Annotated in this window: 42 protein-coding genes; 10 read left to right on the forward strand and 32 right to left on the reverse strand. The window is 43.7% G+C overall.

Translation table 11 applies throughout. The annotated features are described in order from the left end of the window. Positions 1–124 precede the first annotated feature (124 nt). The 12 genes from WCM76_11700 to WCM76_11755 form a co-directional block, all read right to left on the reverse strand. A complete protein-coding gene (locus tag WCM76_11700) occupies positions 125–550 on the reverse strand; it encodes a pyridoxamine 5'-phosphate oxidase family protein (GenBank protein ID MEI6766298.1) in 426 nt (141 codons plus the stop codon). Between the two features lie 376 nt (positions 551–926). Further along, a complete protein-coding gene (locus WCM76_11705; GenBank protein ID MEI6766299.1) occupies positions 927–1823 on the reverse strand; it encodes an acyltransferase domain-containing protein in 897 nt (298 codons plus the stop codon). After that, a complete protein-coding gene (locus WCM76_11710; GenBank protein ID MEI6766300.1) occupies positions 1824–2255 on the reverse strand; it encodes a 4'-phosphopantetheinyl transferase superfamily protein in 432 nt (143 codons plus the stop codon). 1 nt (position 2256) lies between these two features. Continuing rightward, a complete protein-coding gene (locus tag WCM76_11715; GenBank protein MEI6766301.1) occupies positions 2257–2562 on the reverse strand; it encodes an acyl carrier protein in 306 nt (101 codons plus the stop codon). A 33-nt stretch (positions 2563–2595) separates the two neighbouring features. Beyond that, on the reverse strand, positions 2596–3810 hold the full coding sequence (locus tag WCM76_11720; protein MEI6766302.1) for a beta-ketoacyl-[acyl-carrier-protein] synthase family protein: 1215 nt from the start codon (positions 3808–3810) through the stop codon (positions 2596–2598). A 205-nt stretch (positions 3811–4015) separates the two neighbouring features. Beyond that, entirely contained in the window at positions 4016–5083 is a 1068-nt protein-coding gene (locus tag WCM76_11725; GenBank protein MEI6766303.1) for a 3-hydroxyacyl-CoA dehydrogenase family protein, read from the reverse strand. 37 nt (positions 5084–5120) lie between these two features. Further along, on the reverse strand, positions 5121–6572 hold the full coding sequence (locus WCM76_11730) for a glycosyltransferase family 39 protein (protein ID MEI6766304.1): 1452 nt from the start codon (positions 6570–6572) through the stop codon (positions 5121–5123). 72 nt (positions 6573–6644) lie between these two features. After that, positions 6645–6893 (reverse strand): NifU family protein, encoded by a 249-nt coding sequence (locus WCM76_11735; protein ID MEI6766305.1) that lies wholly within the window; start codon positions 6891–6893, stop codon positions 6645–6647. A 37-nt stretch (positions 6894–6930) separates the two neighbouring features. After that, on the reverse strand, positions 6931–8031 hold the full coding sequence (locus WCM76_11740) for an Mrp/NBP35 family ATP-binding protein (protein ID MEI6766306.1): 1101 nt from the start codon (positions 8029–8031) through the stop codon (positions 6931–6933). A 132-nt stretch (positions 8032–8163) separates the two neighbouring features. Continuing rightward, a complete protein-coding gene (locus WCM76_11745; protein MEI6766307.1) occupies positions 8164–9081 on the reverse strand; it encodes a dihydroorotate dehydrogenase in 918 nt (305 codons plus the stop codon). Then, positions 9069–9842 carry a dihydroorotate dehydrogenase electron transfer subunit gene (locus tag WCM76_11750; protein MEI6766308.1) on the reverse strand — a complete coding sequence of 258 codons (774 nt, stop codon included), beginning with the start codon at positions 9840–9842 and terminating at the stop codon, positions 9069–9071. Before WCM76_11750 ends, WCM76_11745 begins: the two co-directional genes overlap by 13 nt. Before the next feature lie 75 nt (positions 9843–9917). Next, positions 9918–10400 carry a DUF5606 domain-containing protein gene (locus tag WCM76_11755; GenBank protein MEI6766309.1) on the reverse strand — a complete coding sequence of 161 codons (483 nt, stop codon included), beginning with the start codon at positions 10398–10400 and terminating at the stop codon, positions 9918–9920. Between the two features lie 124 nt (positions 10401–10524). Here WCM76_11755 and WCM76_11760 point away from each other — a divergent pair, with 124 nt between their 5' ends. Both WCM76_11760 and WCM76_11765 read left to right on the forward strand, forming a co-directional pair. Beyond that, a complete protein-coding gene (locus WCM76_11760; protein ID MEI6766310.1) occupies positions 10525–11337 on the forward strand; it encodes an MbnP family protein in 813 nt (270 codons plus the stop codon). 106 nt (positions 11338–11443) lie between these two features. After that, positions 11444–12598: a cytochrome c peroxidase gene (locus WCM76_11765; GenBank protein ID MEI6766311.1), complete on the forward strand. Its 1155-nt coding sequence runs from the start codon at positions 11444–11446 to the stop codon at positions 12596–12598. Positions 12599–12602: 4 nt separating this feature from the next. Here the strand turns inward: WCM76_11765 and WCM76_11770 are convergent, their stop codons facing one another. The 19 genes from WCM76_11770 to WCM76_11860 all read right to left on the reverse strand — a co-directional run bounded on the left by WCM76_11770 (position 12603) and on the right by WCM76_11860 (position 32758). Next, positions 12603–13511, reverse strand: coding sequence for a DMT family transporter (locus WCM76_11770; protein MEI6766312.1), 909 nt, complete (start codon positions 13509–13511; stop codon positions 12603–12605). A gap of 65 nt (positions 13512–13576) precedes the next feature. After that, positions 13577–15001: an NADH-quinone oxidoreductase subunit N gene (locus tag WCM76_11775; protein ID MEI6766313.1), complete on the reverse strand. Its 1425-nt coding sequence runs from the start codon at positions 14999–15001 to the stop codon at positions 13577–13579. A gap of 2 nt (positions 15002–15003) precedes the next feature. Continuing rightward, positions 15004–16599 (reverse strand): NADH-quinone oxidoreductase subunit M, encoded by a 1596-nt coding sequence (locus WCM76_11780; GenBank protein MEI6766314.1) that lies wholly within the window; start codon positions 16597–16599, stop codon positions 15004–15006. Continuing rightward, positions 16596–18464, reverse strand: coding sequence for an NADH-quinone oxidoreductase subunit L (gene nuoL / locus WCM76_11785; GenBank protein ID MEI6766315.1), 1869 nt, complete (start codon positions 18462–18464; stop codon positions 16596–16598). Before nuoL ends, WCM76_11780 begins: the two co-directional genes overlap by 4 nt. Continuing rightward, the gene (gene nuoK, locus WCM76_11790) at positions 18461–18790 is read right to left on the reverse strand and encodes an NADH-quinone oxidoreductase subunit NuoK (protein MEI6766316.1); all 330 of its coding nucleotides are present in this window, start codon (positions 18788–18790) and stop codon (positions 18461–18463) included. Before nuoK ends, nuoL begins: the two co-directional genes overlap by 4 nt. A 1-nt stretch (position 18791) precedes the next feature. Continuing rightward, complete coding sequence (nuoJ, locus tag WCM76_11795) at positions 18792–19319, reverse strand: NADH-quinone oxidoreductase subunit J (protein ID MEI6766317.1); 528 nt, start codon at positions 19317–19319, stop codon at positions 18792–18794. A gap of 21 nt (positions 19320–19340) precedes the next feature. Then, positions 19341–19880 (reverse strand): NADH-quinone oxidoreductase subunit NuoI, encoded by a 540-nt coding sequence (gene nuoI / locus WCM76_11800; protein MEI6766318.1) that lies wholly within the window; start codon positions 19878–19880, stop codon positions 19341–19343. Positions 19881–19892: 12 nt separating this feature from the next. Beyond that, on the reverse strand, positions 19893–20837 hold the full coding sequence (gene nuoH, locus WCM76_11805) for an NADH-quinone oxidoreductase subunit NuoH (GenBank protein ID MEI6766319.1): 945 nt from the start codon (positions 20835–20837) through the stop codon (positions 19893–19895). Positions 20838–20867: 30 nt separating this feature from the next. Beyond that, positions 20868–23249: an NADH-quinone oxidoreductase subunit NuoG gene (nuoG, locus tag WCM76_11810; GenBank protein ID MEI6766320.1), complete on the reverse strand. Its 2382-nt coding sequence runs from the start codon at positions 23247–23249 to the stop codon at positions 20868–20870. Next, positions 23240–24508, reverse strand: a complete 1269-nt coding sequence (nuoF, locus tag WCM76_11815) for an NADH-quinone oxidoreductase subunit NuoF (GenBank protein MEI6766321.1) — start codon at positions 24506–24508, stop codon at positions 23240–23242. The genes nuoG and nuoF overlap by 10 nt, the downstream gene beginning before the upstream one ends. Positions 24509–24513: 5 nt before the next feature. Next, positions 24514–24978, reverse strand: coding sequence for an NADH-quinone oxidoreductase subunit NuoE (gene nuoE / locus WCM76_11820; GenBank protein ID MEI6766322.1), 465 nt, complete (start codon positions 24976–24978; stop codon positions 24514–24516). A gap of 52 nt (positions 24979–25030) precedes the next feature. After that, positions 25031–26773, reverse strand: coding sequence for an NADH-quinone oxidoreductase subunit C/D (nuoC, locus tag WCM76_11825; protein ID MEI6766323.1), 1743 nt, complete (start codon positions 26771–26773; stop codon positions 25031–25033). A 44-nt stretch (positions 26774–26817) separates the two neighbouring features. After that, a complete protein-coding gene (locus WCM76_11830) occupies positions 26818–27399 on the reverse strand; it encodes an NADH-quinone oxidoreductase subunit B family protein (protein ID MEI6766324.1) in 582 nt (193 codons plus the stop codon). Positions 27400–27449: 50 nt separating this feature from the next. Further along, complete coding sequence (gene ndhC / locus WCM76_11835; protein ID MEI6766325.1) at positions 27450–27860, reverse strand: NADH-quinone oxidoreductase subunit A; 411 nt, start codon at positions 27858–27860, stop codon at positions 27450–27452. Between the two features lie 298 nt (positions 27861–28158). Beyond that, on the reverse strand, positions 28159–29442 hold the full coding sequence (locus tag WCM76_11840) for a DUF4010 domain-containing protein (GenBank protein ID MEI6766326.1): 1284 nt from the start codon (positions 29440–29442) through the stop codon (positions 28159–28161). Between the two features lie 62 nt (positions 29443–29504). Further along, positions 29505–30500 carry an inorganic phosphate transporter gene (locus tag WCM76_11845; protein MEI6766327.1) on the reverse strand — a complete coding sequence of 332 codons (996 nt, stop codon included), beginning with the start codon at positions 30498–30500 and terminating at the stop codon, positions 29505–29507. Positions 30501–30523: 23 nt separating this feature from the next. Beyond that, positions 30524–31171: a DUF47 family protein gene (locus tag WCM76_11850; GenBank protein ID MEI6766328.1), complete on the reverse strand. Its 648-nt coding sequence runs from the start codon at positions 31169–31171 to the stop codon at positions 30524–30526. Positions 31172–31242: 71 nt separating this feature from the next. Beyond that, positions 31243–31890: a DUF47 family protein gene (locus WCM76_11855; protein MEI6766329.1), complete on the reverse strand. Its 648-nt coding sequence runs from the start codon at positions 31888–31890 to the stop codon at positions 31243–31245. Positions 31891–31981: 91 nt separating this feature from the next. Beyond that, the gene (locus WCM76_11860) at positions 31982–32758 is read right to left on the reverse strand and encodes an EI24 domain-containing protein (GenBank protein MEI6766330.1); all 777 of its coding nucleotides are present in this window, start codon (positions 32756–32758) and stop codon (positions 31982–31984) included. A gap of 110 nt (positions 32759–32868) precedes the next feature. On the opposite strand from WCM76_11860, the gene WCM76_11865 reads away from it, so the two are divergent. Next, a complete protein-coding gene (locus tag WCM76_11865; protein MEI6766331.1) occupies positions 32869–33357 on the forward strand; it encodes a hypothetical protein in 489 nt (162 codons plus the stop codon). Between the two features lie 67 nt (positions 33358–33424). Here the strand turns inward: WCM76_11865 and WCM76_11870 are convergent, their stop codons facing one another. Beyond that, positions 33425–37210: a T9SS type A sorting domain-containing protein gene (locus WCM76_11870; GenBank protein ID MEI6766332.1), complete on the reverse strand. Its 3786-nt coding sequence runs from the start codon at positions 37208–37210 to the stop codon at positions 33425–33427. 817 nt (positions 37211–38027) lie between these two features. Between WCM76_11870 and WCM76_11875 the strand changes: the two genes are divergently transcribed. The 7 genes from WCM76_11875 (at position 38028) to WCM76_11905 (ending at position 44995) form a co-directional block, all read left to right on the forward strand. Then, positions 38028–38849, forward strand: coding sequence for a MotA/TolQ/ExbB proton channel family protein (locus tag WCM76_11875; protein MEI6766333.1), 822 nt, complete (start codon positions 38028–38030; stop codon positions 38847–38849). Positions 38850–38886: 37 nt separating this feature from the next. Then, positions 38887–39534 carry a biopolymer transporter ExbD gene (locus tag WCM76_11880; protein MEI6766334.1) on the forward strand — a complete coding sequence of 216 codons (648 nt, stop codon included), beginning with the start codon at positions 38887–38889 and terminating at the stop codon, positions 39532–39534. 42 nt (positions 39535–39576) lie between these two features. Next, the gene (locus WCM76_11885; protein ID MEI6766335.1) at positions 39577–40239 is read left to right on the forward strand and encodes a biopolymer transporter ExbD; all 663 of its coding nucleotides are present in this window, start codon (positions 39577–39579) and stop codon (positions 40237–40239) included. Positions 40240–40268: 29 nt separating this feature from the next. Next, the gene (locus WCM76_11890; GenBank protein ID MEI6766336.1) at positions 40269–41054 is read left to right on the forward strand and encodes an energy transducer TonB; all 786 of its coding nucleotides are present in this window, start codon (positions 40269–40271) and stop codon (positions 41052–41054) included. A 205-nt stretch (positions 41055–41259) separates the two neighbouring features. Next, a complete protein-coding gene (locus WCM76_11895; GenBank protein MEI6766337.1) occupies positions 41260–42699 on the forward strand; it encodes an RNase adapter RapZ in 1440 nt (479 codons plus the stop codon). 18 nt (positions 42700–42717) lie between these two features. Next, complete coding sequence (locus WCM76_11900) at positions 42718–43428, forward strand: nucleotidyltransferase family protein (GenBank protein ID MEI6766338.1); 711 nt, start codon at positions 42718–42720, stop codon at positions 43426–43428. A 112-nt stretch (positions 43429–43540) separates the two neighbouring features. Then, positions 43541–44995 carry a DUF6056 family protein gene (locus tag WCM76_11905; protein ID MEI6766339.1) on the forward strand — a complete coding sequence of 485 codons (1455 nt, stop codon included), beginning with the start codon at positions 43541–43543 and terminating at the stop codon, positions 44993–44995. Positions 44996–45067: the final 72 nt, after the last annotated feature.

The raw sequence follows: 45067 nt of genomic DNA on the forward strand, positions 1-45067 counted from the left end.
GACTATCTCCGGGAGTGTTCACAGGTATATCGGAGTATGTTGTTGACTATCTCCGAAAGTGTTCACAGGTATATCGGAAGTTCCTCAATTAAAAATTAAAAATTAATAATTGAATAATTACCAATTAAATAGGGATTACACGTTTTCGTCCGATGGGATTGGTAATGCTCCAGGGAATGGCGATGCAGTTCACTATTCTGAAAACGGCCATACTTTCAAATCCTGCGGCATCTATCCACGGCTGCATGAAAGGCCGGGCGGCGAGTATTTCTTTTTTTAGACCGAGGTCGTGGTCCAGATCTTCGAGGCTGCCGTTGACACGGATTTGTGTTTCGGGAGTGGCGAAGCAAATTTCAACAAGCGGATTCTTATTCAGCTGTTTGTATAATGATTTGGTCTTTGCCGTACTGAAATAGATGCCGGTTTCATCGGCCCTGAACAGCATCAGCCCCCGAACATGCGGCTGTTCACCTTCTGCAGTAGCCAGAAAGAACACGGGATGCTCATTGATAAACTGCAAAATAGCTTCTTTCGTAAGCGGATAACTCATTTGGAATTAATAATTAATAATGAAAAATGAAAAATGAACAATGAACAATGAACAATGAAAAATGTTGGTGTCTGCATATATTATTTAACCCTTGACTTACGACTCACGACTCTCATCACTTGCGGCGCATGACACATCATCACATTTAATCATAATCATCCGTGCGCCGCCGATAATTAATCGTCTATTGGTGCTATTGACCTTAAACCCCTACGGGGTAATTTTATTCTACTACCCGGCTAATACCCCTACGGGGTAATTTTATTCTGACTCCTGACTATTTTATTCTGACTCCTGACTATTTTCTTCTGACTTCTGACTCCTTTCTTTTGACTTTTGACTTTCGACTTTCGACTTTTGACTTTCGACTCACGACTTACAACTTCTTCAGTCCTGAAATATTGAAATCGCCATCAATAAACTTACCTATTTTCTGCAGGCTTTCTCCGGCACCGCATTCTATAAAATCGTGAATACCTGTTTCGAGCATGTATTTAAACGTTTTGTGCCAGTTGATGCGGTTACTGATATTGCGTACTACTTCTGCCGAAAGCTGTTCAGGCTCCATGATAATTTGCTGATTAATCAGTGAAATCAGCGAGTAGCAGGAGCGGCTGAATTCAATAGGCTCCATCTGTTTTTGCAATGCTGCGGAAGCTGTGCGAATATAATCGGAATGGTAAGGGTGAGCCACATTCATCATGCGTGTCTGCAAGGCACCTTCTTCTTTTGCCAGCAGCAGGGCGGTTTCAACGTCCTGTTTCATTCCTGACAGCACAAAGGAAACGCTGCTGTTGAGGTTGGTGAGCCGGCAATCCAGCTGATTCAGTGTGATGATTTTTTCAATATCGTTTTCTTCAAGTCCGCCGATGACGCCCATTCCAAAGGATTTTGATTCGGCCGCTTCGTGAATACAACGGTATGCAAGAGTAATGATATGCAATCCCGATTCAAACGTAAGTGCGCGGTTGTGATAAAGCGCCGCGTACAATCCCATGCTGTAACCGGCTGTCATGGCAGGTTTTTGTCCGTTTTTGTGAAGAATATCGGAAACGGCACATGCCATTATGTAGGTGATATACTGTGATTTCAGTTCGTCGTCAAGGAAATTGCCGGAAGCTATATTAAAGGACGTAAGGTCGCTGCCGGTAATAGCGGAAGCCGACTTCAGCAGACCGGTAAAATCTGTTCCATGCTTCGTAATTGCATCAATTTCATACCCTTTGTATTCGGGAACAAAGGCGGGAAATATATGTGCAACGGGCTTTTCCATTTATCCTGAAATAATAATTGTAAGGGTGGCGTGGTCGTCGTCCACATCAAAAATATGCATTATTTTTTTACCGCCCAATGCCAGGAACTGCTCATGTGCCTTATTTGAAAAATGCACCACTGCCTTGTCTTCGCTCAAGGCATCATCAAACAGCAATTCTATATCCTGCCATTGCACTTCGCTGTTGCGCCATCCTTTGCCCAATGCTTTGAACGAAGCTTCCTTGCAGCAAAATCCCAGGGTGAAACGTTCAGCCGAATTGCGCTGTAAGTTCCTGCGGATTTCTTCCCGTGTAAATACGTCGATGATGAGCGGATGGATTCCCGATTGGTGAGTCAGGAATTTTCTGAACCTGTTGCAATCCTCAATGTCTATGCCGCAGCTGAGTGCGTTTTCAGGTATAGGTTCTATGGGGTTGGACTGAGAGCTGATGTTATTCGATTTCTGTTATGCGGTTCTCGTGTTCAATGATAAGCATGGTCATATCAATGAGCTGACCAATAGTTTCAACGGGATGTTTCACCACGTATTTGCCTATCGTTTTGAGTTCAATATCAAGGGTGTATTTTTTCTTGAATACCTCGATCAGTTCCAGAAACATCAGTGAATCACCATCAATATCACGAATAATATTTGTATGGTCATTGATTCTGGACGCGTCAACTTCACATTCTTCAATAAAGAAATTGTAAACCGTTTCGGTAACCTCGGTTCGTGTATTTTCAGAAATTTTTGCCATTTTTAATCCTTTTTGATAATCGCGGCAGCAAATTTACACATATTTTTTTACAACCACCACTGCATTATGCCCACCGAAGGCGAAGGAGTTTGATAATGCGCATTTTATGTCCTTTTCACGGGCGGTATTGGGGACATAATCCAGGTCAAGTTCGGGGTCGGGTTCATCATAATTAATAGTAGGGGTAAGGATGCCCGTTTTCAGACTCATGATGGTGACAATAAGCTCAATAACGCCTGCCGCTCCGATGGTATGACCTATCATGGATTTGGTGGACGACACAGGTATTTTATAAGCACCTTCGCCGAACACTCTTTTGATGGCCATGGTTTCGTAGCGGTCGTTGAGAGTGGTGGAAGTGCCGTGTGCGTTGATGTAATCCACCTCATCTTTTGAAATACCGGCGTTGTTCAGAGCTTTTTCAATGGTGAGTGCAATGCCTTCACCGTCTTTCATCGGTGCCATGATGTTATACCCTTCGCTGGTGGTGGCATAGCCTTTTATCTCGGCATGTATTTCGGCATTCCGCTTCAGGGCTGATTCTTCAGATTCAAGAATGATGATGCCGGCTCCTTCACCAATAACAAATCCGTCGCGGTTTTTCGTAAATGGTTTGCTGGCTTTGGGATTGTCGTTTTCTGCCGACAGCGCGTATATTTCATTAAAACCTTCAATTTCTTCTTTATTGATGATGCTGTCGGCGCCGCCAACAATCACAATATCTGCCATCCCGTGACGAATCATGTCGTAACCGAGTCCGAGTGCGTATGCCGATGATGCGCATGCCGACGAAACCGTGAAATTCGGTCCGGCGAGTTTATATTCCAGTGATATCCATGCCGACATGGCGTTGGCCATACTTTTCAAAACGCGGTTCTGGGGTGTGGTGCCTTTTTCGGAGCTTGTATTGGCTGTACTGACAACACCCAGTATCACACTGCAGCGGTTGCGGTCCGTTTCTTCAAAATTAATCCCGCTTGCAGCAACAGCCTGTTTGGCGCACACATAACACATTTTGGTGACGCGTGTCATCTGGTCGGCGGCTCTTTTCTTGATGTGTTTAGGCCACAATTCGTCAAATCCGGCGGGTACTTCGGCTGCAATGCGCGTCTGGTTGCCCGATGCATCGAACAATGTAATGTTACCTACACCGCTTTTGCCCTGTACCAGATTTGCCCAGTTTGTTTCCAGATCCAGACCCAGTGAGCTGATTATGCTCATGCCCGTTACAACAACTTTTCGTTCCATCAGAATTGTGACATGTAATTATAGAGAATACTAATAAGTACAAAGATATAAAAGATAGTCGTAAGTCGAAAGTCGTAAGTCGAAAAGTCAAAAGTCGAAAGTCGAAAGTCAAAAGTCAAAAGTCGAAAAGTCAAAAAGTCAAAAAGTCAAAAAGTCAAAAGTCGAAAAGTCGAAAGTCAAAAAACTGTTCACTATTCACTGTTCACTATTCACTATTACCTGAAAAAGGTCCTTTGTCGGCTCCGGTATATTCCATCAGTGCTTCGTTGAGTTTGAGTAGTTCGGTTCCGGTTTTCTGTGCCATTGCCATGGCTGCATTTTTATAGCTGGCTTCAAGAAGTCCTATGCATATCTGCACGTTTTCGTCTGCCGGATTTATTTCAACCTCTGTATTATCAGGATTCTGATAATTATAGAAACCGATGCCTGTTTTTATTCCGAGTAAATGGTCGCTTACCATTCGCTGCAGCAGGTTTTGCATCGGGATAAGAAATCCGGGTTCTGCCTCAAATTCCGCATAATTGTTAACGGACGACAGCATGACGTCATTTCCGACCTGGTCGAAAAATGAAAATATCCCACATGGAAACACGAACTTTTTTACAATGGCATCAACCTCCCGGAATTCCATGATGGCTTCTTCCACCAGCCTGCATGCCTCAGCCTGAACCGGCAAAAATATACGGTTCAGCATGAAGGCATGTTCTTCATCAAGTTCAAAAATGTTGCGGCCGATTCGTGTGAGAAAATTGCGTAAAATTATTTTTGTGTTTTCGGAAGTGTGTTCCGTAACTATTAATTCTGCGGCTGTTTTGAATGCAAGTGGATAGAAGAAATGCATGCCTGCAAAAGTGGTTTTCCTGTTTGCCGATGGCACAAGTATCGATGGACGAATGGATGAACTGTTGCTGGTAATTATACAACCCGCTGAAACGATTTTGTCAATCTGCGCGAGGAGGTTTTTTTTCTCGTCCCGATGTTCGGGAATGCTTTCTATAATCAGGTCACAGTCGGAAAATATTGCCGCGTCGCAGCTGATGAGGGTCGACTTCAGTTTAAGCTCATAGGCGGCATCACTGAGCATTCCTGTTTTCTTCTGACGTGCAATACGTTTTAGGAAGCAGGCTTCGGCGGCCGTTTGTTCAGTTTCGCCTTTGCAGAGCCAGCGGAGTTCAAACCCGTGTCCGTCGAGGAACAGAAAAATATCCGTACCCATCCGTCCACTTCCGGCAATGCCGATTCTTTTTATATTGGCTGCATCCGACATATTCACCCTTGTCAATAATTTGCTGATTAGTTGTTGCTGAGCTTTATTGTTTGGTCATTTTCTGTAAAGAATCATTCGCATATAGCTTAAATAATTTCAGGTTCAGCTGCATGCTTGAATATTGTTTTGCAGGTTTTGTCGCATCATCGCGTAAAGCAAGATAATATTCATGCGGTACGCTTCCGGCATCTAAACTTATATTGTAATAACGCTCAAAGTAACCGTGAAGCGCCCAGTCCGGCCAAACTTCCTGAGAGATACTGACAGTAGAATTCCGCGGAACAATGTCAGCAATTGTCCTGATATCATTCAATTTTTCGGTATCGCGTCCCGGCTTGTTTATTTGTGTAATATTATAAGCCAATACGCTTGTCAGCAGCAGTATTCCTGCAATATTCATAATTTTCAGGGCATTTCCTTTTTGGGGAAGTTTGCTGAACATTTGCTGTATCTGTGTCAGGCACAAAAATGCGAAGGCCAGTGCAAACCATGGATAGGCGGGGATAACGTAGAATCCGGATTGTTTCATGCTTACCATCAGCGGAAGTGAAGCCGATAATCCAACGAGTGTGAGGAACAATGATTTTTTCAGGTTTTGCCTGTTTAATCCGGCTGCTTTCCTGCGTCTGATAACTGAAGGTAATAGAATCATAATCAGCAATGCTATGCCGATGCCCAGTTCGCGAAACAGCCTTGGCAGGATGAAAAAACGAGAACTCACCGTGCCCGAATCATTGTAGGCTTTAATTATCTGCTGTTCCAGATATAAATTCATACTGAGCCAGGCCTGATGATTAATCGCGAATAGCAGTGAAAAAACCAATATAAAAATGCCTGTGATATACAGCGAATACATCAGTGCTTTTATAAAACTGAAACGTCTGTATACAATCCAGTGCATGAAAACAGCCGCCAGCGGGAACATTGCCACGGGTCCTTTTGCCAGTACGGCGAAAAAAATCATAAGAGCAGCAATCGTAAAAAACAGTAAACGATTTTTTTCTTGCGAAATTCCTTTGATGATAACTAATACGGCGGCAGTGGTAAAAATAGCCATGGTATTCTCAAGCATATTATTTCCGAGTCCCCACGAAATAACGGGAATACTGATCCAGAACAATACGGGCAGCCATGAAAACGGCTGTGCATCCGTGTTTCCTTTGTTCAGTTCCTTCCATGTGCGTGTAATGAGCCATGCCACTGCAATTCCTGCGAGGAGGCAATAAAGCCTTTCGGTATAAAAACCGTCACCAAAAAGTTTAAAAAATACTGCCTGTATCCAGAATACAAGAGGCGGGTGCTCATGAAAATCGCTGAACAGCGAATTGCTGAAGTGCAGGAACCACATCGAGCCCTTTCCATCCGCCAGATTCCGTGAAATTGAACTGTACATCAGTCCATCCATAAACATACCCTGACGCAGCAATACGGTAACTACAATTGCGCAGAATACGGATATCACCAAAAAACGAAACGGTTTGTGGATATTCCACATAGCTCATGGACGTTAAATGCTTTCACGCCGGTGAAAGCTTATATTTTAGGGTCGTTTACCCTGCAAAACTCCTTATCCGAGGTTTGTTGCCTCAACGGATTTAATCTCGGGAATGGCTTTTTTAACAGCGGCTTCAACACCGTTTTTCAGCGTCATGATGCTCATCGGGCAGCTACGGCAGGCGCCCTGAAGCTCAACGTTCACCACATTCTCGTCGGTGAGTTCTACAAATTTAATGTTTCCGCCATCAGCTTCGAGATACGGTCTGATCTGGTCAATAACACCCTGTACTTTCGTGATCAATTCTTCTTTAGTAGGCATCGGTTTAGTCGTTAAAAATTATTAATTGAAATTGATATTAGTGTTTGCATTTTTCTACGTCGGTCATTTCCTTCATGGCGTTCCATATGGCAACCTGCTGTGATACGCTTTCTGCCAGATGAGTGAATGCGGCAGATTCGGCTGAGTTTTCATTCATCAGCACGGGCCGTCCTGCATCTCCCGATTCGCAGATACTTTGAACGACGGGAATTTGTCCTAACAATGGAATGCTGAATTCGTCTGCAAGTTTCTGTCCGCCTCCTTTTCCAAAGATATAATATTTATTTTCGGGGAGTTCGGCAGGGGTGAAGTACGACATGTTTTCAACCAATCCAAGCACCGGAACATTGATGCCTTCCTGGCGGAACATGCTCACTGCTTTGCGTGCGTCGGCCAAAGCCACTTCCTGAGGTGTGGTTACAACGACTACGCCCGATACGGCCAGTGTCTGAACCATGGTCAGGTGTATATCGCCTGTTCCGGGAGGGGTGTCAATAATCATATAATCGAGACTGCCCCAGTCGGCTTCTGTAAACAATTGTTTCAGTGCCGATGAAGCCATGGGGCCGCGCCAGATTACGGCCTTGTCGGGATCAACAAAAAAGCCGATCGACAGCATTTTCAATCCGAATTTCTCTGCGGGAACCATCATCTGTACGCCGTCTTTCTCAATGATTTCAGGCTTATGACCTTTGAGTCCGAACATCATCGGTACGGAAGGACCGTAAATGTCGGCATCAACCAAAGCTGTGCGTGCGCCGCTTTTAGCAAGTGCCAGTGCCAGATTGGCTGCCACGGTTGACTTTCCAACGCCGCCTTTTCCAGATACTACAGCAATAATATTCTTAACATCGGGTAAGCTGCCTTCTTTACGATGGCTGCTTTGGGTAACCCGGGAGCTGAGTGTGATTTCTACTTCTGCCGATTCGGAAACCATGCTGTGGATGGCTTCGGTGCAATCGCGTTTCAGTTTATCTTTAAGCGGACAGGCGGGTGTTGTAAGTGTAAGCGTGAATGATATTTTGGTTCCATTAATAGTAATATCTGAAATCATATTCAGGCTCACCAGGTCTTTCTTCAGATCGGGGTCATAAACTGTACTGAGGGCTTCCAGTACCTTTTCCTTCTTGATATCCATAATACTTATTCCTATTTTAATTTAGATTGTATTCAGATAGATGAATAAATCAGGCGCAAAGTTACGAGTTTTGATGCAATTGACGCCTGAATTCAGCGAGAATTTGCAGATAATACGGAAAGGTGATAATTATCAATGAATGGATGAAATTCCCCCAATTAATTCCTTAATAGTATCAATGCCGTGCCTGTCGAGGTATTCATGGATGCCTTCAATAATTTTTATGGTAACTGCCGGGTCGATAAAATTGGCGGTGCCCACTTGAATGGCGCTTGCACCAGCCAGCATAAACTCTATGGCATCTGCGGCATTCATGATGCCGCCCAGCCCGATTATCGGCAGTTTTACAGCATTGGCAACCTGCCACACCATACGCAATGCCACCGGTTTGATGCAGGGTCCGGACAGGCCGCCGGTAACGGTTGACAGAACCGGTCTGCGTGTTTCGGCATCAATAGCCATGCCCAGCAATGTGTTTATCAGAGACAGTGAATCTGCGCCCTGACTTTCTGCAGCCCTTGCTATTTCTGTGATATCGGTCACATTCGGCGACAGCTTTACAATAAGTGTTTTATGGTAAACATTGCGAACGGCCCGTGTTACGGCTGCTGCAGCGTGCGGGTCAACGCCAAATGCCATGCCTCCTTGTTTCACGTTAGGGCATGAGATATTCAGTTCAATGGCGGCAATTCCCTCAAGTTCATTGATTTTTTCGGCGCACAGTACATATTCTTCGAGGGTTGAGCCGGAAACATTTACGATGATATTTGTTTTGAATTTTTGAATTTCAGGATAGATTTCTTGAATAAAATGTGCCACACCTTTATTCTGCAATCCAACGGCATTGAGCATTCCTGAGGCTGTTTCGGCCATGCGCGGGTAATCGTTTCCCTGACGCGTAGCGGCCGTTGTGCCTTTAGTTACAAAAGCGCCCAAAGCTGCGGGATCCATGAAATCGGCAAATTCAGAACCGTAGCCAAATGTTCCGGATGCCGCCATTACCGGATTTTTCAGATGCATGCTGCCGATGCTTACACTCAGGTTTGCCATAATAATTGTTTTGTGTTGAAGACCGGACCTTCAGTGCAGACACACGCATTTCCTTGATTTGTGGATGTTACACAGCACAAACAGGCACCAATGCCGCATGCCATTGTATTTTCCAGCGATACTTCGCATTCTGTATTATGCCCGGCACACCATGCTGCAACTGCTTTCATCATGGGTTCGGGGCCGCAGCAATAGACCATATCATAGGCGGGCATACCGTTCAGGATGCTGTGTTTGGTTATGATGCCCTTTTCGCCAAGGCTGCCGTCTTCCGTGCTTATATATAACTCGCCGTATTTACGGTATTCGTGAGTTTCATGGATGTCAGAAAAACACCGTCCTCCGGTTAAAATATCAAGGCGTACATTTTTTTCATAAAGCAAACGGGCAAGATAGAGCAGGGGAGCTGTCCCGCATCCGCCACCGGCTAATAGCACACGTCCTTTTTCTGCAAGTGAAAATCCTTTACCCAAAGGGAAAATAGTATTCAGCGATTGTCCTTCTGTTAATCGCGATAATTGTTGTGTGCCGGCTCCGACAATGCTTACCTGAATAATGATGCTGTTGGTTTCTTCAATTACATCATGTATTGAGAAAGGCCTTCGCAGAAACGTTTGTGCTGAATGTGGGATGAGCACTTCGCAGAATTGACCCGGAACAATGGGTGGCAGTGGTTCGGACGATGACAGTTCAAGCAGGAAATGAGCGGCAGATAAAAAAGTTTTTTTTACTATGCTGAAATCTCTGGCGTGTTTAGTCATCCTGTTAGATTGTTAACGTATGGACCAACTCAAAGATACGGTAAAAAAAAATCCGCTTAACGCGGATTTTAATAATTACTCCTTAGAGCTTTCTTTTTTCTTAGCAGCCTTAACCGGCTTGGCTTCCGGTTCTGCCGGAGCATCGCTTTCTTCTGTTTTTTCTTCCTCTTTTTCAGTAAAATCGAGCATATTATTTTCGTGCAGCTGATTGTACCACACAAACATTTTTCTGATATCGGAGGTATAAACTTTTTCCTTATCGAAGTTTGGAAGCACTTGCTCAAAGTATTCGCGCAGTTTTTTGTCGTCCGACTTCGGGTCAATGGCTTTTCCGCCATTTTCCTTTTCGTAAATCAGTTTAAAAACTTCTTTCAGCAGAATGTCCTTGTCGGTAGTGAACACACTTATCTCTTCAAGGTTGCTTATTTTATCGGTGGCATATACCGGCATCCTTTTATGGTCCAGCAACGATTCCACGATCACCCCGGTTTTGTTGTGGGCGATAATTTTAAACAGGCCGCTTTTTCCTGAAACAGCCAAAATCTCTTTCAAATCCATATTGATTAAATTTTCAGCAAAATTATGAATTAAATGAAAACGCAGCGAAATTCTTTTAATTGCATGAGGAAATAATAAATACCCCTTTTTTTTGTTATTTTTGTTAGTGTTAATTAATCATAAAATGAAGAATTCCCGCTATATAAGTGCCATTCTGCTGTTTGTTGTCACTTCTTTTGTATTAATTTCATGTAAAAAAGAGGAGCCTTTTACGCCCGTTGTTACAAAATACGGTAAACTGACCTTTAAATTTTTTCATCAGGTTAACGGGATGCCCCTCATTGTCGATACGATGGAATACGTGAATGCCGCGGGCAATCCCTACAATATTTCGGAGGCTCAGTGGTTTCTTTCGGATGTGGTGCTGCATAATGGTGATGGCAGCGTAAAACTGATTACTCAGAATAATGGTATCCATTATGTGGATACTGACATTCCTTCTTCACAAACATGGTCAATAACTCAGGAAATACCGGCAGGAACCTACGAGTCAATCAGCTTTACTTTTGGGATTAAATCAGACAGGAATCTTTCAAATATGTTTTTGAATCCGCCTGAAACCAATATGTTCTGGCCGGAATTGCTTGGTGGCGGGTATCACTATCTGAAACTAAACGGCAGCTGGAAAGACACATCCAATGTAAATCACTTTTTTAATTTTCACCTTGGTAAAGGGCAAATCTATGCTTCCGGCGTCATCGTTTACGATTCCATTACAAGTATTGTGGACAACAGCTTCACTGTAACCTTGCCGGCATCATCATTTACGCTGGATGAGAATCAAACTAAAGAAATTGGTATTGTAATGAATATTGAGAGCTGGTTTGATACGCCTCATGTGTGGGATTTCAATTATTGGGGTGGCGCAATTATGCAGAATCAGTCAGCCTTGAATACTGCCAAAGAAAATGGTGCAGATGTGTTTACAATGAAGTGATGAGTTGACAATTCGGCAATTAATCAATTTGGCAATGCCTGTCCGCCTTTGGCGGAAAAATGAACAATTCTTAGTTCTTGGTTTTTAATTCTTCACTAATTTGATAATGCGTAAATACCTCAGTATAGTTTTTATTCTTTTAGTGGCGCTTAACGCCTGCCATAAGGAAACGCCAATTACGGAGGTGAGCCTGATGCCCGGTGATAAGTATGCGCCGACACCTTACACAATCCATGTTCCGGCGTATTTCCCTACGCAGATGAATATTCCGGCTGATAATCCGATAACTGTAGAAGGCGTATATTTAGGTCGCTGTTTATTTTATGACGGTCGTTTTGGTGGGCGCACTGATGCCGATTCACTGATGAGTTGTTCAAGCTGTCATGTTCAGGAAAGCGCCTTTGTGTGCGGTTTGGCGAACCCTTCTTTTCCGGGTGGTATGCCGCATGGTATCACCGGAATTCCCACACCTCATGCCATGATGACCTTATGCAATGTGGTATTTAATTCAAACGGTTATTTGTGGAACGGACTGATTGATCCGCTGAATCCGAATCCTAAAAAGAGGCGCCTTGAAGATTTGGTGTGGATGGGAATTTATGCCCCGCATGAAATGCACAGCGATTCCAATAAATCATTGCAGGTAATCCGGAGTATTCCCGGATATAAACCATTGTTTAAAGCCGCTTTTGGGTCTGATACGATTACGTTTGAACTGATGGCAAAGGCCATTTCGCAATTCATCCGAACACTTGTTTCGAGTGATTCAAAATTTGACAGATATCTTCAGGGCAGTGCGACGCTCACCTCATCCGAATTGAATGGCTACGTTTTATTTGTTACCGAGCAAGGCGCCGATTGTTTTCATTGCCACGGAGGCAGCGGAAATCCTTTGTTTACCACAAACTTATATTATAATAATGCCAAGGATTCTGCGTTTAGCGATACCCGCGACCGATACGCTGTTACCGGGAATGCCATGGATATCGGAGCATACAGAGCGCCATCGTTGCGCAATGTTGAATTACTGGCACCCTACATGCACGATGGTCGTTTTACGACTCTTGAACAGGTTATTGATTTCTACAGTAATGGTCTGGTTTGGTCTCCTTCTGTGAGTCCGCTGATGCACAAATTATCTGATGGCGGTGCACAGCTGACTCCGGCTGAAAAGGCTGATCTGAAAGCATTTTTGCTGACGCTGACCGACCAGACATTTCTAACAAATCCGGCATTCGGTCCACCACCAAGTCTGCCATAATACTTTAGACAGACTGTTTTCTTCTGAATATTTTCGAGGGATTTACCTGCGATAAAAATAGCCCGGCAATTACTACAAATATTCCCAGCATTTTTTGCGCCGTAAAAATTTCATTCAGAAACAGAAAAGAAAAAACGGCGGTGATGACAGGAATAATGTAAGTGAAAATTGTGGCCTTGATTACTCCAATTCTCTGTATGCCCAGAGTAAACAGGAAAAACGCCATAGCCGACGCAAACACACCCAGTGCACAAAGGTTTAGAATGAGCTCTGAATTAATATCAGGGATTTTCAACGCAGGAAAATCAATCAAAAAAAATGCAGGTAAAAAAAAGAAAATTCCTAAAAAGTTTTGTACGGTGATAATAGTAAAAGCATTGTATCTGGAAGCCAGCTTAACCAGAAAATAGCTGTACCCCATCACGCTTGCCACTGCCGATAACAGGCAGGCTAATCCTAATGGCGACGCGCTGAAACTGAAATCGTTGTTGAGTACCACCATTAATACGCCGATAAATGAAATCGCAATTCCCCAGAAATTATTCAGCGAAAGCGGCTCCCTTGCAAGGAAATACATGGAGAATGGAAGAAACAGCGGAATCATGGATATGACAATGGATGCTACTGTGGGCGACACCATACTAACGCCGTAGCTTTCGCCCATATAATACAAAAATGGCTCAAAAAGTGCCAGCAGTATAAAAAGTGAAATGTCTTTCTTGTTTATTTTTTGAAGTTTGCCCATGATGAGTGACAGCGCGACAAGAAAAACAGTGGCGATAATCAATCTGAAAAAAGTTGTCGTAACCGGTGGTAAATATTGGTACACTGTTTTCAGCCATATGTATGAAAACCCCCAGAACACCATTGCCATGGTCAGAAATGTGTATGCTGTGAGTTTGTTTTTATTCATAGACGAAAGTGCTATTTTAGTCAGGAAAATGTATTGGATTAACAAAAATTTCTTGCCTATTTCGATTAAGGCAGAAAGGCAAAGCGAGCAAGTATATCACTGATCCATCCCGGAAATAATCCTAACCACAGAATGCAAAGTCCCAGAACACTCAGCATGAAATATCCGATACGCGGAACAACAGGCAGAGCAATGTTATCAGCAGGGGAGAACATTTTTGCAATTACTTTTATATAGTAATAAAGACCGATGGCGCTGTTAATCACAAGACTGAATACAACAATCCAGAGGCCGTGATGTACGCCCTGAAGCACGACGAAAAATTTTGCAATGAATCCTGCGGTTAGCGGAATGCCCGCAAGCGAAAGCAATGCAAGTGTCATAATGGCTGCAATCCACGGTTTTTTCCAGAACAGGCCTTTGTAATTTTCTATGTCATCCATATCATGTTCGCAGGCTGAAAGCAATGAAATAACTGCAAAAGCCGCTAATGAAGTAACGAAATAGGAGATAAGATAAAATGCTGCTGCCTGAATGCCGGTGTTGGTTCCGATAAGTAAAATGATTGCCAGATAGCCAAGATGCGCAATGGATGAATAGGCCAGGAGCCGCTTCAGATTGCGCTGTTTGATTGCAAGTATGTTCCCAATTACCATTGAAAGTACCGCGATGACTGTAATTACAATGATGATAATTGTATTTTGCGCACCGCCAATCATGGAGAAAAGCCGAATTATAAGTGCCATTACTGCACCTTTAGAAACTGTTGCAATAAATGCTGTTACGGGCACCGGAGCACCCTGATAAACATCGGGTGTCCACATGTGAAACGGCACCAGCGCGAGTTTAAAACCAAGGCTTACAATAATCATTGCCAGTCCGAGCATGAGCAATGGCGAAACGGTGGCAGGTATCAGGAAATTTCCGGCAAGACCGGAAAAGTTCATAGTGCCGGTAGCTGCGTATATCAGTGCCATCCCAAACAGCATAAACGCCGATGAAACCGAGGCAAGGAGAAGATACTTGATACTTGCTTCAACGGAATAATCACGTGAACGTAGATAGGCAATAAGGATGTAAGCTGATATACTGAGTAGTTCTATGCCCAGAAAAAATGATGCAAAATGGTTGGATATTGTGAGAATGCCTGCTCCAAGGGCCGCCACGAAAAGTACCACATAAAACTCTTCGTTCTCGCCATTGTGAAGTTTTAAGTAGTGGTAGGAAAGCACCGTAATTACGAGGCTTGCAAGAATAATAATTGACAGAAATAGCTGGCTGTACCGGTCAATGATGAATAAACCCGATATCTCATGGGGCGCAAGCGGCAGTACAAAATAAATGGAAAGAAACGCAGCAATAAATCCCAGTAATGTAAAGCCATAAATCACCATGTGATTTCTGACTACCGCAATGGTGAGCAGAATAAACAGCGGCGCTACTGCAAGTATAATTAAGGGAAGTAAACTTATAAAATCAGCTGGAACCATAATTAATTTGTTGTTATTTTTTGTGACTCAGGTACTACACTCTCAGTGGGTTGTTCTTGATTTGTCGCTGCAGGTTTCACGTTGTAAATATTTCCGTAAAAGAATGTAGTAAATTCATTTTGAGAATTCAGGTTAACGGATTCAAGTGATTTGTTGAGAGCGGCTTTCCCTGTTTTTAGTATAATGCGCGGATACAATCCAATAAATATTATCATAATCGTGAGCGCTCCGGTGATGGTTTTTTCTCGCAAGGTGACACGCTGAAGCGCGACTGCAGTATTTTCTTCCTTACCCAGAAATATTTTTTGTACAATTCGCAACGAGTACAATGTGGCGGCTATCAGGCCCAGACTTGCAAGGCAGCTCATCAATATGCTGGTTTTAAATGCACCGCCCAGTATCAGAAATTCAGCAATGAAATTTCCCATGCCGGGCATGCCCAATGAAGCCAGTGCAAACACCAATCCCATGGAACCAAGCCAGGGCAGGCGGTTCCGGAGTCCACCCATTTTGTCAATGTCGCGAGTGCCAAGACGTGCTTGCAGTTGCGATGCAATTACGAATAAGGCGGCAATGCTGATTCCGTGTGCAATCATTTGCATGAGCACACCCTGAAATGCCATCGTGTTAAACGCATAAACTCCCAGCAGTATAAATCCCATATGGCTGATACTGCTGAATGCAATCAGCCGTTTCAGGTCGGTTTGTGCAAAGGCAAGCTTGGCGCCGTAAAGGATGCTGACCACGGCAAGCATCATTCCGAAAGGCCCGAATGCTACGGATGCCTGAGGAAACAGCGGAACTACAAAACGCAATAAACCATAGGCGGCAGTTTTTGAGAGAATGCCGGCCAGAATAATGCTTCCTGCTACAGGAGCTTCCGAATAAGCATCGGGTAACCACGAATGAAAAGGAATTACGGGAAGTTTTACGAAAAATCCCGCAAGAAAGCCCAGCATTAGCATAAAAGAAAGATGCAAAGGTATTTCGGTACCCAGCAACTGAATGTAGTTGAAGGTGTATATTCCGGTGATATCACCGTGAATAAAGTAAAGTGCGAGAATGGAAACGAACATCAGAAGTCCGCCTGCCTGTGTGAAGATGAAAAATTTGTTTGCGGCGTATGTCCGGTTTTCGCTGCCCCAGATGCCTATGATAAAGAACACGGGAATAATCATCAGTTCCCAGAAAAAATAAAAGAGGAAAAGATCCATCGACAGAAAAACGCCTGCAATTCCTGCCAGCGCGCTCAGAATATTCAAATGAAAAAATCCCGGATTTTTAATGCTGTCTTTCCATGATGCCAGAACAGCTACAATACCAAGCATTACCGTGAGTGCCAGCATCGCAAGGCTGAGTCCGTCGAGGGCAAAGTGCAAGCTGATGCCGTAACGCGTAATCCAGGGAATGCAGAAATCGAGTGCAAAACTGCCGTCAGCCGGCATGGGCAGATTCATATATACATAAAGAAGTAATGCGGCATCGGCAAAAAGTGCAAGCAGTGCAACAATTCGCGGAAGTGCAGCATTCACGAGGCCCGAAAGCCAAGCGAACAAACCGCCGACCAGCAATATCAATATGAGGAGAAGAAGTATCATAGTGTGACCATAATGGTTATTAATAAAACGATGCCGACAGCCATTACAAGCATGTACCAGCGCAGACGGCCATTTTGCATCCTGCTGAACAATTTGTTCAGCGAAACTACCAGGCGTACTATTCCTGTATAAACAGAATCGATTACGTCATTCTTATCTATTTCGGAAAGGCTTACGATGGGGCGCACAAAAACGAAATCATACAATTTGTCAAAGCCCCATCCACTGTAAAAAAAGTTGTGGAGAAGTCCTCCGTGCGCAGGTTTTACTTCTCGTTTTAAGTATAAACGGTATGCAAGCCAGATACCGGCAATGGTAACAATGGCTGCAATCAACTGAAATATGAATTCCATATTTGAATGCGCGCTTTCAGCGATTGCAGGAAGTGTTGTTTCCATCATATTGCTGAAAATTCGAGTTACTCCAAAGTTGCCGGGCAGTTCAATAAATCCTGCAATTACCGATAATACTGCAAGGATAATCAGCGGAACCATCATGAGTTTTCCGGGAATTTTGGTCGGCTCTGTTTTGGTTTCGCCATAAAATGTAATGAATACCATCCTGAAAGTATAAAGCGATGTGAGGAATGCTCCGACAATTCCGGCCAGCCAAAGCAATGCATTTCCATTGGGCGATGACCATGCCAGCCATAATATTTCGTCTTTACTGTAGAACCCGGCAGTGACAAGTGGCAGCGCAGCAAGCGAAGCTGAACCAATGATAAAAGTGATGAATACCGTTTTGAGTTTTTTACGCAGGCCGCCCATTTTAAAGATATCGTGTTCTTCATTCAATGCAACAATAACACTGCCTGCAGCAAGGAATAGCAGCGCTTTGAAAAATGCATGCGTGAAGAAGTGAAATATGGCTGCATTCCAGGCACCCAGCCCGAGAGCAAGAAACATGTAGCCGATTTGCGAAATGGTTGAATAGGCGAGAATGCGTTTAAGGTCGTGCTGTGCAAGAGCGCTGAATCCCGCAATCAGCAGGGTGAGCGCGCCTATGATTGCAACAATTGCCTGTACTACGGGAGCGAGTGAAAATAAAACATGAGTACGTGCGATGAGGTACACGCCTGCAGTAACCATGGTGGCCGCATGAATCAGAGCGCTCACCGGCGATGGACCAGCCATTGCATCGGGCAGCCATGTTTGCAAGGGAAGTTGTGCCGATTTTCCTACTGCGCCGCCAAGAAGCAGGGCTGCGGCTGTGATGGCGAGCGGTGAGCCGATTGCCCATTGAATGCTTGCTCGCTGCATCAGCTCATCAATGGTGAGCGTGCCCAGATTGATGAACAGCAGGAACAGTCCTATGAGCATTGCGGTATCGCCTATGCGTGTTATAATAAATGCTTTGCGGGCGGCGTAGCCGTTTTCAGGTTCTTTGTGCCAGAACCCGATGAGCAGATAACTGCAAAGTCCCACGCCTTCCCAGCCGAGGTACATGAGCAACAGATTATCGGCTAAAACCAGCACCAGCATTGAGCCGACAAAAAGATTCATGTATGCGAAAAACCTTGAACAGCCTTCATCTTCGGCCATGAATTCAATAGAATAAATATGGATGAGCGCACCAACAAATGTGATTACAAAGCAGAAAACTAGAGAAAGAGCGTCGAGGCTGAATGCAATATTTGCAGTAAAACCGCCGCTGCTAAGCCATTCCCAAAGATGAACTTTAATTGCACCATCGGGGGCGGCTGTCATGAAATTTATTCCTACAACAATCGTAATAAGCGCAGAGAGTCCGACTGAAGCGGAACCCAGTATGGCAGACATTCTTCTTCCCAACTGTTTTCCTGCAAATGCAAGAATCAGGAAACTGAGGAACGGCAAGGCCGGTATGAGGGCAATTAATAATTTCATTTAACGGATTGGTTTGTGTCTTCTTTTAATTTTTTCATTTCATCAATATTCAACGTCTTGAAATGATGATACATCTGCAGGATGAGCGCCATTCCTATAGAAACTTCAACGGCAGCTACAGCAAGGATAAAAATAAACATCACCTGACCGTCGGCCTGCGCCCACTTTGAACCTGCTATCACAAAGGCAAGACCGGCACTGTTAAGCATAATCTCTATCGAAAGCAGCATGAAAATAATATTTTTACGCACCAACAATCCTACGAATCCCGTGAGGAAAAGCATAGCGGCAAAAATCAATTGTGTTTCTATTGATATAGTGACCATCCTAATTATTTTTCTCATTTTGTAAAAAACGATGCAGCGAATTTTTCCGCTGCCTGCCGAGATGATAGGCACCGATAATTCCCAACATCAGCAATATTCCTGATATCTCCACTCCCAGCAAATATGTTTTGAATAATGTGTAGCCGACTTGTTCAGGCCCAATGATAACGCCGCTTCCACGTTCGTGTTTCATAGTGTCAAAAGCTATGATAAATAGCACCAATAATGCGGCTGCAATGAGAAACGGGAATAACCAGAGTTTGAGTGGCTGCCATTTTTCTTCCAGCTTAATTTCAAGAGCTACATTGAGCATCATAATCACAAAAATAAACAGTACCATAATGGCTCCGGCATAGATGATAATCTCGAGTGCCGCCATGAACGGCGCACCCAGAATGTAGAAAATAATAGAAACTGACAGCAGCGACAATATCATATACAATAAGGAATGTATCGCGTTTTTTCGCGTGATTGCCGTGATTGCGGTCAAGAGTGCCATTGCTCCGGCTATGTAAAATATTGTGTTCATTAGTTTAATTTAATAATCGTATTATGGCATCAATCCCCAGGCATCAATGGGCTTTTCTTCACTATTGCCCGTTCCCTTGGGTTTTAATCCCATTTCTATCCCTGTTTCTTCATAAAAATTGTATCCCGGATATTTTCCCGGTCCTGATATCAGTAAATGCTCTTTTTCGTAAACCATATTCTGACGGTTGTATTCTCCCAGTTCAAAATCGGGTGTGAGCTGAATCGCATAGGTTGGGCAGGCCTCTTCGCAAAATCCGCAGAAGATGCAGCGCGAGAAGTTAATTCTGAAAAATTCAGGATACCGCCTGCCTTTTTCATCTTCGGCAGCTTGTAAAGAAATGCAATCAACCGGACAGGCTGCTGCACAAAGATTGCATGCAACGCAGCGTTCGTTTCCCGCATCGTCGCGCGTAAGTACGATACGACCACGGTAACGCGGCGGCAGATAAGGCTTTTCTTCGGGGTACTGAACCGTTACCCTTTTTTTAAAGGTGTGAAGAAAGGTGAGCCATATACTTCTTAAAATAGAAAACATCCGTACTTTATTATTAAATAATATTTCTGCTGCACATTATTTCCAAAATAGCAATACAGCACCCGTGACTAAAATGTTCAACAATGCAAGCGGCAATAACAATTTCCATCCGACAGACATCAGCTGGTCATAACGCGGACGCGGCAGTGAGGCTCTTATCAGAATGAACAGGCAAATGAAAAATGCCGTTTTCAAAAAGAACCAGAATACCGGTGGCAGGAATGCCGGCCCCAGATAACCACCGAAGAACAGTGTTACAATGAGTGTGGAGATGAGCGTTACGCCCATGTATTCACCCACAAAGAACATTCCGAATTTCATGCCTGAATATTCGCTGTGATAGCCTGCAATCAGTTCGCCGTCGGCTTCCGGAATATCAAAAGGCGTGCGGTGTGTTTCGGCCAGACCGGCAATAAAAAATATTACAAATCCAATAAATTGCGGCACCACAAACCAGCAGCCGCGCTGCGCTTCAACAATCATGCGGAGGTTGAAACTGTCGGCCATCATCACAACGCCCATCAGCGAAAGTCCCATAAAAACCTCATAGGTCAGCATTTGTGCCGATCCGCGCATCGCGCCAAGCAATGAATATTTATTATTGGATGCCCAGCCACCAAGCACAAGGCTGTATACTCCCAATGAGGAATTACCTAAAAAGAACAGCAATCCGATGTTGGAATCGAGGATGTAAAAATTGGGTCCAAACGGAATGATAGCGAAGGTAAGCAGAATGCTGATGATAAGAATTCCCGGTGCTATCACAAACACTGCTTTATCGGCAAAAGGCGGAATCCAGTCTTCTTTGAAGAAGATTTTAATAACGTCGGCCAATACCTGCATCAAACCTGCCGGGCCAACACGGTTCGGACCGTAGCGATCCTGCCAGAGTGCAAGAAGGCGGCGTTCAACCCAAATCAGACCTGCTGCTATGGTGAGCACAATGAGTAAAACAGCTGCTATTATTAAAAGATATTTCATAAAAAATTACATTCCTTAATTTTCAAAAAATCATTCAGTGACCGCATCAAAGAATTTCGCAGGCTTGCCTGACAATGGTTCGATGAGTTTTGCTTCAGTATCTCCGGTTATATTCGAGCCATCTGCACCGTCAATATATTTATAAATGGCCTGAGTTGAGTTCCAGCCCGATGCCCTGTAATTCGGAATTAGCGCAGCCGGTGGAATGCCGCTGTAACCTTCCATGCTGAAGGCAAGTGCCGAATCAGTATCCTGTTCCGGCTTCTGTTCGCTCACATTTGTTTTCGCATTCATGGCAGTTCTTCCGCTGAAGCGGGGCGTTTGCCGTGGTATCTTCTGACCCGAAATGCGGAGGTCGGCGTTTGGCAGTATTTCTGCTATTTTCAAGAACTCAGGAAACACACGCACCATGTCATTTACCAGGTCATCAAAATTTTGCCAGCGCGATTTTTCGTATCCTGAAAGTTCTATGAGGTCGCTAATCCAGCGCCAGCTGTCCATAATCGGCTCTTTGGCCTGAAAAACTGAATACGCTCGTTGGGCATACCCCTGATTATTCACAAACGTACCTTCCGACTCGGCGAAAGTGCCTGACGGCAGCACTATATCTGCTGCTGAGGTTGTGCTGTTGTGTGAATGATGTAATGCAATTATGTTTTTGAATTTACCGAATAATTCGTCTGCCTGTTCTTTCGAAAGACGCTTGTACAGGTCGTTTTCAAGAACGACCAATGTATCCGCCGAATCGAATTCGGTGATGGCATCATCAAGGTCTTTGCCACCCATCATCCCAATGCCCATGCTGTTGCATTCCGGAAGTATCAACAGCAATTTTGCATTTTTACCTTCGACGGCAAGCGCATGAACAATGTTGGATGCTGCTTTGGGCAATGCGCTGTTCCCTGCATCAATACCGGATATCACAAGAGGGTATTCGGCATTCATCAGGTCGTCGGCAATTTTTTTTGCAAGCACTGAAAGCGCTGCATCCGGCAACACAGTTTCCGGCGCCTTTTTGCTGATGTATGAAGCTATCGCAAAGCCTAGCTGTGCGCTGATTTCAGCCGGTGCGTTCAGCACTTCAGCCGCAATATCGTCAAGTTTTGATGACTGTGTGCCGGTAATGTATACCGGACTTTTTAAATGAATTCCTTTTGTTCGTACGGCAGAATCGTGCCATGCAGGAATGCCGACAGCGGCCGCCATTTTTTTCGAAAGATTGCGTGCCGCCTGCCTTATGGCCAGTGATGTAATGGGTGATGTTTTAAGAATATCTTCTCCGAGTATCAGTACGGCATCTGAGCGTTCCATTTCGCCGCGTGACGGAGGTGCCGACGGACTGTTCTTTAAAATATCCAGAACGGTTGTAATGAATGAAAAATCTTTTTTTGAAACACCATTATAGAAATTCTCTTTTCCGGTGAACGACATCAGAGCGAAGTTTGCTTCGAGCGATGCGCACGGCGAACCGATGCCAATTATTTTTTTGTCTTTTCCGATTATGGATGGCAGTAAGGATACCAGATTTGTATTCTCTGAAATATTTTCATGTTTGATTACCACGTCGCGGATGCGTTCGGGAGCGTTCACAAAGTCATAACCGAAACGCCCGCGGTCGCAAAGGAAATAGCCGTTCACATTTTCATTATAGCGATTCATGATGCGACGCAGTGTGCCGTATCGTTCTCCGCCTATGATGTTGCAACCTGCGCCACAATGGGTGCACACCGACGGTGCCGTGTTCAGATCCCATTTACGTGTAGGATGTTTCTTAAATGTTTTATCTGTGAAAACGCCGGTAGGACAAACTTCCACGAGATTTCCACTGAACTCACTTTCAAGTGTTCCTTCACGGTAACGCCCGAAGTAAACATTGTTATGAGCACCGAATACGCCGAAATCTTTACCTCCCGCATAATCTTTATAAAATCGTACACAGCGGTAACACTGTATGCAGCGATTCATTTCGTGGTAGATGTTGGGACCCAGATCCTGATTCAGATGTGTTCTCTTTTTGAAGTCAAACCTGCGGGCATTGTGTCCGGTCATCACGGTCATATCCTGAAGATGGCATTCGCCGCCTTCGTCACATACAGGGCAATCGTGCGGATGGTTTGTCATCAGGTTCTCAAGCACACTTTTCCTGAACTCAAGTACTGCACTGTCGTCGGTAACTATAATAAGACCGCTTTTAACGGGAATCATGCACGACATCACAATCATTCCTTTCGGATCGCCGGCGTCAATATACATTTTTACGGCACACAGCCTGCACGAACCCACTGAGCCAAGAGCATGATGGTAGCAGAAATGAGGAATATTGAAACCAAGCGACAGACAGGTATCCAGCAAGTTCCGTCCGGGCTGCACTTCATATTCCTTACCGTCTATCGTTAATCTGATCATTTCCATGGACAGCTTTTTTCTGTAATATGCCTCATAAAATCATCGTAAAAATATTTCAGTCCGCTCTGAAGCGGTTCCATAGCACCGGGTGCCAGAGCACAAAATGTTCTTTTCATGCTTAGCTGTACGGTGTGATGGCGCAAAATGTCAATATGTTCTTCCGTTCCTTTACCTTCTTCAAATGCCCATAATATTTTTTCCGCCCAGGGAAGACCTTCGCGGCAAGGGGTGCACCAGCCACAACTTTCAAGAGCAAAGAAGTGGATAAGGTTATGGATGAAGGCTACGGGGCATGTACGGTCATCCAGTATAATCATATTGCCTGTGCCCATGCGGCTTCCCACGGCAGCCACCGAAGCGAAATCCATTTTAACATCCAGATGTTCTTCCACCAGAAAATCAGTGGATGCGCCACCGGGCAGCACACCACGGAATTTATAACCATCGGCCATACCACCGGCATGTATTTCAAGCAGCTCACGCATGGGCGTTCCCATCGGAAGTTCCCATAATCCGGGCTTTTTAACACGCCCGCTGATGCCGTAAATCTTTGTGCCGCCTTCAGAGGTAAGGCTCAGGCTCTGAAACCATGGGCCGCCGTTAGCAACAATGTGCGAAATCCAGCAGATGGATTCAACGCTGTTGATAAGTGTTGGCCTTCCGAACAGGCCGTTGGTGGCAGGGTACGGAGGCTTGTCGCGAGGAATGGCCCTTTTGCCTTCAAGTGAATTCAGCAGTGCTGTTTCTTCTCCGCAGATATAGCGCCCAACGGATGAGTGAACATAAATTTCGCAGTTAAAGCCCGATCCAAGAATATTTTTCCCAAGATAACCGGCTTCATGGGCTTCAGTTACTGCCTTCTTCAATATTTCTGTTGCTGATTTGTATGCCCAGCGAATAAAAATGTACGAAATATCGGCGTGAATGGCGTAGCAGGCAATAATAATACCGGCAATAAGCTGATGCGGATTGCCTTCGAGCAGGTAACGGTCTTTGAAAGTACCCGGTTCCATTTCATCGGCGTTTATTATCAGATATTGTGATGTCTTATCCTGTGACGGCATCAGGCTCCATTTTATTCCTGTCGGGAATCCTGCACCACCCCGGCCAAGCAGTCCGGTCGGTTTCACCAGATTGGTAATATCTTCCGGGGTCATTTCTTTCAGTGCCTTGCGCACAGCGTCATAACCACCCACCTTCTCATATTCTTTACAACTGAGAGGCGGTGCGCCCGGCGTGATATATTTTGTTAAGGGTTTCTCCATAAATATCAACTGTATTTTTCAAGCAGTGCATCAATAGCTGATGGCTGCAGGTCGCTATACAGATCGTTGTTTATCATTATAGATGCTGCATGGTCGCAATTGCCAAGGCACGATACAGGTAAAAGTGTGTATCGTCCATCAGAAGTTGTTTCGCCAAATCTAATTCCTAATTTCTCTGAAAAATATTCATAGATGGAAAGATATCCCAACATCATACAGGTCACGCTGTCACATACCAGAATTACATTCCGGCCAACGGGTTTACGGTAAATACGGGTGTAGAATGTTGCCACACTGTCAACATCGGCAGGTGGCATGCCGAGAAATGCAGCAATATCTTCGAGGCTTTCATCGCTTATCCAACCGCGGTGCTCCTGCACAATTTTGAGCGCATCGATGCATGCCGCGGCCGGGTAGGGAACCAGCCTTACATCTTCCATTATTTCTTCTTTTTCCTTTTCTGTGAGCATTGAGCTGTTAATCTTTATTTACTCTTATTAATTCTAATTAATTCACATTAACTTATCTGTCAAGGTCGGCCAGCACAAAATCGAGTGCGCCGAGGATTGCCATCAGGTCGGCAATTGTATATCCTTTGCTTATCATGGGAACCATTTGTATGTGAGGAAATGAGGGTGTGCGCACGCGCGAACGGTAAGCGGATGTTCCGCCATCACTGATGAGATAATATCCGTTGGCGCCTTTGGCTCCTTCAATCGGAAGGCATGCTTCACCCGCCGGAATCACCGGTCCCCAAGACACTGACAGGAAATGCGTAATCAGCGTTTCTATGTCCTTCATTGTATTTTCTTTGCGTGGAGGCGTCGTGAGCGGATGATCTGATTTGTATCTGCCTTCGGGCATATTGTTGATGCATTGCTGAACGATGCGCAAACTCTGTCTCATCTCTTCCATACGCACCAGCGAACGGTCGTAAGCATCGCCATTTTTGCCGATAGGAATCTCAAATTCGAAATTCTCAAAACCAGAATACGGACGTTTTTTTCGATAATCCCATTCAATGCCGGTGGCTCTGAGTCCTGCACCGGTAATTCCCCAATCAATGGCCTCTTCCTGGGTATAGATTCCGATACCTGTGGTGCGTGCTTTGAAAATCGTATTTTTTATAGTGAGTTTGTTGAATGACTTTAGTTCTTTAGGGAAATAGTCAACAAAATCCTGAATCAGCTTTTGCCATCCGCCGGGCAGGTCGTGGGCAACGCCTCCAATCCTGAACCATGAAGGATGCATGCGGCCGCCTGTGATGGCACCAATAATATCGAGTATACGTTCGCGTGCATTGAACGTGTAAAATACCGGCGACATCTGCCCCATGTCCTGTGCAAATGTTCCGAGCCACACCAGATGGCTGGCAATGCGGAACAGCTCGCTCATCATAATGCGAATCACCTGTGCTCTAGGCGGAACAACAATTCCCGCAAGTTTTTCGACGGAAAGCAGGTAGGCCAGATTATTCATTACGCCACTCAGGTAGTCGATGCGGTCGGTATAAGGAATGTACCCGTGCCATGTCTGACGTTCGGCCATTTTTTCGGTGCCCCGATGATGAAAACCAATCTCGGGCACGATGTCAACAATATCTTCTCCGTCAAGCTGTAATACCAGTCGCAACAATCCATGCGTGCCCGGATGCTGTGGCCCGAGGTTCAGAAACATGAAATCGGATTCTGCGCTGGAGCGCTTCATGCCATAATCTTCGGGAACGAACTTCAATGCTTTTTCTTCATGCTCGCGCATCATTTCATCAAAAACAAAAGGTCCGGTTTCGGTGGCTCGTGAGTGATGTTCCTTGCGCAATGGATTTCCAACCCATGATTCGGGCATCAATATTCGTGTAAGTCTCGGATGACCTTCGAAGGTGATGCCGAACATATCAAATACTTCACGTTCGTACCAGTTAGCCGACGGCCATATTGCTGTAATGCTTGGTATTGATGGAAATTCTCCGAGCAACGCTACTTTTATCCTGATATCAGTATTGCGCTCAAAAGAAGTGAGATGATACACAATTGTGAAATCCGAAGCCGGCTGACCATCACGTTTTGTTCTGCGACGTTCGTCTATAGCAGTGAGGTCAAATAACATTTTGTATGGTTGCCGAATCTTATTTTTAAGAAATAACAGCATGGGCGCAAGGTTATCCGCCGTAGTCCATATCGTTGGAATGCCATCGGCTGTGAGCTGAGGAAGAACCGCTTCAGCATTAAATCTGGAAATAAGTTCGGATAGTATTGCCTGCTCCATATTCACAACATCATTTTCAGGAAATATGCTCCTGATGTCAGATTCTATATTTCATTCATGCCGCGCAGCGTACTTGCTTTGCGGCGTTCATCAGCTTTAAGGTCGCGCATCGATATTTTCTCGGGCTGTGTGATGCCCTGTGGTCCGATTACCCAACTCAGCGGGCGTTTTTCCTGACCTACCTGATTTCTCAATAATAATAACCCTTCCAGAAATGCATCGGGGCGGGGAGGACAGCCTGCCACATACACATCAACAGGTAAAAATTTGTCAACGCCCTGTACCACGCTGTAGATATCGAACATGCCACCTGAGTTGGCACATGAACCCATTGATATTACCCATTTAGGTGCCATCATTTGTTCGTGAAGCCGTTTTATGATGGGAACCATTTTTATGAAAACGGTCCCTGCCACTATCATCAGGTCGGCTTCGCGGGGTGTGCCGCGTATTACTTCACCACCAAAACGGGCGATGTCGAAACGGCTGGTAATGGTCGTAGCCATTTCAACAAAGCAGCATGACAATCCAAACGCAAAAGGCCACATGGAATTCTTGCGACCCCAGGCGAGTACATCTTCGAGGCGCGTCATAATCACCGATTCCTGTACTGCCTTGTCGAGCATTGCAGCATCTGCCTCCGCTGCCGGTGTGCCGGGTTTATGGAAGGTATAATTCATTCAGGTTTGTTTTTAAATTTCAGCAATTTCCTGCCGTTGGGTCCATAGTCCAATGCGCCAATACTCAGCTCATAGATAAGAACAACCATAAGTATTGCAATGAAAATGGCCAGACCAAGATAGCCTTCGAGTCCGAGGTGGCGGAACGAAACCGCGTAGGCTACAATGAATGCAGCGTCCAGATCGAAAATCACAAAAAACATTGCGATTAGATAAAAGTGTGAGGAAAACCTTAAGCGGGCATTTCCGGTAGGCGGAATGCCTGATTCAAAAGGCTCGTCCGTCTTTTTCTCTTTATGGCGCTCACCAAGAATGTATGAAAGGCCAATCATCACGGCAGCCAACACAATAGCAATGCCTGCGTACACCATGAATGGCCAGAATGTAATTGCACTTTCAGAATCCATTAATTACCTTTTGACTATTAACTTTTAACTCGCAACTTACAAATATAATCAGCACTAAATTAGGCAATAATAAATTAGCGCGCAGCAATTTATTAACAGCACTAAAATATGCAATATTATTTGATTGAAAACAAGAAATATATCAGCTTGGAAATTAGAAAAGTTTGAAGTGCCTGAAGTGAAATAAAGTTAGAAGTTAAGGTATTTTCAACTTTCGACTCTCAACTCTCGACTCTCAACTCTCGACTCTTGACTCTCGACTCTTGACTCTCGACTCTCGACTCTCGACTCTCGACTTCTACATAGTTAGATACATAATCAGGAGCAGGGCGGCGTTAATAAAGATGATGACACCGAATCCGGCAAGCAAGGGTTTGCGAATATGTTTTCCTGAAAACGCAAGACCATAAATGAGTTTTAGAACATTATTGCTGATGATTGCCTGCATACTTGCAAATGCTATAACACCGAGGCTTACAGGGTATTTTCCTTGAAAAAGGTTAATAAGAAAGGGGTCGATATCGGTAACCCCGACAACAATTGAAAGTGTATTCAATCCACCTGTACCAAAATACTGAACAGTGTAATACGTAAGAAATGTGAACCCTACGAACAACAACATAAATATCAGTGCCACTTTGAATTCAAGCGGATTTTTATCGCGGAGCAGGCTAATCTCTGATACTTCGTCCACTTTTTTCTTGTAATAGAAAATAACGATACCCGTAGCTATTGAAACGACCAGCATGACCAGAAAATATGGCAGTACCAGCTGGAAGAGCTCCATATTAAAAATGAGTATCAGTATCAGTACGCGGAGATACATCATTGACGTGGCAAACACAATGGCTGCTGCGTAATTATTTTTGAGTGCTGTGGTTTCACGGCTCTTTTTGGCAAGAATAATAGTTGTTGCGGTGCTGCTGTATAATCCACCCAATATTCCCGAAATAATTATTCCGGATTTGATAAAAACGAATTTTTTCAGCAGGTAACTCAGGTAGCTGATGCTTGATATTACTACAACGGCTAACCATATTTTATAAGGTGTCAGACTCAGAAATGAAACAAAGGGTTCGTTCGGAACAATAGGAAGAATGATGCCCGCAATCAGCAGAAATTTTGCGAGGGTAAGGAATTCTTCTTTATCGAAACGCTGAGTGAGGGTTGAGAATGTTTCTTTGAGTTCAGTAAATACAAGAACAGTAACTACCACCATTATATAAAACCAGGGTGGCTGTGTAATTACCAGAGGTGCCATGCAGTATGTAATAATAGCAATGATGACTGTGGTAAGTCCGAAATCTTTGAAATATCTGAGTTTAAAGAAATAATTAATTCCCAGAAAAATACTGATGATGACCCCGCCACCCATGTAGAAAAAATGCGGTACAGGTTCAACTATGAACAGAATGTAACCAAGTATCCCAATAAATGTGAATGTGCGGTCGGTACCAAACAGGCGCGAATCTTCGTTGATTGGATGGAGCTTGCGCTGCGACAAACCTATGATGAGAGAGAAGACTGTTACAATTAAAAAATGGTAAAAGTTATCAGGTATCTGACTTAAAAATTTTTCCATGAAGGCATTATTTCGCACTTATACGGTGAAACGCAGAAATAGTTTTATAAAATAAGTGCCTTCTAAATGAATAAATGAAGCAGGTAATACAGTCCGGCCGACAGAATAATAGTAGACGGGATGGTAAGCAGCCAAGCGGTAACAATACTTCCTGCAACCTCCCATTTTACTGCACTTACGCGGCGTGTAACGCCAACGCCCATGATGGCACCGGTAATAGTATGAGTTGTACTAACAGGAATACCAAGATACGTGACGGCAAATAAGGTGGCGGCACCTGCTGTTTCGGCACAGAATCCGTGTACCGGCTTCAGGTTGGTGAGTCCGTTTCCAAGGGTTTTGATAACCTTCCATGCGCCGAAAAGTGTGCCTAGTGCAATGGCGCTCTGAGCGCAAAGAACTACCCAAAGAGGGACATAAAATTCACTTCCCAGATAACCGGTGCTGAAGAGCAGCATAGCAATAATACCCATTGTCTTTTGTGCATCGTTGCCACCATGACCCAGACTAAATGCTGCAGAGGATACCAGCTGCATTACGCGGTAAAAACCGTCAACCTTGCTTGGCGGCTTCTTACCCCAGATGGCCAGTGTCAGAATCATAAACAGATATCCAATGACGAATCCCATAAGCGGGGCAAGCACAATGAATATCGCAATTTTTAATACACTTGAAAACATGACTGCATGTATTCCACCTTTAATAAGAGCCGGTCCGATGAGTCCGCCAATAAGCGCATGTGAAACTGAATTCGGGATGCCGTTTCGTCCGCAAAAATACACCCATATACCCGCTGAAATAAGCGACACAAGTATGAAGTACGGGTCGCCATTCATCCAGATGGGATCTACAATGCCCTTGCCAACGGTTGTGGCAACATGCACCCCGAAAATAAGAAATGCAACGAAATTGAAAAACGCTGCCCATGCAACGGCTAATTTGGGAGGTAATACACCTGTTGCCACGATGGTGGCAATAGAATTTCCCGCGTCGTTCATGCCGTTCAAAAAATCGAACAGCAGCGCACACACAATAGTAATAATAACAATAGTAAGCATTGTACGAAAGTTCTATAATTAATTTATGCGCTCTTTACAAGAATCGTTTTGATAACATCTGAGACATCCTCTGCTAAATCGGTGGCACTCTCAAGCGTGTTCAGAATCTCATGCGTTTTTATGAGTTCTTTTGCGTCTTTTTGATTTTCGAATAACTCGGAAATTGCCTGATGGTAGATATCGTCCGCTTCATTTTCAATTTCATTGATGCGCATGCACGATGCTTTGATTTTTTGCGGTTGTTTCAGGTTGTTGAGGCCTAACACTGCATTGTGAATTTCGCGGGTACATTGCAGAATGAGCTCCGATAATCTCAAATAAGCGGGATTCATATCCCTCACTTTATACAGTCTGAAACGCTCACTGCAACCATTAATCATATCAAGCACATCGTCCATTTTCGAGGCAAGCTGGTTAATGTCTTCCCGGTCGAATGGTGTGATGAAGGATTTGTTCAATTCATCGAAGATTAAATGTGTAATGTCGTCTCCGGCTTTTTCGGCGGCTTTTATTTCGCCGCAAACAACGGTACGGTCGCTTTCATCATTGATAAGCATCATCTTATTCAGCAAAATAGCTGCTTTAACAATGTTCTCTGCGTCCTTTTCAATCAACGGAAAGAAAATTTTGTCTTTCGGGATAAGAATCTGAAAAATGTTGGCAAAACCCATGGTTGAAAATTTAGTATTTTTAAATGTCTTATTAATACCTCACTGTTTTGAAGTGTACAGGTATTCTATTTTTAAGCGCCTTTTACAAGAATTATTTTAATGACATCCGAAACATCTTCTGCACAATCAATGGCCGTTTCAAGAATATTCAATACTTCGTGAATTTTAATAAGCTCAATAGCATCCGGTTCCGATTCGAATAATTGTGACACCGCACGGTGGTATATCGCGTCAGCTTCGTTTTCAATTTCATTGATGCGAAGGCAGGCATTCTTAACTTTCAGCGGTTGTTTGAGTTTTCGAAGTTCAACTACTGCAAACTGTATATTGGTGGCACATTCAAGTATCAACTCAGCAATCTGAATATATGCAGGTTCAATTCTGGTAATTTTGAATAGCCTGAAACGCTGGCTGCTGGCGTTAATTAAATCAACCACATCGTCCATCTTTGACGCCAGCTGATGAATGTCTTCCCGGTCGAAAGGTGTTATAAACGTTTTATTGAGCTGTTCAAAAATATCATGTGTAACATTATCGCCCACATGTTCTACTTCTTTAATTTCGTTAGCATAGATTTCTCTTTGTGTGAGATCTTCTGCTTTCATCATTTTGACCAAAAGTTCTGCCGCCTGAACCATTACCTCGGCATCTTTTTCCATAAGAGGATAAAAGAGTGTATCTTTTGGTACAAGCACATGAAATATCTGACTGAACCTCATTTTGTTTTGCTGTTATTAAATTAACATAATCCACCGCCACGAAATTATTTCTAAAATGTGGACTTCTTACTTAAGCAGTGTAAAGTTTATGTTAAGTTTGGTTTTTGTTCGCTGTTTCATGAACGGCAAGGGTTGCAGCAACAATGGCGTATGCCGGCGCTACCAAAAATCCAATAATCGGGACAAAGAAAAAAACGAGGTAAAAAATCATGCCGTTGGCCACGGCCAAACCCCTGTTTTTACGAACAAAGCGAATGCTTTCCCTGATTGATAATCTGTTACGCTCGTTGTTATAATCAATCATTGAGAAGCCGTAGAAATAGCAGGAAACAAAAAACAGGAATACCGGACTTATAAATCCTATTATCGGAATAAATCCAATAATCCAGAACAACAGTATCCAACCCAGTTCTACGAATGTATTGCGCAGAGCGATGCGTATACCGCGCCACACGTCATGTATAAAATTTTTGAAACTGAACGGATAAGCTGCACCGGTAAGCAGGTGGGCTGTCTTTTCTGAAAGTATGGCCAGCATGGGCGAAAGAATGATTAATACAATGTACTTGAAGACGTATGAGTACAGCATGAACAGCAGCATCCAGAACAGCGCTTTTATCAGAAACCGCAGAAAGGAGAACAGATAGCTGAGCCATCCGCCTGTTTCGCCCGACAATCCCAGTGAATCAAATATCAGGTTGCTGAAATTGGCAATCAGATGCCAGCTTCCAATGGCAAGTATTGTTACAAGTACTGCATTGATAAGCGCCGGTAAAAACACATATCCCCATAGCCGGTGTTTGCGGATAAAGCGGTGTGCATCGCCGTAAGAGCGAACACCCAGTTTAAAGTTATTAAGCAGCGCCATAAGTATTTAAACTCAAGCAAAGATAATCTATGATTGCGGTTTATAATAATTGATGTTTACCTTTTTGACGGATGTTTTATCAATTATTGAAACCCCAAATTCCTGAAATTATGAAAAAGGCCATGTATTTATTGCTGCTCTGCCCGATGATTGTACTGCTTACAGGCTGTCCTGTGGGAACAAAATATCCATTGGAAAATCCCGGAACGGAAAAAATCGATAAAAAACTGATTGGAACCTGGGAGAATAAAGAAGAAGATCCGGAAGCCAGGAAGGTGACCATTAAACAGGCTGATGATTACAGTTATGATGTGGAGGTTTTCGAAACGGGCTCCATGTACATGCCTACCACCAAAGTGTACAAAGCATGGATAACCACGCTCGAAGGAAAGAACTTCTTTTATCTGAAACCCGATAATGAAGAGAATTACTATCTGTACTGTTATGAAGTCAGTAAAAAATCGCTTACAACCTGGGATGTCGGATTAAAAGTAGGCGGTATTGATGCAGTAACTTCAATTCAGGCGTTCCGCGATGAAGTAAAAGCATCCCTTGCTGCGGCAGACTGTCTCTCAGGGGCTGTAATATGGAGTAAATAGAGGATTGGTCCGGTATAAAAAAAGCTGCACCGTTTCCGATGCAGCTTTTTTAATTTGATTTATACGTTTAGTGTTTTATTATCCTGTAAGGCTGTTCGTCCATGCCCTGAAGGAATACGAAGTAGGTTCCCGGCATAAGGTCAGCGAGGTTAAGTTTTGTTTTGTTGCTTCCCTTTACCATTTCATAACTCTGCAGAAATACAACCTGACCTCTGGCATCTTCAACAACTACATCAACATTTTGCTCGGTTTCTGAGTTGTAAGATAAGGTTACTTCCTTTGCAAACGGGTTCGGATACACATTGAAAGCTGTATTTGAAGCCTCGCAAGGCAGAACTTTGATAACTTTTGAGTAGGTGAATTTTCCGTCGAAATCGGTTTGCTTCAGGCGGTAGTATTTAACAGTGCTGCCGTTGCAATCGTGGAGGAAGGTATAATTAATCATATGGTTACTGTTACCGGCACCTTTAACAGTTCCAATTACAGTCCAGTTGTTGGTATTCTCGCTTGTTTCAAGAGTGAAAAAGCTATTGTTGGTTTCGGTGGCGGTGGTCCACACAATTTCGGTTTTGTTATTTCCCTGACAGGTGGCATCTAAGGATACCAACTCTATAGGTAATGGTGAATAACCAAAGTTCTCTGAGTTTCCTGTGAAGTTTGAGAAATCGGTAATTCCATCAACAGAAACGGTGTAAGGATTTGTTGCAATCTGGCGTGTCATAAGGCCGGGCACCAAAACCCAATTTTCATCTACGCCTGCAAGATGTTTGTTCTTGAAGATTTCAACATCGGCTTTCTGGAAGTTAGGTGATTCGTCACCATTGTCCCACTGAAGTTTCAGGGTTGTTGCATTGGCGAAGGCTTCATCATCGGGAACAATATCCCATGTGCGCATAATCGTACCTGTTACCACTTCAACGCCGTTTGTACCGTGGGTCAGAACTTTATCAAAAAGATTGATTTTGTAGTTCGTGCCAACAATATTGGTGTTTTGGATGTAACACGGGGTGTAGCTGGTTGCTGTGCCAATCGGGAATACCTGATCTGCTGTTGCTGTTGTATTTTTGATAAAGCGAATCAGTCGACCGTTGGTTGCGCTATAATCAGCGGTACCTGCAACGATATGATTGGTTGCATCATAACCGGTGATTGTGGCAGCCGGATCAATGGTAAGATTGCTTGAAGCAATATTGAGTTTACCACCGTCAAAATCAAGAATACCTTTAATTACCAGAGCGCTTCCCAGCGATGGCATCTGACCCGAGCTGTTAATGGTAAGGTCAAGCAATGCATTGGTTGTTCCGGGTGTAGTAACATCAAAAGATAAAACCGGGCTGTAGTTGCCGTTCAATATCATATTGCTGCTGCTGCTGCCTTTCAGGCCGCCGTTGACAGTATTGGTGATATCGCCTTTGAGAGTGAGGGTTTGACCATTCAGATCCAGTTTGCCGGCGGTGAATGTCAGCATGGTATTAACTTCAAGAGCATTTCCAAGAACCGGAGCCTGTCCGCTGCTGTTTATCGTAAGATTGGCTAAAACATTGGTAGTTCCCGGAGTCGTTTGGTCGAATTGTAAGGTCGGGCTTGTTGTGCCGTTCATAATAAGGCTGCTGCCGGTGCTGCCGCAAAGTGCGTTCGAAGCTGTATTTGTTACACCACCTTTAAGTTTAAGTGTTTGTCCGTTAATTCCCAGTTTGCCGGCGGTAAATATCATGGTTCCGTTCACTTCAAGATCGCTTCCGAGCAATGGTTTATAACCGTTACTGTTGATAGTGAAGTTGCCCAGTGCGTTGGTAGTTCCCGGTGTGGTTTGATCAAATGATAATGTTGGGCTGACAGCACCGTTTATTATCAAATTGCTGGTAGTTGTTCCGCTTAATCCTCCGGTTACGGTGTTGGTGACATTTGCTTTCAGTGTGAGGCTTTGTCCGTTCAGACCGAGTTTACCGTTGGTGAATGTCAGAAGTCCGTTTACAATAAGGGTATTGCCAAGCAATGGTTTCTGACCGCTGCAGTTTAATGTAAAATTGTTTATTACGTTGGTCGTACCCGGAGTTGTCTGGTCAAATGATAAAGTGGGGCTTGCTGTGCCTGCGATTACCATGTTGCTCGTTGTGCCGCCTACCAGACCTTCGGTTACGGTATTGGTAACACCACCGTTCAGGGTGAGTGTTTTTCCGTTTATTCCCAATTTTCCGGCAGTAAATGTCAATGTGCCGCCTACTACCAGGTTGCTGCCAAGCAGCGGAGTTTGTGAGGCACTGTTGATTGTGAAATTGTTCAAGGCGTTTGTGGTTCCAGGTGTTGTTACATCAAAATTCAATGTCGGGCTCACCGAACCGTTCAGCTCAAGATTGCTGGATGAACTTCCTTTAAACAGACCGGCTGCTGTGTATGTTACCGCGCCTTTCAGCGTAAGCGTATTTGCTGCGATTGATAATTTTCCTGCAGAAGTAAATGTAAGTGTACCGTTCACGGTTGTGTGTCCTGTCATTGTAAAAGTACCGGCGTTGCCGAGTTTCAGGTTGCCGACTGTCGCGCCTGAAATATTTTTTGTGGCTCCGGTCATGGTTATGCTGCCTGTACCGCTGTGTGTGCCTGTGCCGGCGAGATTACCCTGAAGTGTTATAATGTTTCCGCCATCGGCAAGGGTACCATCGGTTAAGGTAAGGGTGGTTGTGATTGTTACAATATTTGCTAAAGTTACGGTTTTACCGGGTCTGTTTATTTCAATAGAGCCAAATGTTCTTGTTGTCCCGGATGTCTGGTCAAAAGACAAGGTCACATTTGGACCGGAGCCGCCAATGATAAGTGCACTGGCACCGCCGCCTTTCAGCGCATTAGCCTGAGTATTTACAATATTACCGTTTAAGGTAACCGTGTGGGCATTGAATGCTAATTTTACTACAGGATTGACTCCAGGAACCGTATTAAAGGTAATTGTTCCGTCAACCGCAATATCACCACCGGCTGTTTTAATACCGTTGCCAGTGAGAATTAAATTCGGATAATTGTGAGGTGTCATGTTTGCGTCCATCAATGTCGCCATTGTCTGATTTCCGAGTGATGTCGGGCCCTCAGCATAGTATTCAATCGTACTGTTTGGATCAATATTATGTGTGTAGAAGTCAAGAGGAAAGTTTGATGCACCCAGCCTGAGTTTGGCGCCATCTGCAATATACAATTCACCAATTCCGGTAGAATACTGATCAAAATATGAAATTTGCGCTATGGGAGCGGAAAGGCTGCCCTTAATAATTGACAGGTTTCCGTAGATAACACAATTATTGTTTACGGTCGTGTTCTGACCGGAGTTGTATCCATCAATGGTTAAATTATTAAACTCCTGAAGTCCGGAAGCAAGAAATGAGCTGCCGGTAAAAGTCACATTTCCGTATCCTGTATTATATGTAGGCGCACCTCCACCGGTTCCCTGGGTAATAGCCCCGCAAATAAGTGTTGTTCCATCGGTAAGTGTCAGTGTTCCGGCTGATACGTCAGGGGCATCGGGCGTTACATTTATATTGCCGGTAACTGTCAGTTCGGACGTTCCTCCAAACTGAAGAGTTCCGGAGCCCAAACCTGTGCCAATCTGTACACTTGCACAGAATGCACTGACGGCATCCGCAATCATAACAGTATTACCATTTTCTATTATTACGATATCACCGGCAATCGGAGTTCCGGCGCCACCGCTGCCACCACTGGTGGCTGCCCAGGTATTAGGGTCCGACCAGTCGCCGTCAGCTACTGAATAATAGGTGCTTTGAGCCACCGCCTGACCGGCCAATGCAAAGCTCAGCACCAACAGCAAGAGCGTAATTTTCGTTTGCATAAGTTTAATTAGTTTCATGATGTTTTGGGTTAATAGGTTATAGGTTTGATTTGGATTTAAAATGATATAATGCAAAATAACAACAATACGCATGGTCGTTTCAAGGAGTAAAACCCCCGTTTACAGGCTATTAAACAACCTGATAAAATACAGGACTTTTAGCCTATATGTAATTTGAATTAATAAATGATAGGGTTTGATATTTTATTAAAACAGCTTAAAATCAGCATATTAAATAAATAATACAACGGCTGAGTGTTAAGTTAGGCTATGTGGTATTAATAAAAAGGTCGGACATAAATTTGTGTTTTTTTCTGAAGATTTTTATAGGCAGGGGATGATAGCCTTTTCTAAAATACCTATTATATAATGTATGGTCGAACTTCGGATTAACGCCAACATTGAATTTGATAATTAGTCAATTAGACAATGCCTGCCTACCGGCAGGTAAACCTGTCCGCCTTTGACGGGAAAATCAGACAATTTGAAAATGCCTGCCTACCGGCAGGTAAACCTGTCCGCCTCCGGCGGAAAAATGAAACAGGAATGCCTGAAGAACATTGTGAAAGCAGCAAACCGATACATTATTCATTGTTAATTATTAATTTTCAATTATTCATTATCTATAGCCTTTCCCTGACCTTAACGTACCTTTAACTGATTGGTGCGTATCCACATGAAATATTGGGGTAATTTTGGCGTTGGAATGTTGCGAAGGCGGTAAATGATTAAATAATTACTTCGCTGCATCAATTTCCGAATTTGTTATATATTTGTGCTGTTTTAAGAAATCAAAAGCTAAATAATCAATTATAAACTTTAAATTTTTAATGAAATGAGCAAGAAAAACGGACAAGGACAGAGCTTAGCGAGCACATTGGCATCAGTTTTTGCATCAGGTGCTATCTTGATTGCTTTTATCGTGTCAGTAATTGTGTACAAATATGTCATGGGAAATCCCGTGAATTTTGAAGGTTTGAATCCTGAGGGGCACCCACTGCCCGGCAACTACCTCGCAATGATTTACAAAGGCGGATTCATTGTTCCCCTTCTGATGACCTGCGTACTCACAGTTTTGATTTTCACTATTGAAAGAGCAGTTATGCTGCGCAAAGCCAGAGGTAAAGGTCGTATCGATACTTTCGTAAAAGGTATTCAGGGCTTTCTCGCAACTGAAAAAATTGACGACGCTATCACTGCCTGCGATACACAAAAAGGTTCTGTTGGCAACGTTATGAAAGCCGGTCTGAAAAAATACAAAGAACTCAAAGGTGAAACCACCCTCGACAAAGACCAGAAAGTACTTTCACTGCAGAAAGACCTCGAAGAATCAACTGCACTTGAACTGCCGATGCTCTCCAAAAATCTCGTGATTCTGTCAACACTGGCCTCTATCTCCGTACTTATCGGTCTTATCGGTACTGTACTCGGTATGATCAAGGCTTTTGCTGCTTTGGCTACTGCCGGCTCACCCGATGCTCTTGCTCTTGCAACCGGTATTTCGGAAGCTCTTATCAATACTGCATTTGGTATCACAGGCTCAACCCTGGCTATTGTTTTCTACAATTACTATTCAAATAAAATTGACAGACTGACCTTCAAAATCGACGAAGCAGGATTTAGCCTGGTTCAGACATTTGCTGCTTTTGCCAAGTAATTTTAGTAGAAATCGCCTGACGTAAAAACATATTGATATGTCAAAAATCAAATTAAAAAGGCAATCACCGCATGTGGACATGACACCCATGGTGGATTTGTTCTCATTGCTGCTGACCTTCTTCATGCTTACCACGTCGTTCAGGCCACAAGAAGCTGCCGTTATCGATACACCATTCTCGGTTTCAGAAAAATCTGCACCCGATAAGAACCTTATCACGGTGTATATCACCAAAGAGAACAAGGTGTTTTTCGATATGACAAACAGCGGAAACACGGCCGATAAAAAAGTGGCAGATACCGCGGCGCATTACCGCTTGAAGCTGATTAAAAGTATCAACGACCAGAAAAACCTCGGAATGACTGCCAAGGATTTTGCGAAGTTTGAACAAAGCTCTTCATTCGGTATGCCATTCGATAAAGTGCGGTTATGGCTGAATGAGACCGATGGTAAGAAGAAAGAACTGCTCCAAACCGGTATCCCTATCGATACGGTTGACAATCAGCTCGGACTTTGGGTGCGTTATGCCCGTATCACCAACCAGTTTGCCGAAGTGGCAATTAAAGGGGATGGAAATTCTGACTACAAAACCGTCAAAAGAGTGATGGATATCCTGCAGGAAAACAAGGTAAATAAATTCAGCCTTGTTACTAACCTCAGGAAAGAAGAAACAGATCAGAAATAACGAAACGTATTATTCTTTTAATCTTTTAAAGAGTATAAAAACATGGCCGAAATAATTGAAAATGACAGTGGGTCTGGTAAAGAAGGTGGCCGGCGCAAACCAAAAAAAATGGGTGCCAATATTGACATGACACCTATGGTTGACCTTATGTGCTTGCTTATTACATTCTTCATGCTCACAACGGCATTCAGCAAACCCAAGGTTATGGATATCACCATGCCTGAGAAGGATAAGAGCGAGAAACCTGAGGAAGCAACCAATAAAGTTGCGGCCAACCGTACATGGTCTGTCCTTCTTACAAGCGATGACCGCATTTACTGGTATTACCATTTTGACGTTCCCGAAGGTCAGGAACCTACTGTTGCTGTGCTGCATAAAACAGATTACAGCAAAGACGGTATCCGCAAGTTCTTACTTGAAAAGAACGACCTTACCGTAAAAGAAATCTCGGAACTTAAAGACAAGGTGAAAACCGGTGCGCTTGTAATGTCAAACGACACCTTGAATGCCAAAATTAAGGGTATCAAGAAAAAATACAATACCCTTAAAAAATCGCCGATTATCCTTATCAAGGCAGACGAAACCGCCAAATACCGCAATCTGGTTGACATTATTGATGAAATGGCTATTGCCAACATCGCCAGCTATGCTGTAGTTGACCTATCGCCTAAAGAGATTGAAATTTTGAAGTCTGCCCCCAAGTGATTTTATGAATTTTAAAATATCCTGATTATATGGAAGAAAATAAGTCAAGTTCATTTGGTGACAACCTCGATGAGATCGTCTTCAAAAACAGGAACAAGGAGTACGGTGCCTACGATTTGCGAAAGGCATACGCACGCTTTGTAAACCGTGCAATGGTCATCTCAATCATGTTTTTGTTACTGGGCGTTCTGATTCCGTTCTTTATATGGAAACAGGCCGCTAACGCGAACGAAGAAAAAACGGTTACTACCGAGATGATGGCTCCTCCGCCTGACAAACAGGAAGAAGCACCACCTCCACCACCGCCTCCTCCCGACCAGCAGATTGAACAGAAGGCTAAATTTACAGCCCCTGTGGTTGTTACCGATACCAACGAAACAACCGATATCAACCAGGACGACCTGAACCAGCAAACGGTGAACACCAACGTGAATACCGAAGAAGAAGTGGTTGTTGATGATAACAGCGACAATCAGGTTATTGAAGAAGTGGTGGAAACACCCATCTTTACCGTGGTTGAGGAAATGCCCTCATTTCCGGGCGGCGACGAGTCACGTATCAAATTTCTTCAGGAAAACATTAAATACCCCCAAATGGCACGCGAAAGCGGCATACAGGGAACCGTTTACGTAACCTTTGTGGTGAACGAAAATGGGCAGGTTACCGATGTTAAAGTCCTCAGAGGTATTGGTGGCGGCTGCGACGAAGAAGCCGTGCGTGTTGTAAAAATGATGCCCCCATGGAATGCCGGTAAACAATCGGGCAAACCTGTGAGGGTGCAGTTCAATATGCCTATACGATTTACATTGAATTAATAGTTCAATTGCTCATTCTAAAAGCCGCACCATTCAAATGGTGCGGCTTTTTTAATACAATACCGAAGCTTAATCCCCTTATTAAGGGGTTGGGGTAATTTATTTTTTTGCTGTTTGCATTCGCAGATATTCTTTTGACTTTGCTTTCGCATTGTGGCTTTATTCATATTTGCTTACATTTGTGATATAATGACACCTTTTAAGAATGCAGGAGAAAAATAATCCACAGAAATTAATAGAATCACTCTTTGCGAAACTTGCAGGAAACGATCCTGAGCGCATGGAGGAACTGCCGTCATCAGGCTCAGCACGTAAGTATTTTCGGATATTTCATCAGGGAAAGACATTCATTGGTGCATGGAACAGCGATGTCAGGGAAAACAAAGCGTTTATTGAATTCACAAAACACTTTAAACGAAACGGGCTGGCTGTACCTCAACTAATATCTTCAGATATTTCAGGCCTGGCTTACCTGCTCGAAGACCTCGGCGATGAAACGCTGTTTTCATACCTCACTAAAAACAGCAGCGGCAGTGATTTTCCGGAAGGTATGACGGCGCTTTATAAAACAGTACTCGAAGCCCTGACCGGTTTTCAGGTGAGTGCCTCTGAAGGTCTTGATTATTCATACTGCTATCCGCGTGCCGCGTTTGACAAGCAGTCTATGATGTGGGACTTGAATTATTTCAAATACTATTTTCTGAAACTTGCCGGCATTCCGTTCGATGAACAGAAGCTGGAAGATGATTTCGAAAAATTCACAGAGATACTTATGGACGCCGGTTGCGACCATTTCTTATACCGCGACTTTCAGTCACGAAATATTATGATTCATGATGAAAAATTGTTTTTCATCGACTATCAGGGCGGACGAAAAGGTGCATTGCAGTATGATGTCGCAAGCCTGTTATATGATGCGAAAGCTGATATTCCACAACATGTACGGAATGAATTACTGGAACATTATATTGTTTGTCTTAAAAAAATAATGCCCGTAGACCGCGATAAATTTGTGCGTCATTTTTATAATTACGTTTTCATTCGCATTATGCAGGCAATGGGCGCATACGGTTTTCGAGGTTATTACGAGAAAAAAGCGCATTTTTTGCAAAGCATTCCCTATGCCATCAGTAATTTGAATTACCTGATATACGGTCCCGGGCTGCCACACGGCTTGCCTGAATTGCAGAAGGTGTTACTGAGTATCACCCGGTCTGAAAAACTGAAGGAATTCAGTGCTAAAAAGTCGGATAAACTCGTGGTGGAAGTGTGCAGCTTTTCTTATAAAAATGGTCTTCCTGCCGATAACTCAGGGAATGGGGGCGGATTTATTTTTGATTGCCGCGCGCTGCCAAATCCCGGGCGCTACAAAGAATACCAATCGCTTACGGGTAAAGATGCGGAAGTGAAATCATTTCTCGAAAATGATGCGGAAGCAGAGGCGTTTTGGAAAAGTGTATCAGCTCTCTTAGAACAATCAGTTTCCAATTATCTTGAACGAAAATTTTCGCATTTGTCGGTTTCATTCGGATGTACCGGAGGGCAGCATCGTTCGGTGTATTTTGCAGAGCGCCTGTCGGCATGGCTTAAAAATAAATACGAAATTATTGTAGTACTTAAGCATCGGGAATTTCCTGAAATTTAGTTATCAAATACTCGTAGAATGAAAGCAATGATACTGGCTGCGGGCCTTGGTACAAGGCTCAGACCGCTTACCGATAATAAGCCGAAAGCACTTGTAGCGGTTGCCGGTATGCCACTATTGCTGCATTCCATTAATAAATTGAAAGCTGCGGGTGTCGATTCGATAATTGTGAATGTTCATCACTTCGCTGAACAGCTCATTGATTATGTAAACAATCATGATTTCGGTGTGCCGGTTACAATATCCGATGAGAGCGGTCACTTGCTTGAAACCGGCGGTGGACTGAAGAAAGCGGAAGCATTTTTTAATGATGGCAAATCGTTTCTGTTATGCAATGTGGATGTGCTTTCCGGTACTGACCTGAAAAAAGTTATTGAATCACATGCGGCATCAAATGCGCTTGTAACGCTGGTTGTAAAAGCCAGACAGACGGCGCGCTATTTTTTGTTTGATAGAAATTTGCAGCTGTGTGGTTGGAAAAATACTAAAATCGGCGAAGTAAAAACCGCACGTGAAGCCACTTTCTATTATCCATATGCGTTTAGCGGTATTCAAGTAGTGCGTTCGGAAATTTTTCCTTTTATCACTGAGCAGGGGAAATTTTCGCTCACTGAGGTTTATTTAAGACTCGCTGCAAATCATGAAATCAGGGCATATGTTGATGATGCGTGGTGGTTCGACCTTGGTAAATTCGAGGATATTGAAAGTATAGAAGAATATTTAAAGTAGGAACAGCATCCTGAGCCTGACGAAGGGTGCGGTAAAGATGTTTCTGCTCGGTCGTTGAGTCCGCCCTCAGGCGGATCGAAACGCATTTATTTGCAAAATAGTTTTAATAAGTATGACTGCTTCATCAAAATATAAATGGCTTTTATTCATCATGCTGCTTTTGGCGGTCTTTCCGTTCTTTGCATTATGTGCATTTGTGCATCCATCGGCCGATGATTACAGTATGGTGTGGTTAGTGAAGAGCAGCAACTTTTGGCAGTACCAGAAGGACATGTATCAGACATGGACAGGAAGATATGCCGCCAATTTTTTCGAGACGCTTCACCCAATGCGGTTTGGAGCAATGTGGGTATATCGGTTAATTCCGGCAGTTTTGCTTATGCTGCTTTATTTTTCTCTGGTCGCGTTGCTGAAAAGCATTGCCGGAAAGATTCTGCCCGCGGTAACGATTCATTTATGCGCGCTTATTTTTTTCGTTGTATATCTTAATATTTTTCCTTCTACAGCAGAAGGGATTTATTGGTTGCCGGGCGGTATAGAATATTTGCTCGCAGGCATCTTGAGCATTTTTGTAATTGCGTTATTAATCCGTTCCGGTGATAAGGATAATCCTCATCGTTGGTTAAAACTTATTCCTGCATCCTTAGCGGTTCTCGTGATTGGCGGTCTGAATGAGATCAGTATGGCGCTGCTTGCTGCACTGTTATTCTTCGCCTTATTGTATATCAGAATCAAGCAGAAACGCAATGAATTTAATATTTTTCTGGTGTTTGTATTGCTTATTGTTGCCGGAACTGTCGATATTTCTGCTCCGGGAAATTATATTCGCATGTCGGTATTTACCAATCCTCTGGATATTACCTCCAGTATTTTTCTGTCGCTGAAAGGTGCGCTGAAGCTTGTCGGGATTCATTTCCAGTCGCCGCCGTTTATGCTTGTTACCATTTTATTTTTAACTGGCGCCGGAGAGATTATTAGGAAGCCGGAAGTGTCAAAATGGATACCATCAGTGCATCCGCTACTCTCCATAATAGTATCAGCGTTGGTGATTTTTGGTTTATACCTTCCGGGAGCGCTCGGAATGGGAATCAATCCGCCAATGAGAGTGCATGCCACCATTTCGCTGGCCTTTATGTTGCTCTGGTTTTTCAACCTGACTGTATTACTTCAGTATCTTCACACAAAAAGAAAACAGATAGCCACATTGCCATCATCCATTACGGTTATTATTGTTGTTGCAATGATAATCCTTTCGTTGCTTGATTTTACGAAAATTCCCGACGGGCCGTTGGTGTTCAGAGGGAATGTTTCCAGAGCTTATTATGATTTGCTGGTGAAAGCACCTGATTATAATAATGAGCTGAAACAACGATATCTGGATATCCGGCAGCAGAAATTCTCCGGAGAGAAATTAGTGAAGGTGAAAAAACTTCAGAATATTCCCGAAAGTATCTTTTTTATTGACATTGAGTCGGAAGCCGGCGACTGGAAAAATACGGATTATGCGCATTTTTTTGAAGTAGATTCAATTAAAATCAATGACGAACTAAAAACTACAAATTACTAATAATCCATTTTTCAAATTTTCAAATCACTGTTGTCCGGTAAAAGTTTGAAAGAAGCCGAAGCATAAGCCCGG

This window comes from Bacteroidota bacterium (assembly GCA_037133915.1).
GTDB lineage: Bacteria > Bacteroidota > Bacteroidia > Bacteroidales > CAIWKO01 > JBAXND01.

Bases quoted from the DNA above. Each gene is read 5' to 3' on its own strand.
- WCM76_11700 (MEI6766298.1), bottom strand. From the start codon at position 550: ATGAGTTATCCGCTTACGAAAGAAGCTATTTTGCAGTTTATCAATGAG.
- WCM76_11705 (MEI6766299.1), bottom strand. From the start codon at position 1,823: ATGGAAAAGCCCGTTGCACATATATTTCCCGCCTTTGTTCCCGAATAC.
- WCM76_11715 (MEI6766301.1), bottom strand. From the start codon at position 2,562: ATGGCAAAAATTTCTGAAAATACACGAACCGAGGTTACCGAAACGGTT.
- WCM76_11720 (MEI6766302.1), bottom strand. From the start codon at position 3,810: ATGGAACGAAAAGTTGTTGTAACGGGCATGAGCATAATCAGCTCACTG.
- WCM76_11730 (MEI6766304.1), bottom strand. From the start codon at position 6,572: ATGTGGAATATCCACAAACCGTTTCGTTTTTTGGTGATATCCGTATTC.
- WCM76_11735 (MEI6766305.1), bottom strand. From the start codon at position 6,893: ATGCCTACTAAAGAAGAATTGATCACGAAAGTACAGGGTGTTATTGAC.
- WCM76_11740 (MEI6766306.1), bottom strand. From the start codon at position 8,031: ATGGATATCAAGAAGGAAAAGGTACTGGAAGCCCTCAGTACAGTTTAT.
- WCM76_11745 (MEI6766307.1), bottom strand. From the start codon at position 9,081: ATGGCAAACCTGAGTGTAAGCATCGGCAGCATGCATCTGAAAAATCCG.
- WCM76_11750 (MEI6766308.1), bottom strand. From the start codon at position 9,842: ATGACTAAACACGCCAGAGATTTCAGCATAGTAAAAAAAACTTTTTTA.
- WCM76_11755 (MEI6766309.1), bottom strand. From the start codon at position 10,400: ATGGATTTGAAAGAGATTTTGGCTGTTTCAGGAAAAAGCGGCCTGTTT.
- WCM76_11760 (MEI6766310.1), top strand. From the start codon at position 10,525: ATGAAGAATTCCCGCTATATAAGTGCCATTCTGCTGTTTGTTGTCACT.
- WCM76_11765 (MEI6766311.1), top strand. From the start codon at position 11,444: ATGCGTAAATACCTCAGTATAGTTTTTATTCTTTTAGTGGCGCTTAAC.
- WCM76_11770 (MEI6766312.1), bottom strand. From the start codon at position 13,511: ATGAATAAAAACAAACTCACAGCATACACATTTCTGACCATGGCAATG.
- WCM76_11775 (MEI6766313.1), bottom strand. From the start codon at position 15,001: ATGGTTCCAGCTGATTTTATAAGTTTACTTCCCTTAATTATACTTGCA.
- WCM76_11780 (MEI6766314.1), bottom strand. From the start codon at position 16,599: ATGATACTTCTTCTCCTCATATTGATATTGCTGGTCGGCGGTTTGTTC.
- nuoL (MEI6766315.1), bottom strand. From the start codon at position 18,464: ATGAAATTATTAATTGCCCTCATACCGGCCTTGCCGTTCCTCAGTTTC.
- nuoK (MEI6766316.1), bottom strand. From the start codon at position 18,790: ATGGTCACTATATCAATAGAAACACAATTGATTTTTGCCGCTATGCTT.
- nuoJ (MEI6766317.1), bottom strand. From the start codon at position 19,319: ATGAACACAATATTTTACATAGCCGGAGCAATGGCACTCTTGACCGCA.
- nuoH (MEI6766319.1), bottom strand. From the start codon at position 20,837: ATGAAATATCTTTTAATAATAGCAGCTGTTTTACTCATTGTGCTCACC.
- nuoG (MEI6766320.1), bottom strand. From the start codon at position 23,249: ATGGAAATGATCAGATTAACGATAGACGGTAAGGAATATGAAGTGCAG.
- nuoF (MEI6766321.1), bottom strand. From the start codon at position 24,508: ATGGAGAAACCCTTAACAAAATATATCACGCCGGGCGCACCGCCTCTC.
- nuoE (MEI6766322.1), bottom strand. From the start codon at position 24,978: ATGCTCACAGAAAAGGAAAAAGAAGAAATAATGGAAGATGTAAGGCTG.
- nuoC (MEI6766323.1), bottom strand. From the start codon at position 26,773: ATGGAGCAGGCAATACTATCCGAACTTATTTCCAGATTTAATGCTGAA.
- WCM76_11830 (MEI6766324.1), bottom strand. From the start codon at position 27,399: ATGCTCGACAAGGCAGTACAGGAATCGGTGATTATGACGCGCCTCGAA.
- ndhC (MEI6766325.1), bottom strand. From the start codon at position 27,860: ATGGATTCTGAAAGTGCAATTACATTCTGGCCATTCATGGTGTACGCA.
- WCM76_11840 (MEI6766326.1), bottom strand. From the start codon at position 29,442: ATGGAAAAATTTTTAAGTCAGATACCTGATAACTTTTACCATTTTTTA.
- WCM76_11845 (MEI6766327.1), bottom strand. From the start codon at position 30,500: ATGCTTACTATTGTTATTATTACTATTGTGTGTGCGCTGCTGTTCGAT.
- WCM76_11850 (MEI6766328.1), bottom strand. From the start codon at position 31,171: ATGGGTTTTGCCAACATTTTTCAGATTCTTATCCCGAAAGACAAAATT.
- WCM76_11855 (MEI6766329.1), bottom strand. From the start codon at position 31,890: ATGAGGTTCAGTCAGATATTTCATGTGCTTGTACCAAAAGATACACTC.
- WCM76_11860 (MEI6766330.1), bottom strand. From the start codon at position 32,758: ATGGCGCTGCTTAATAACTTTAAACTGGGTGTTCGCTCTTACGGCGAT.
- WCM76_11865 (MEI6766331.1), top strand. From the start codon at position 32,869: ATGAAAAAGGCCATGTATTTATTGCTGCTCTGCCCGATGATTGTACTG.
- WCM76_11870 (MEI6766332.1), bottom strand. From the start codon at position 37,210: ATGAAACTAATTAAACTTATGCAAACGAAAATTACGCTCTTGCTGTTG.
- WCM76_11875 (MEI6766333.1), top strand. From the start codon at position 38,028: ATGAGCAAGAAAAACGGACAAGGACAGAGCTTAGCGAGCACATTGGCA.
- WCM76_11880 (MEI6766334.1), top strand. From the start codon at position 38,887: ATGTCAAAAATCAAATTAAAAAGGCAATCACCGCATGTGGACATGACA.
- WCM76_11885 (MEI6766335.1), top strand. From the start codon at position 39,577: ATGGCCGAAATAATTGAAAATGACAGTGGGTCTGGTAAAGAAGGTGGC.
- WCM76_11890 (MEI6766336.1), top strand. From the start codon at position 40,269: ATGGAAGAAAATAAGTCAAGTTCATTTGGTGACAACCTCGATGAGATC.
- WCM76_11895 (MEI6766337.1), top strand. From the start codon at position 41,260: ATGCAGGAGAAAAATAATCCACAGAAATTAATAGAATCACTCTTTGCG.
- WCM76_11900 (MEI6766338.1), top strand. From the start codon at position 42,718: ATGAAAGCAATGATACTGGCTGCGGGCCTTGGTACAAGGCTCAGACCG.
- WCM76_11905 (MEI6766339.1), top strand. From the start codon at position 43,541: ATGACTGCTTCATCAAAATATAAATGGCTTTTATTCATCATGCTGCTT.